Origin of the sequence: Mesorhizobium sp. M0408 (genome assembly GCF_040321495.1) — a bacterium.
Taxonomy (GTDB): domain Bacteria; phylum Pseudomonadota; class Alphaproteobacteria; order Rhizobiales; family Rhizobiaceae; genus Mesorhizobium.
On record NZ_JAMYRO010000019.1, the window covers coordinates 56,359 to 111,474 of the forward strand.

A 55,116-nucleotide genomic window follows, 5' to 3' on the forward strand; every position below is an offset into this window, starting at 1 on the left:
GACCACGATGCCAGCCAGGCCGAGCAAACGATTGTCGTTTGGACGACCCAGCGCCATCAGCCCGAAGACCGCGCCGGTAAGATGCGCCAATGGCCCGACCAGGAAAAATACCGCCATGAAGAAGCCTGTCACACTGTGCTGGATAAGCACGGACGCGTCGCTCGGCATTGCCATCAACGCGGTGATCGCCATCGCGCCTGCCACCAATGCAGCCAGCGCTAGAACAACGGACCATTCGCCGAACCTGCTTTTCGCAACGACGCCCAGCAAAGCGGCGTCGCTTCTTCCCCATTGTGCCATCGTACCCTCTGCCCCTCGTTCAGCGCGTGGCGGGTTTGAACCGATCCACGCGTGACGCTTAGTTACCCCCGTAGAGTTGCAAAACCGCTAAGAACCCCAGCTTCAGGCCCAATGGCCGCTTTTGGGGAGCCATCCGTCAAAACCGATGCTCGGCATAAAACTCCAGCACGCGCTGCTTGAAGGTCTTGTCGCCGACCGCCAGCATATGGTCGCGGCCTTCGATGTGAAAAGCCCTGGCGTTGGGCATCAAAGCGGCGAGTTCATCGGGCGAGCCGCCGATGTCGTCCTTGGTTCCCACCGCAATCAAGGTCGGCTGGGCAATGCGGGCAATGTCGGCCTCGCTCAGCAATTCGCGTGAGGTGGCGATGCAGGCGGCGAGCGCCCGGCGATCGCTGCGGGTCTGATCGGCGAAGGCGCGGAACGAGCGGCCGCGCGGATCGCTGGTGCCTGCCGGATCGTCGGCCAGAAGGGCGTCGGCTATCGGATCCCAGTCGCCGACGCCGTCGACCATGCCGACGCCGAGACCGCCGAAGACCAGCGTCGCCACCTTCTCCGGGTCGGAGAGCGCCAGGAAGGCCGATATGCGCGCGCCCATCGAATAACCCATGACATGAGCGCGTTCGATGCCGAGATGGTTCAAAAGCGCTGCCGCGTCCGACGCCATTTTTGCCGGCGTGTAGTCGGCTTCGTCATAGCTCTTCGACGACGACCCATGGCCGCGATTGTCAAAGGCGATGGCACGGTAGCCGGCGTCGTTCAGCGCCTTGAACCAGCCGGGCGACACCCAGTTGACGTAATGGCTCGAGGCAAAGCCGTGGATCATCAGCACCGGATCGCCCTGCCCCGATGCCGGCTGGCGGTCAAGGAAAGCAAGGTCGAAACCGTCATGGGAGAAGAACTGCATCGGCCGAAGATCCTGCCCGCTCAGTCGGAATCGACACTCGGCGCATCGCCCTTGTCGGGCGGCGGCATGGCCGGCCCCGGCGCCGTGCCGATGGCCGGATGGCGCAGCAGGTCGCCGTCCTCAATGCCCTTTTTGGCGGCGGTGCCTGCCTTGAGCTCGAGTACGAAGCGCACCGGCTCGTCCGGCGAGATGATCGCCTCCGACTGCGGCTCGCCTTGCCTGATCGCCCGGATCCGGCCGTCCTGGCCGACGAAGACCAAGTCGAGCGGCATCGGCGTATTCTTCATCCAGAAGCTCACATCCTGCGGCGCACCGAACACGAACAGCATGCCGTGATTGTCGGCCATGTGGTGGCGGAACATCAGGCCGGCCTCGCGCTCGGCGGGCGTGTCGGCGATTTCGACCGAAAAAGAACGCTCGCCGGCCTTCGTCACCGCGACCAGCGGCGCCGGGTCGACGGGAAGGATCATCGCCTTGCCGTCGGCGGAACTCGGTTGCTGAAAATAGAAGAACGCACTTGCGGCGACGATGAGGAAAATCCCGGCGCAGAGCGCGCCCGCCGTCAGCCGGTTCCTGTGAGCCATATGAAATCCTCGGCCGGAACTAATGCGAGACCGGCAAGGTACCCATATCGGGGTGAATTTCGGCAGCCATAAGGCCTTTGTCGCCGCGTCCGAAGCGGACCAGCACCACCTGGCCCGGCCGGAGTTCGGTGATGCCGTAGCGGCGCAGCGTCTCCATGTGGACGAAAATGTCCTCGGTGCCCTCGCCCCGGGTCAGAAAGCCGAACCCCTTGGTACGGTTGAACCATTTGACCAGCGCCCGTTCGAGGCCGCTTTCCGGCGTCACCGCGACATGGGTGCGCTGCTCCTGTAGCTCCGCCGGATGCACCGCCGTGGTGACATCCATCGAGAGCACGCGGAAGGCCTGCAGCCCGCGCTCGCCCTGCTTGACCAGGCAGACGACACGGGCGCCTTCCAGGGCGGTCTGAAAACCATCCTTTCGAAGGCATGTCACATGGAGGAGGATGTCGCCCGAAGTACCATCATCGGGAAGGATGAAACCGTAGCCCTTGGCCACGTCGAACCATTTGATGGCGCCGGCGATTTCGACGAGATCGGCCGTATCGGCGCTCTCATCCCGCTTCAACGTATCGTTACCGGCCCCGTCCCGCCCCATGAAAGAGGCCTTTTCCCCCATAAGAACGCCCCCTTTTTTCAAGAAACACTGCAACTGATTCTTGGTATCAGATTAACACCGCGGCTTCCGGTGTGTGCAAGACCTGACGTGCCTTTTTTCACGGTTCCATACAGGAATAGCGGATTTGCCGTTTGCCGGCGCCGGCAAACGTGGCCAATTGCCCTTTGGCCGGGCCGCCCCTATGTTGCGCCGCAACGCAACATAAGGAGGAAATCATGCGCTATCTGCACACCATGGTCCGCGTCGCCGACATCGATGCTTCGCTCGATTTCTACTGCAACAAGCTTGGCCTCAAGGAAGTGCGCCGCCATGAAAACGAGCAGGGCCGCTACACGCTGATCTTCCTCGCCGCCCCCGAAGACGAGCAAAGCGGCATCAGCGAGAAAGCGCCGCTGGTCGAGCTGACCTACAATTGGGACCCGGAAGACTACAAGGGCGGCCGCAATTTCGGCCATCTCGCCTATGAGGTCGACGACATCTACGCCACCTGTCAGCGGCTGATGGACAATGGCGTTACCATCAACCGGCCGCCGCGCGACGGCAACATGGCGTTCGTCAAATCGCCGGACGGCATCTCGATCGAGCTGTTGCAGAAAGGTCCGGCCAAGCCGAAGGCCGAGCCGTGGGCGTCGATGCCGAACACCGGCAGCTGGTAACCGATCACGCCATCTTGAGCCGGCATTGCTGGGCGGGTTGTGTCTAATGGGGAGGATCGCTCGGCAAGCCTTTGGCTGGTGAGCCGTGGTCCTTCGGTGAGCTTGCTACTCAGGCAGCAGCGGTACAATCCTGACGGTGGCGGACCGAGCGCGCGCACCGATCATCGGGCTAAGGTACGGGTTTCCGCGATGCTTCGCCCGATAGGCGTCATCGATACGGTCGTTGATCGGCCCGTCGACCGGCTCGAAGGCGACGTCCTTCGTCATGCGAGCGGCGATGATCCGTCCGCCCTTCTGCCGGATGGCGGCTTGGTACCATCGTGAGTCCTGTCCATTGTAGCCGCGCGCATAGAGGACGCCGTCGACTGCCACGGACCAGATCCAGGTTGGGGTGCCATATGTCACGCCATCTTCCCTGAACGGCGCAATGTGCAAGTTGTCGGCTTCGGCGATCTCGCGCAATTCGTCTTCAGACCATCTCGTCATGTCTGGGCCTCCCCTCTTCGACGAGTCCGCAATATTCATGTCCCATCGGTGTCGGCCCGGAGGACGCTTGCAGGCCGCGGTAGGGCCAGAGGTCCGACCCGCATACGCAGGTCGCCGCGATCCGGATGATGGCATCGGTCGAGGCCAGGATTTTCGGCTCGGCACGGTCCTCGAAACGCACGTCTCCCGGGCCGTATAGAACTGCTCCTTGCATGGTTTTCCTCGTGCTCTTCAGCGCATGACAAAACCGCCGTCCACCGAGATGGACTGGCCGGTCACATAGCTCGCAGCGTCGCTGCAGAGCCACAGGACTGCATTCGCAATTTCCTCGGGGCGGCCAACCCGTCCCATCGGAATGCTCTTTTCCATCGCCCTGAGCGCATCGCCCTGACCGCCGGCCACCATCTGGTCGGCCATCGGCGTCCAAATGAGCCCTGGGCATATGGCGTTGATACGGATGCCGCGTGCTGCATATTCGAGAGCCGCGCTCTTGGTGAACCCAAGCACTCCGTGCTTGGCGGCATGGTAGATCCCGCGCTCGGCACCTCCCACAAGTCCCCCGAGTGAAGAGCAATTGACGATCGCGCCGCTACCCTGGTTGCGCATCTGCTGCAGTTCGAATTTCATGCAGCTCCATTCGCCGCGGAGATTGATCCCCATGACTCGGTCGTAATCTTCCCGGGTGGCGTCGGCCGTTTCCGCGAGGACATTCTGCACGCCCGCATTGTTGTAGGCGGCATCGAGCCGGCCGAAGGCCGCGACCGTATGCGCGACCATGGCTTCGACCTGTGCGTCATCGGCGACATCGCAACGAATGGCGAGGACCTTATGGCCTTGAGCGGTCAGTTCATCGACCGCAGCACGCACCGCGTCTTCGTTCCAGTCGGCGAGCGCGACGGACGCCCCCGATTCCGCGAAGGCTTTCGCTGTGGCGAGGCCCAGTCCGGACGCCGCGCCTGTCACCAGCGCGACCCTCCCCTCGAATGCAATGTTCATGGAAATATCTCCTGTAAATGTGTCGGTTCGGCGTGTGCGCCGCTAACGCCGCGTGAGCTCCGCCTCCGCCTGAGGGTAACGGTCGCCTTGCACGGTGATTTGCGCGGCAGCGTCCTCGATGTGCCGTAGATCGTCGGGCGAGAGCTCGATCCCTGCCGCGGCGATGTTCTCCTCGAGCCGGTTGAGCTTGGTGGTGCCTGGGATTGGGACGATCCAGGGCTTTTGCGCCAGCAGCCAGGCGAGCGCGATCTGTGCGGGCGTCGCGCGTTTCTGCGCGCCGATTCTTTCCAGCAGGTCGACCACGGGGCGGTTCGCCTTGCGGGCCTCGGGCGTAAAGCGCGGCAAGCTGGCGCGGTTGTCGTTACCGCCGAAGCTGGTGGTTTCGTCGATCTTGCCGGTGAGGAAGCCCCTGCCCAGCGGGCTGTAAGGGACGAAGCCGATCCCCAGTTCCTCGCAAGCGGGCAACACCTCCGCCTCGGGCTCACGCCACCACAGGGAATATTCGCTCTGGATCGCCGCGACCGGCTGAACCGCATGGGCGCGGCGGATGGTCGAGGCGCCTGCCTCGCTGAGACCGAACTGCTTGACCTTGCCTTGCGCGATCAGGTCCTTCATCGCGCCGGCGACGTCCTCGATCGGGACGTCGGGATCGACCCGGTGCTGATAGAACAGGTCGATCGCATCGACCCGCAGCCGCTTCAGCGACCCTTCGGCCGCTTGCCGGATGCGTTCGGGGCGGCTATCGAGCCCGCTGGATCTGCAGCGACTGAAGTCGTGGCCGAACTTGGTGGCGATGACGACGTCCTTGCGGAACGGCTCCAGCGCCTCCCCCACGAGTTCCTCATTGGTGAACGGACCATATACCTCGGCGGTGTCGAAGAAGGTGACACCGCGCTCGACCGCCGCCCGGACGAGCGCGATCGTCTCCTGACGGTCTGGAGCCGGGCCACGGTGATAATTCAGGCCCATGCAGCCCAGCCCGATGGCCGAGACCACAAGGCCGCTGTCACCGAGCGTGCGGTTCAGCATTCTCATTCTCCCGCGTCGGTTTCTTCGAAGACCTTGCGCGCGATTCCGACCGCCGTGCTGGCGGTGGGCCAGCCGGCGTAGAAGGCGAGATGGGTGATCGTCTCGACCAGTTCGTCGCGCGTGACGCCGTTCTGGAACGCAAATTTCAGGTGGAACGGCAGCTCGTTTGTCCGGTAGAGGGCGATCAGCGTCGCCACTGAGATCAGGCTGCGGTCGCGCGGCGACAGGCCGGGCCGCTTCCAGACATCGCCGAACAGAACGTCATCGGTGTAGCCCGCGAGCGCGGAAGCGATGTCCCCAAACGGACTGCAGAAGGCTTTGGGCTTTTCGCTCATCGGAGACTCTCCTTGGTGGGCCGGCGAGATATTCCTCATCCGTCACTTTCTCCGTCCACTCGACCGCCTTGCCGTCGAGGGCTTCGGTGACGGGAAGATGGGTCATCGCCGTCGTGGGCGTCGCGCCGTGCCAGTTGTGTGGCAGGCTGTTCTGCTCGCAAGCAATATAAGGGTCGCCCAATCATGCGATTAGGTGCTAGTTTGTGCATGTACTTGTGAGTGAGATTCAGCAATGGCTCGAGCGAACCTCAACGATCTTGCCGCCTTCGTCATGGTCGCGAGCGAGCGAAGTTTCACTCGGGCCGCCGCCAAGCTCGCCATCTCTCCATCCGCCCTGAGCCACGGGATGCGTACGCTCGAAGAGCGGCTGGGAGTTCGGCTGCTCACGCGGACGACCCGCAGCGTGACGACGACAGAGGCGGGTGAACGCCTCCTTCGGACCTTGGCTCCGCGGTTCGCGGAGATCGACTTCGAACTCGCGGCGCTCAGCGAATTGCGGGAGAAGCCGGCCGGCAACATCCGTATTACGACGGATGAATATGCCGTTGGGGCCGTGCTCTGGCCCGCGCTTCACAAGCTGCTTCCGCGCTATCCCGACATAAAATTGGAGATCGTCATCGACTACGGCCTGACCGATATCGTCGCGGAGCAATACGACGCCGGCGTGCGGCTCGGCGGGATGGTGGCCAAGGACATGATCGCCGTACCCATCGGGCCGATTTTGCGCATGGCAGCGGTCGCGGCGCCGTCCTACTTCGCCGAACGCCCAATGCCGCGAACGCCTCAGGATCTGACGAGCCACGACTGCATCAATCTTCGCCTGCCGACCTATGGCGGACTTTATGCCTGGGAATTTGAGAAGAACGGCCGGGAGCTGCGGGTGCGCGTCGACGGACAACTGACGTTCAACAGCGGGAATCCGATGTTGCAAGCCGCTCTGGATGGTTTCGGCGTGACTTACTTGCCGCAGGGCCAGGTTCAGCCCTACCTCGACAGCGGCCAACTCGTCCAAATGCTCTCGGACTGGACCCCGCCCTATTCGGGATATCACCTCTATTACCCGAGCCGACGCCAGCCGACGCCTGCGTTCAGCATCGTTGTGGAGACCCTGCGATACCGGGGCTGACGCGGGAGAAGATCGGCGGTCAATCGACCCGAGTTAATGATCGCGAGCACGTTCGTTCGCGCGGTCCGCGTCTGGCGCCGATGTGTCGCGAGTTTTGGCCCCGCCTGGGGACGGATGCGTCCGGCAGCCTTTGCCGATCCGCGAGGCGGCACCTATCTATCCGATTGTCGCGCCCGCCTCCCAGGCTGGCGCCCAATCACGCCAACAGGGGCGTGCCCCAGGAGAATTCATTTATGCCGACCAGCCATGTCGACGTCGCCACCGAACACGCCAGCCGCTATCTGCAGCAGCTGTGCAAACATTGGGCGCACAAGTTTCCCGTCGAATTCGACCCGAACCACGGCACCATCGATCTGACGCTCGGCCGCACGGTTCTCGATGCCGACCCGGCTGCGCTGCACATTGCGGTGACGACCGATGAAGCCGGCTCGCTCGAGCGCCTGGAAACGGTCGTCGCCGAGCACATCAAGCGCTTCGCCTTCCGTGAAGCGCTGGCATTCGACTGGAAACGCGCTCCGGCCGCGTAGACGACCTGTCAACCGCCGGCCTTGGCCATGTCCAGCAGCATCAGCACGGTGCGCCAATTACGCGCCGTGCCCGGCACCTTCAGAACGCGCGGAATGAGATTGGCAAACACCGATTTGCCGAGCCCGTCAGGCGCATGCAGGTAGAGCACGTCGCCCTTGATCTCGAAGCGTTCTGGCCCGGTGCATTTTTCCGCCAGCCGGGCGACCTCCTCGGCGGTCGGCCGGCGCTCCAGCGCATAGGCATGCAGCTTCGTCGGCTCGCCGGCCACTTCCGGATAGGGATTGTCCGCCGCCAGCCGCTCGAGCCAGCCGAGATCGCGCACCATGATGCGTGAATGGAACCCCCATTTCTTCTCGAATTCCGCTTCCAACCGCTTGGTCAGCGTCGCCGCATCGCCATCTGGCGACCGGAACACGGCGTTGCCGCTCTGCACATAGGTGGCGACATCGGAGAAGCCGAGCTGCTCAAAAAATGACCTGAGTTCCGCCATCTTGACGATGCGGTTGCCGCCGACATTGATGCCGGAAAACAGCGCGATAAAAACGTTCGCCGGAGCGTTCGGAAGATCGTTGCTGCTCATATGATGAACCCGGCGAGCGTCTCGTTGTCGGTGATGTCCTGGTAATGGACGCTCTCGGCGTCGAAATTCGCCTTGAGCAGGTCGAAATTGCGGCGGTCCTTGGTTTCGATGCCGATCAGCACCGAACCGAAATTGCGCGCTGATTTCTTCAGATATTCGAAGCGGGCGATGTCGTCGTCGGGACCCAGCAATTCGAGGAAATCGCGCAGCGCGCCGGGCCGTTGCGGAAAGCGGATGATGAAGTATTTCTTCAAGCCCTCGAAGCGCAGCGCCCGTTCCTTCACATCCGGCAGCCGCTCGAAATCGAAATTGCCGCCCGACACCACGGCAACGATGGTCTTGCCCCTGATTTCCTTCCTGGAAAAATCTTTGAGCGCATCGATCGCCAGCGCGCCGGCCGGCTCGAGCACGACGCCTTCGACATTGAGCATTTCGATCATGGTCGCGCAGAGCCGGTTTTCCGGGATCAGCCGCACGGTGTCGGCGGCAAACTCCCTGAGGTGGCGCAGCGGCTCGCGGCCGATCTCGGCCACTGCTGCGCCGTCGACGAAATTGTCGACCTTGGCGAGCTTGACCCGCTTTCCGGTGGCGAGGCTCTCGCTCAGGCTCGGCGCGCCGAGCGGCTCGCAAAAGACGAAGCGTGTTTCACGCTGCTGGTCGGCGAAATAATGGGTGACGCCGGCGGCCAGGCCGCCGCCGCCGACCGGCAGCATGACAATGTCGGGCATGCGCGCGCCGGGCATCTGGCCTGATATCTCGTAGGCGACGGTCGCCTGCCCTTCGATAATGTCCTTGTGGTCGAAAGGCGGCACCATGTGGGCGCCGGCAGTTTCGGTGAATTCGAGTGCGGCGCGATAGCAGTCGTCGAAGAAATCGCCGACCAGCCTGATCTCGACGAACGCGCCGCCGAACAGCCGCGTCTTGTCGATCTTCTGCTGCGGCGTGGTCACCGGCATGAAGACGACGCCCTTCTTGCCGAAATGGCGGCAGACGAAGGCAAAGCCCTGCGCATGATTGCCGGCCGAAGCGCAGACGAACAGCTCGGCATTGTTACCGGCAGCGAGCGCCTTGCGGAAGAAGTTAAAGGCGCCGCGGATCTTGTAGGAGCGCACCGGCGTCAGGTCCTCGCGCTTCAGCAGCACCCGCGCGCCGGTCTTCTTCGACAGATAGTCGTTTTCCTGCAGCGGCGTCTCCGGAAAAATCTCGCGGATCGCCGCAGCGGCGGCAGCGACGCGAGAGGAGAAACTGGTCATGGCAAGAGCACCCCACAGGCTACGCGAGTTCGGTCCCGCTATTGCATATCTGGCCTCGTGAAGCCATTGTCCGGCCGCCCCGAAGGGGCATTTCCGGAATCAACGTAAGCATTTGGGGGCGTTTGCTCATGCCTGTCGCATCGGTAGCCCGGAAAACCGTGTCGCTGCCGGAGTTCGGCGAGCCGACGGTGATGCCGCTAGTGCCCCGCGCCACCTATGAGGCCCGTATCGCGGCGCTGGTCGCACTTGGCGGGTTCGATGCCTTCGTCGTCTATGGCGACCGCGAACATGCGGCCAATGTCGCCTACCTCTGCGGCTACGATCCGCGCTTCGAGGAGACGCTGCTCATCATCGTTCCCGGCAAGCCGCCGAAACTGCTGGTCGGCAACGAGGGCTGGGGCTATGCCGAGATCTGCGACGGGCCTTACGAGCGCGTGCTCTACCAGACGTTCTCGCTGCCGGCGCAGCCGCGCGACCGCTCGCAGTCGCTTTCCGACATCCTTGCCGATTGCGGCCTGAAGGCCGGCCAGCGCATCGGCGCCATCGGCTGGAAACCGCTCGGCCCCGGCGATTCCGGCTTTGGCGAAACGACGCTCGACCTGCCGTCCTTCATCGCCGACACGCTGCGTACCATTGCCGGCGATAGGGGCACGGTCGTCAACGCGGCGAACCTTTTGATGAACCCCGCCGACGGCCTGCGCGCCATCAATGAGGCCGACCAACTGGCCGCGTTCGAATTCGCCGCGACCTATTCCTCGCAAGGCCTGCGCAATGTCCTGCAAGGCATCGAACCCGGCATGACCGAATTGCAGGCGGCGCAGCTGATGGGCATCAACGGCCTGCCGCAATGCTGTCACCCGATGCTGTCGGCCGGCAAGCGTGCGGCCTATGGCCTGCCGAGCCCGCGCCTCGACATCATCAAGCGCGGCGACCCGATCACCATGGCCTATGGCATCCAGGGCTCGCTCAATGCCCGCGCCGGTTTTCTGGTCGAGGACGCGGCCGAGCTTCCGAGGGGCATCCAGGACTATGTCGAGAAGCTGGTCGCGCCCTATTTCTGCGCCGTCGTCGACTGGTACGAGACGGTCGGCATCGGCGTTCCCGGCGGCGCGTTGTGGCAAGCGGTGCACGACCGCATCGGCGATCGGTTCTTCGGCGTAGCGCTCAACCCCGGCCATCTCATCCATATCGACGAATGGATGCATTCGCCGGTATTTTCCGGCTCCGACATCAGATTGAAGTCGGGCATGGCCTTGCAGGTCGACATCATCCCGGCGACCGGCACCGATTATTTCACCACAAACATCGAGGACGGCATCGCGCTGGCCGACGAGGCGCTGCGCGAAGAGATCGCCGCGCGCTATCCCGAAGCCTGGCGCCGCATCGAGGCGCGCCGCGCCTTCATGACCGACGTGCTCGGCATAAGGCTGAAGCCGGAAGTGCTGCCGTTTTCCAACATTCCGGCGTTCCTGCCGCCGTTCTGGCTTTCGCGCAACAGTGCGATGGCAGTCGCGAGGCGCTGAGCGCATTTCGGCGCCTGCGACTTACTTCCGCCGCACTTGGCCTGTCCGGGAGGTGCGGCGGAGGTGGATGGGCCTTTGGTCAGGCCGGAGTGGAATTGCTTAAGTGCCCTTGAAGACGATTTGTATCATTCTCATTGCCGCGCTGCTCGCCGGCTGCGGCGGGCGCCAAACCGAGGAACTGCTCGGCAGCGCCATGATGGCGGTGCCGGTGACGGAAATCGCCGGCAACCACTCGATCTTCATCGCAACCACGCGCAAGCGCTCCGACGATCCCGATAAGGTCTTCGACGGCGAGCGCTCGGCGACGCTGAACTATGCCCGCGTCAACGTCACCGTCCCCGGTATCCACAAGACAGGCCAGATCGAGCGGCGCTCGCGCGGCAAGTCGGACGATCCGGCCAAATACTTCATGGCTTCCGAGGTCGTCGGATACGACACCCAGCCGAAATTCTCCAGCGCGCTCAGTGCCGACATCGCGGCGCGCGGCGGCCGTGTCATGGTCTTCGTCCACGGCTACAACACCGGCTTCGACGACGCCGTCTACCGCGTCACCCAGATCACCCATGATTCCGGCTATCCGGGCACGCCGGTGCTGTTTTCCTGGGCGTCGGGCGCCAAGACCACCGATTATGTCTACGACAAGGAAAGCGCCAGCGTTGCCCGCGACCAGCTGGAAGTGACGCTGAGAATGCTGGCGCAGACCGGCGCGCGGCGCATCGACATCGTTGCCCATTCGCTGGGAACCTGGGTCACCATGGAGGCGCTGCGCCAGCTCGCCATCACCGGCGACCGCGATCTCGGCGGCAAGCTCGGCGACGTCGTGCTGGCCTCGCCCGACATCGACGTCGACGTGTTCAAGAGCCAGATGCGCCGCTACGGCAAGCCGGACAAGCCGTTCATCCTGCTGCTCTCCGACGACGACCGGGCGCTGCGGCTCTCCGGCCTGATAGCCGGCGCGCGGCCGCGCGTTGGCGACTACAAGGACGCCGCCGACCTCGCCAGCTATGGCGTGTCGGTCGTCGATCTCTCCAGCGTCAAGGGAGCCGACCGCTTCAACCACACCAAATTCGCCGACAATCCGGAATTGGTGCAGTTGATCGGCCAGAAGCTGCGCGAGGATGACGGGTTTGCCAGCGACCGCGAGGTGACCGACCGCATCGCCTCGGTCGGACAATAGCTGCATTGCGCGGCAGTGATTGTTGACCATTGCCGCACCATCGGAACAGTTTGAACTGGACCGTGCCGGGCTCTGCCTCTATCGAATAGGCCAAGACGTCTCCGGCTCGACGTCGCCTTTGCGGGAGCCCGCGTGACCGTGCCTTCGAAGATCTTTCTCGTCGTTGCGTTCGCGCTCGCGCTGGCAAGCTGCGCCGGCCAGAACACGCACGATCTGCTCAACAAGACGACGATCACGGTGCCTGCTTCGGACATTGCGGCGACGCACAAGATCTTCGTCGCCACAACCCGGCAAAAGGCAACGAAAGCGCCCCGGCAGGTGTTCGACGGCGACCGTTCGCCGACCACCAGCTTTGCCAGCGTCGAGGTGACGGTGCCGAAGATCCACCAGCTCGGCGCCATCGAGCGGGTCAAGGGCTCGGCCAACAGCAATCCGGCGAAGGATTTCACGGCGACCGGCGTCACCTTCTACGAAGGCGCGCCGCAATTCGCCAAGGCGGTCGGCGCCGATATCGCGATGCGCGGCGACCGCGCGCTGGTTTTCGTGCACGGCTTCAACAACGGCTTCGACGACGGCATCTACCGGCTGACGCAGATCGCGCACGACACGAAATATCCGGGCACGCCGGTGCTGTTTTCGTGGGCGTCGAGCGGCAAGACGACCGGCTACATCTACGACAAGGAAAGCGCCAATGCGGCGCGCGACGATCTCGAAGCGACGCTGCGCATGCTCGCCAAGAGCCGCGCCAAGAGCATCGACATCATTGCCCATTCGATGGGGACCTGGGTGACCATGGAAGCGTTGCGCCAGCTTGCCATCACCGGCGACCGCGATCTCGGCGGCAAGCTCGGCTACGTCATCCTGGCCTCACCCGACATCGACGTCGACGTGTTCAAGAAGCAGATGATCCGCTACGGCAAGCCCGACAAGCCGTTCGCCGTGCTGCTTTCGGGCGACGACCGGGCGCTCAGGCTGTCGACCTTGATCTCTGGCGACAAGCCGCGCGTCGGCGATTATGGCGACGCGGCCGACCTCGCCAGCTATGGCGTCTCGGTGGTCGACCTGACCAAGACCAAGGGCGGCGACCGGCTGAACCACGCCAAATTCGCCGACAACCCGTTCCTGGTGCAGCTGCTCGGCGACCGCCTGCGCGCCCCGGCGGGCCTCGCCTCCGAAGAGACCGCGCCGGCCCAGCTCGACAATCTCGGCCAGGGCCTCGGCAAGGCCGTCGGTTCGGTCGCCGAAATCGTCATCACCACGCCGTTCAAAGTGCTGACCATCGCCACCGGCGGGTGAGCCGACCTCTGCTGCCAAACGCGCCGGTGATTGGCAGCTGTCAACAAAAACGCTCTGCAGCGATCCTTCGCGCCCCCCTCTGTCCTGCCGGACATCTCCCCCTCTAGTGGGGAGATTGGCCGCCACTTTCGGCTTTCGCCAATCTCCATCTTTGACGAACAAGGCGCTGTCAACGAAACTGCCAATCTCCCCCCTTGAGGGGGAGATGTCCGGCAGGACAGAGGGGGGCGCTGTCCAGGGCGCTGTCCCTCCAGGGTTCAGTGATTCTTCAAACGAACAGATCAACCTTCTGGAACGTCGTCACGTCGATAAGGCCGACGTCGGAAATTCTGAGCTCGGGGATGACGACCAGCGCCAGCAGCGAGTGCTGCATGTAGGCGTTGTTGAGCGAGCAGCCCATCTGGCGCATGGCGTCGCTGAGTTGGTCCGCCTTTGCGGCGACGATTTCCGCCCGCTCGTCCGACATCAGCCCGGCGATCGGCATTTCGACCAGCGCCAGTTCCTTGCCCCTGGAGAACAGCACGACGCCGCCGCCGACCTCGCCCAGCCGGTTCACGGCCAGGGCCATATCCTGCTTGTTGGTGCCGACGACGATGATGTGGTGGGCATCGTGGGCCACGCTGGAGGCCATGGCGCAGTCGCCGATATAGCCGAAGCCGGAGACGAAGGCGTTGGTGACGCCGCCGGTGCCCTTGTGGCGCTCGACCAGCGCGATCTGGCAGACATCGTTGCGGCGATCCATGGCGACCAGCCCGTCCTCGACGGCAAGATCGGCCTCCAGCGCCCGCGTCGGCGCCTGGTTTTCGATGACGCCGATGACGCGCACCCGCACCTCGTTGGCGCCCATGGGTGCCGCGATGTCGAAATCGCCTGCCTTGAGCTTCCTGCCGAGCTTGACGGTGTTCTTCGCCGTCCGCGGATAATTGTAGGCCGGAATGTCAATTTCGAGCTTGCCGCCCTTGGCCAGCCTGACGCCGCGGCCATAGACCTCGTCGATGGTCATTTCGGCCAGGTCGGAGATGATCAGCAGGTCGGCGAGCCGACCCGGCGCGATCGAGCCGATCTCGCGCTCCAGCCGGAAATGCTGGGCGGTGTTGAGCGTCGCCATCTGGATCGCCGTCACCGGCTTCAAGCCCTGGCTGACGGCGTGGCGGACGACCCGGTCCATATGGCCTTCGTGCACCAGCGTACCGGAATGGCTGTCGTCGGTGCACAGGATGAAGTTGCGCGGGTCGAGCCCGCTCTCCGTCACCGCCTTGATCTGCGAGGCGACGTCATACCAGGCCGAGCCCAGCCGCAGCATCGCCTTCATGCCCTGGCGGACGCGGGCGATGGCGTCCTCGGCGCGCGTGCCTTCGTGGTCATCCTCCGGGCCGCCGGCAACGTAGCCGTGAAACGGCAGGCCGAGATCGCGCGAGGCATAATGCCCGCCGACGGTCTTGCCGGCCCTCACCGTCGCCGCGATCTCGCCCGACATCACCGGATCGTTGGCGGCGACGCCCGGAAAATTCATCACCTCGCCGAGCCCGATGATGTTTTCCCAGGTCATCGCTTCGGCAACGTCGGCGACGGTCAGCTCGGCGCCGGCATGCTCCAGCCCCGGTGCGGAGGGCACGCAGGACGGCATCTGCACAAGCACGTTGACCGGCATGGCGACGGCCTCGTCATGCAGCAGCCGCACGCCCGGCAGGCCGAGCACGTTGGCGATCTCATGCGGATCGATGAACATCGAAGTTGTGCCATGCGGGATCACCGCGCGGCAGAATTCCGTCACCGTCACCATGCCGCTCTCGACATGCATATGCGCGTCGCAAAGCCCCGGCACCAGATAGCGGCCGCCGGCATCGACCACCTTGGTGCCCTGGCCGATGGCATGGCCGGCGTTCGGCCCGCAATAGGCAAAGCGGCCGCCGGCAATGGCGATGTCGGTGCCGGCGATGATCTCACCCGAATGGACGTTGACCCAGCGCCCGTTGCGGATGACGAGATCGGCGGGTTTGCGGCCCATGGCGACATCGACCAGATGCGTCGCCATCTCGGCCCAGGGTTTTGGTTTCGTCGCATTGGCGGTCTTCGGCATCAACAGGCTCCTCTTTGCCCGACTGTGCCAAGCCGCGAGGATTTTGACCAGCGAGGAAGTAAAACGCGGACGGCGAAGTTGCAGATCTCCCCCCTCGAGGGGGAGATGTCGCCGAAGGCGACAGAGGGGGTCGGGACGTCCTGACGCGAACCTTTACCGCGAACAAAACAGGCTGGCCTTTACCGCGAACAAACAGGCTGGCGCTCGACGCGCGACGACCCCCTCTGGCCTGCCGGCCATCTCCCCCTCAAGGAGGGAGATTGATGCCACCACGGCTTTCGCCAATCGCCAAGCGCATTTTGTGCCGGCGCAGCAACTTTTGTTCTTGCTTTGTGCCGGCAGCTATGCTACTAATTTGGGTAAGGTGCCAATTGGCTCCAACAACCCGCCTCTCGAGGCGGGTTTTTCTGTTATGGCGCCATTCACGGCAAAATGGCCCAAGCGGAATACGATTCCGTTGCGGCCAATCAGCTTTCGTCTCGTTAGAGGATCCTTCTGAATCGACGGTCGCGGAGTTCGACGCACTCCATCGTTCGAGCCTTCGGCCGGTTCAATCAATTCGATCCCGAACTGTCACTTCTTGCTCGGATCGTCTGCCGGGTTGACGTAGATGATCTTGAATGGCCCCTCGCCATGAACCTGGATAATCGTATCGCTTGTCGTCCAGGCGAAGTGATTCATTCCGGCCGGCGCGACGCCGAAGCCGCCAGCAGTCAGTTCGACACCTTTCGCCTCGTCGAGCTTATCGCCCATTCCAATATGGAAGTTGCCGGAAAGCACCGTTACGTATTCCGTGGTGGGATGATTATGTGCGGCAATTTTGTAGCCGGCGGGTGTCTTCAACCGCAGCACATAGGCGCCGTCCTTTGAGGGATCTCCAGCGACAACAGCCATTTCCGCGCCAGCGGGAATGACAGCAGGAGCAGGACCCCATTTGATGTCTTTGGCGTTCATCGGCATCTCATCGGCAAACAGAGGCGCCGTCCCAACAAGCAGCAGTGCCAGGGCAGAGGCAAGCTTGAGCATGACAATCTCCCAGTGTCTGTAGAGGACGGCGTCGAGTATCGGCGCGCCGATCCACTTGCCAATTGGAGTCTATCAGGGCAGAGCGCCCGAACGCATCCTGCGAACGGGGGACGCGCATTCGCGGTAGCCGCGGAAGCTGCCGCTAAAAACATTTCCAGGTGAAACGATTTTGTTTGTATCACTGTAGGTGATCGGCCTCGCTAGCTTCCAGTGCCAGATTTGTCGACGGCAGAAGACGGCTTGACGGCCTTTGGCTGGCGGCTGAAAAGGGCTGGCCTGCGGACGTGGCGGAATTGGTAGACGCAAGGGACTTAAAATCCCTCGATCTCTGATCGTACGGGTTCGATTCCCGTCGTCCGCACCAGCAACATCGGCGCCGCCATTGCGGCCTAAGCAAGAGCATGAACTCGCCGAATACAGGCTGCCACATGCCATTTCTCGACCAGGAGCCGGCGAGCCGATGCGGGATCTGCGATATGCGTATCCGGTGTCCGCATGTTCGTTTGCCAGCTTCCAAAGCGCACTCAGGCAAGGGTGGCGGTATCGGTCACACGCATCATCGCCAGCAATTTCGATATGATTTTGTCACATCGGCTGCTATATGGTGGAAAAGGAGCCCGCCCATGCGGACCACCCAGCCGATAAGTATCACCCTCCCGCGCGACATGGCCGAGGCCGTCGCGCGCAAGGTCGAATCCGGCGCGTACGCCTCCGTCAGCGAAGTGCTGCGCGAGGGCGTGCGCGCGCTGCTCGACCGCGACGCCGCCGTTGAACGCTGGCTGCGCGAGGAAGTCGCCCAGAGCTACGACGAGTACAAGGCGAATCCGTCCAGCGCCATCCCTGCCGAGCAGGTCATGCTGCGTATCCGCGACCGCGCCGCCGCGCGGCGCGACGATGCCACTAAGGAATGACGCGCAGGGTTGTATTTTCCGCGCAAGCGGAGCACCAGTTGGATGCGCTGTATCGCTACATAGAGGAATATTCCTCCACAGCCCGTGCGGAATCGTTCGTTGGCGGCATCGTGGCCTATTGCCACGCGTTCGAGCCGTTTCCCGAGCGCGGAACGCGCCGCGACGATATTCGTCCCGGCCTCCGCGTTCTAGGCTACCGCCGCCGCGTCAGCATTGCCTTCACGGCCGAAGCCGACACCATCGCCGTCCTCGGCGTCTATTACGGCGGGCAGGACTATGAAGCGGACCTCAAGGACAAAGGCTAACGGGCGTAACGATCGGGCGATAAGACCTCTGCCCCAGTGGAGCCTCGCCGATCGCGCCGGCGAAAGAAGTCTGTTCAGCCCCAGGCCTCCAGCCGCAACCAGCGTCGCCTTGTCCCAGCCCCGCAAGGCGGCCTGGTGGAAGGGGTTCCGGCCGGGCGCTTCCTCGCAGGGTCCAGCTTCCGGCATGGCTCACCTCCCGATCGGGTTCAGCTTCAGGTGCTGGATGAGGATGATGGTCTTGGCGTCGATGATCCGACCGTCGTGGATGCCGGCCAGTGCCTCGTCGAGCGGCATCTCCAAAACTTCGATGTCCTCGCCTTCGTCGTGGGCGCCGCCGCCGTCGGAAATGCGGTCGGCGGGCGAGTAGCGGGCGACGAAAAACCAGAGCCGCTCAGTGACGCTGCCGGGGCTCATATAGGGCGAAAACAGCCGCTGCACGTCCTTCAGCCGATAGCCGAGTTCCTCCTCGGCCTCCTTGCGGATGCAGGTTTCGGGATCGTCTTGGTCTAGCAGGCCGGCGCAGGCCTCGATCAGCGGCTCCTTGTGGCCGGTGACGTAGGCGGGGTAGCGGAACTGCCGCACCAGAAGCACCGTCGAACGCTCCGGATCGAAAGGCAGGATCACCGCGCCGTCACCGCGATCGTAGGTCTGGCGGGTGTGCGTTTCCCATTTGCCGTCGCGCCGGCGATAGTCGAAGACGGTCTTTTTCAAAACCGCCCACTCGTCGGAAAGGACTTCCTCAGAGCGGATGCGAATGCGATCTTCCATGGTGGACTCCCTGCTGCCGCGGCAAGGCGTAGCCGCGAACGGCGGTTCGTGCAATCGGGCCACCAATTGGTCCAGAGCGCCGGTTCACCGTCTCGTGTCTGGCGCTGGCACAATCGGCTGCATAAATAGCGGCAACCCTTTCCGGAGTTTTTTATGACCTCATCGCTTTTCCAGCCGATCACCCTCGACGGCCTGACCTTCCCCAACCGCATCGCGGTCGCGCCGATGTGCCAGTATTCGGCCGAGGACGGCTCGGCCAGCGATTGGCACCTCTATCACTGGATGAACCTGGCGATGTCGGGCGCCGGCATGGTCACGGTCGAGATGACCGATGTCGAACGGCGCGGCCGCATCTCGCATGGCTGTCTCGGCCTCTATTCCGAGGACAACGAGGCGGCCGCGCGACGCACGCTGGATGCAGCCAAGCGGGTCGCCGCGCCGGGCACGAAATTCGGCACGCAGCTTGCCCATGCCGGCCGCAAGGCCTCGAACCGCAAACCCTGGGAGGGCGGCGGCCCGCTGTATGCCGATCAAGATCCGTGGCCGATCGTGTCGGCCTCGGCCATCGCCTACGACACCGGCTGGCAGGTGCCGCGGGCGCTGGAGGACGACGAGATCCTGCAAATCATCGAACGCTTCGCAGAAGCGGCACGGCGGGCCGAGCGCGCCGGCTTCGACTTCATCGAGCTGCATGCCGCGCATGGCTATCTGATCTTCCAGTTCCTGTCGCCGCTCTCCAACCGGCGCACCGACCGCTGGGGCGGCTCGCTGGAAAACCGCATGCGTTTCGCCGTCGAGATCGCCAAGGCGGTGAAGAAGGCGGTGCCCAGGCTGATGCTGGGCGCGCGGCTGTCGATTAAGGAATGGGTCGATGGCGGCTTCGAGGTCGAGGATGCGATCGAAGTGGCAAAAGCGCTGAAGGAAGCCGGCGTCGCCTATCTCTGCTGCTCGAGCGGCGGCAATTCACCGTTGCAGAAGCTGCCCTCCGGGCCCGGCTACCAGGTTCATCTGGCCGAAGCGGTGCGCAAGGCCGTCGGCATCCCGACGCGGGCCGTCGGCCTGATCGACGATCCGAAACAGGCCGAGGCGATCGTCGCCGACGGGCGCGCCGACATGGTGGCGCTGGCGCGCGCCTTCCTCGCCGATCCGCGCTGGGGCTGGCGCGCCGCGGCCACCTTTGGCGAAGAAATCCACCCGGCGCCGCAGCTTGCCCGCTCGGTGACAACGATGCAGCATTGGATGAAGGCGGCGAACTGAAGGGGCCGGTTCTCACCTCGCTGGGCGGGGCATCACTGCTTCGCTTTGATCCTCTGCCGGTGTAGGGTGGCCGGGACCGCGGCTGGGCGCGGCGGGTTGGGGGAGCAGAGACATGTCGTTCAGGGGGAATTCCATTGCGCTGCTGCCGCGGTGTTGGCCGGGCTGTCGTTCGCCGCATCGACGCCGGCTGGGGCGCAATATTGCGAAGGCACGGTGCACGGCCTTTCCAGGCACTACAATCTGGCGACGGGAAGCGGCTTTCTCGCCGTTCGAGCCCGACCGAACTCGTCGTCGCGCATGATCGGGCAATTATTCAACGGCGACCAAACCGAGATCTTCGACCGCCGCGGAAGCTGGTACAAGGTCGATTTCGGCGGCCGCACCGGCTGGGCGAATGCACGCTGGCTGCGCAACGACTGCGGCTATTGAGCTATTTTCGCCTGAGCTAAAATAGCAGTTGCAACCAAATCGGCCGCTCCGCGTTGGCGGCGATGATGGACAGCAAGCCATTTGAAAAGCCGGTCGTGGTCGAACTCGGCCATGTCGGCAAATATCGGCAGATCCGCAGCGCCCAGGAGGCGGCGGAGTGCCTGATGACGGTCTGGCCACTCAATCGCGGGCCGCGTCATCGTGATGCCCTCGACACTTGCCTAAAAGTGCTGGAAGGTTATCGTTCGACGGCGGATGCGCGCCGCGCACTGATCGAAGCCGCCAGGGAATCGGACGTGCTGGTCGCAGACGACAGGCTGCCAGACGACAGACTGGCCGACGACAGGCTGCATTGAGGCAACGGGCTTTCAACCGGAGGGTTTCATGGCGAAACTGACCTATAAGATCGTCGAGCATGACGGAGGCTGGGCCTACAAGGTCGGCTCGACATTCTCCGAAACGTTCCCCACTCATCAGGACGCGTTGCGCGCCGCCGAGATCGCTTCCGCCGAACAGCAGGTCGCCGGCAACACCGACGGCATCCAGTACGAGGACGCCGACGGCAAATGGCACGACGAGCTCGCAGACGGCCGCGACCGGCCGCAGACCGAGGTTTCGGATTAGAGTGCGCCGATATCCAGGGTGATGCCGGCGTGCTTTACAGGTCGGTTTGGTAGCGCTACCGTCTCACATCGCGCGTGACCGGGGAGGAGCCTGGGCGCTGTCGCGGGCCAGGCAGGAAAGCGGTTTCCTTCGAAGTCGTTGCAGGAATCAATCGGGAGGAGATCGATGGCGTCTGTCGCAATCGGCGATGTCTACAAATCATTTGGGACCGTCGAGGTCCTGCACGGGGTCAGCGTCGATATAAACGACGGCGAGTTCGTCACGCTGGTCGGTCCTTCGGGTTGCGGAAAGTCGACCCTTCTCAGGATGATCGCCGGCCTGGAAAAGATCTCGCGCGGCCAGATCGCGATCGGCAAACGTGTCGTCAATAACGTTGCGCCAAAGGAGCGCGACGTCGCCATGGTCTTCCAGAACTATGCGCTCTACCCGCATATGACGGTTGCCGAGAACATGGCGTTCTCGCTGATGCTCAAGGGCGTTCCCAAGACGGAGAGCGATGCCGGCGTGCGGCGCGCGGCCGAAATCCTGGGACTGGTGCCGCTGCTCGACCGCTATCCGCGCCAGCTTTCCGGCGGCCAGCGCCAGCGCGTTGCCATGGGCCGGGCGATCGTGCGCGATCCGCAGGTTTTCCTGTTCGACGAGCCGCTATCCAATCTCGATGCCAAGCTCCGGGTGCAGATGCGCGCCGAGATCAAGGAACTGCACCAGCGCCTGAAGACGACGACGGTCTACGTCACCCACGACCAGATCGAGGCGATGACCATGGCCGACAAGATCGTCGTCATGCATGACGGCATCGTCGAGCAGATCGGGCCGCCGCTCGAACTCTACGACCGGCCGAACAATCTTTTTGTCGCCAGCTTCATCGGCTCGCCCGCCATGAACATGCTCAGGGGCGAGATCGTAAGCGACGGCTCGCCGTCATTTCGCGGCGCCGGAGGGATTTCGGTCCCGTTGGCCTCGGCACTTTCCATCGGCAATGGTGAGCCGGTCGTGCTGGGGATACGGCCCGAGCATTTACGGCTGTCCGACCATCAGGGCATCCCGGTCACCGTCGTGGTGGTCGAGCCGACAGGGTCCGAAGTGCAGCTCATCGGCCGCACCGCCGGCGGCGAGGAGATCGTCGCAAACTTCCGGGAACGCCATTCCTTTACGCCGGGCGAAACCATCCGGCTTACGGCCGAGCCTGGCCTCATCCATCTCTTTCACGGCAAAACCGGACAGCGGTTCGAAACACCCATCGGGCAGTAGGACGGCAAGGACAATAAGCAGGAGGAAGCGAGCATGAAATTCACCAGACGCGACGTTATCCGCACCACCGCCGGTGCGGCGGCGGGAGCCTTGGGAAGCCGGTTCATCGGCTCTCCCGCCTTTGCCCAGGAGGGGTTGAAATACAAGCCCGAGGACGGCGCCAAGCTCAGGCTGCTGCGCTGGTCGCCCTTCGTGCAGGGCGACGAGGATCAATGGCTGGCCAACACCAAGCGCTTTACCGAAGCGACCGGTGTCGAGGTCCGCGTCGACAAGGAAAGCTGGGAGGACATCCGCCCCAAGGCGGCGGTCGCCGCCAATGTCGGCTCCGGTCCGGACCTGATGTTCGTCTGGTTCGACGACCCGCACCAATATCCCGACAAGCTGCACGACGTGACGGAACTGGGCGAACATCTCGGCTCGAAATATGGCGGCTGGCACGACGGACCGCACCAATATGCGACACGGCAAGGCAAATTCCTCGGCCTGCCGCTGGCGACCATCGGCAATGCCATCGTCTATCGCGAAAGCTGGGTGAAGGAGGCCGGCTTCTCCGAATTTCCGAAGGACACGGCGGGCCTGCTCGAGCTTTGCAAGGCATTGCAGGCAAAGGGGCACCCTGCCGGCTTCACGCATGGCCACGGCGTCGGCGACGGCAACAACTACGCCCACTGGCTGCTGTGGAGCCATGGCGGTCAGATGGTCGACGAGAGCGGCAAGGTGACGATCAACAGCCCCGAGACGCTGAAGGCAGTCGAATACGCGCAGGAGCTCTATAAGACCTTCATTCCCGGTACCGAAAGCTGGCTCGACGTCAACAACAACCGCGCCTTCCTGGCCGGGCAATTGAGCGTCATCGCCAACGGCATTTCGGCCTACAACACCGCCAAGATCAACAAGGACAAGGATCCGAAGCTCACTGAGATAGCCAAGGACATCCGCACCACCAACCTGCCGATTGGACCGGTCGGAAAATCCGTCGAGCTGTTCCAGGTGACCACGGCCGTGATCTTCGACTACACGCCCTACCCCAACGCCGCCAAGGCCTACCTGCAGTTCATGTTCGATGATCCGCAAATGTCGCAGTGGATCACGTCGTCGGCGGGTTATTGCTGCCAGACGCTCAAAGCCTTCGACAACAACCCGGTGTGGACGGCCGATCCGAACAATGCCGCCTACGCCAAGGCCTCGGCGACGCTGCGGCCCAACGGCTACGCCGGCCCGCTTGGCTATGCCTCGGCAGCGACCATGGCCGACTATGTGCTGGTCGACATGTTCGCCAAGGCGGTGACAGGCCAGGCGACGCCGCAAGAAGCGATGGAAGAAGCCGAGAAGCGCGCAAACCGCTACTATCGCGTTTGAGCCGGATTCAGCCGGGCAGCCATGCTGCCCGGCTGGCTTTGGACTGCGTCGCGGCCGCCCGCCGATCAATGAGACCTTAGAGGAGCCGACCCATGGCCGTGACCTCCGCTGCCGTTCAGCCACGCCGGTCGACGCTGTCGCGCATTCTGACGTTCGTGTCCGAAAGTCATAACGCGCTTGGCTTCGGCTTCATGCTGCCGGCAGCGGCGCTGCTACTGGTCTTCCTGACCTATCCGCTCGGGCTCGGCGTCTGGCTCGGCTTCACCGATGCCCGCATCGGCCGCCCCGGCATCTTCATCGGTATCGAGAACTACGAATATCTGTGGGATGACGCCGTCTTCTGGCTCTCCGTCTTCAACACCTTGCTCTACACGATCAGCGCCTCGGTCCTGAAGTTTGCGCTCGGCCTGTGGCTGGCGCTTATCCTCAACCAGAACCTGCCGTTCAAGTCGTTCTTCCGCGCGATCGTCCTGCTGCCCTGGGTGGTGCCGACGGTGCTGTCGGCGATCGCCTTCTGGTGGATCTACGATTCGCAATTCTCGATCCTGTCCTGGGCGCTTATGGAAATGGGCCTGATCGACCATCGCATCAACTTCCTCGGCGATCCCGAGAATGCGCGGGCTTCGGTCATCGCCGCCAATGTCTGGCGCGGCATTCCTTTCGTGGCGATCACGCTGCTTGCCGGCCTGCAGACGATTCCGCAGTCGCTCTACGAGGCCGCCACGCTCGACGGCGCCAGCCGCTGGCAATTGTTCCGCTATGTGACGCTGCCGCTGCTGACGCCGATCATCGCCATCACCATGACGTTTTCGGTGCTGTTCACCTTCACCGACTTCCAGCTGATCTATGTGCTGACGCGCGGCGGGCCGGTGAACGCCACGCATTTGATGGCGACGCTGTCGTTCCAGCGCGGCATTTCCGGAGGCCAGCTTGGCGAAGGCGCCGCGATCGCAGTTGCCATGATCCCGTTCCTGCTGGCGGCGATCCTGTTCAGCTATTTTGGCCTGCAGCGTCGCAAATGGCAGCAGGGCGGCGGAGATTGACATGACCGCGATCGAAACGAGCAAACGCCCGGAACTCGACGAAGGCGGCATGGGCTACCTGCAGAGTTTGCCGCGCCGCGTGGTGACGGTCTACCTGCCGTTGCTGATCTTCGTCATCGTGCTGTTGTTTCCGTTCTACTGGATGACGATCACGGCGGTTAAGCCCAACCTCGAGATGACCGACTACGCCAATTTCAATCCGTTCTGGGTGGTGCATCCGACGCTCGAGCATATCCGCTATCTGCTCTTCGAGACGTCTTATCCGGGCTGGCTGCTCAACACGATCATCATCTCGACCGCCGCCACGTTCCTGTCGCTGCTGGCTGCGGTGTTCGCTGCCTATGCGATCGAACGCTTGAGGTTCTCCGGGGCGCGGCAGGTCGGCCTCGCGGTGTTCCTCGCCTATCTCGTGCCGCCCTCGATCCTGTTCATTCCGCTGTCTGTGATGGTGTTCAACCTTGGACTTTACGACACGCCGTTCGCGCTCATCCTCACCTATCCGACCTTCCTGATCCCGTTCTGCACATGGCTGCTGATGGGTTATTTCCGCTCGATCCCGTTCGAGCTGGAAGAATGCGCGCTGATCGACGGGGCGAGCCGTTGGCAGATCCTCACCAAGATCGTGCTGCCGCTATCGGTGCCGGGCCTGATTTCCGCCGGCATCTTCGCATTCACGCTGTCATGGAACGAGTTCATCTACGCCTTGACCTTCATCCAGTCGTCCGAAAACAAGACTGTGCCGGTCGGCGTGCTCACCGAGCTGGTGCGCTCGGACGTCTATGAATGGGGGGCGCTGATGGCGGGAGCGCTGATCGGCTCGCTGCCGGTCGTGGTGCTCTATTCGTTCTTTGTCGAGCACTATGTTTCCTCGATGACCGGAGCCGTGAAGGAATAGCCAGCATCGTGATTGCGTTCGGAGGTATTCCCGGCGGCCGGGAATGCCTGGGGTAGGCACCCTGCCGGCCGAGGCTACGGCCGGTTACTTGCCGCAGTATTGATCGTTGACATTCGTGTTGGCGTTGGCGTCGGAGACAGGCTTGCACACCTTTGCGTGAGGAACGCGTGAGGTTCCGGGAGGGTGTCAGCTGCCGGTGTCGGACTTCGGCGAAAATGCGCGCTCGGCAATGCGTTCGATGAAAGCGACGACCCGTTCCGGCTCGACGAATTGCGGCATATGGCCGAGCCCCTCGACCGGCTCGAAATGCAGCCCCCTGATCTTTTCCATCACCGGCCAGCCTTGAATATCGATGCCCAGCACGAGATCGGAAGCACCAAACAGAATGCCGGCCGGCATGGTGATCTCGCGATAACGTTGCTCGATGCGGCCAAGGTCGTGCTCGATGGCCACGACATCGGTCGACGTTGCATAGAAATGGCTTGGCCTCAGCCCGCACCAGCCGCCGCCCTCGACCATATAGTCGGCCGGCGCCGTCTGCGGCGAGAAAATGAAGGCAAGCGTCGCTTCGGCATATTTGAGAGCCGCCGGGATCGCCACCGTATGAGCCATGATCCGGCGCCGCAGCGGCGACTTGATGTACAGCGGGCCGAACTTCTCGCGCGCGTCCGGCTCCAGATGGGTCAGCGGTGCCAGCAAGGCGATGCCGGAAATCGCCTCTGGATGCTCGATAGCCAGCGTCAGCGCGATGGCGCCACCCAGCGAATGACCGACGACCAGAGGCTTTTCCAGCCCAAGCGCGTCGATAAAATGCCGCACGATCTCGGCCTGCTCGGGCAGCCGTCCGCTGGCGCCCCTGGCCCGCACCGAATAGCCGGAGCCCGGACGGTCGAGCGCGATCAGCCGATAGTTCGGGCCGAACCGTCCGAACAGCGTGTGGCCGAATTGATGAAGCTGCGCGCCGAGGCCGTGCAGGAAGACGATCGGCCGCCCCTCGCCCGTCTCGACATAATGGATGCGGTTGCCGTCGATCTCGATGAATTTGCCACTGGCCGGCACCAGCCTTTCGGCCTTCGCCGCGATCCGCAGCGTCGCCAGCATCGGATAGGCTGCTACGACGAGCGCCAGCAGAAACAGCGCGCCGGGTAGCCATAGCAGAATCGATGCCGGCATGTCTTGCTCAGGGCTCCAAACCGGCACGCAGCATCACCCGCCGACGGGTGCACTGCAAGGGAGGTGGCACAGGTAGATCCGTCGTTTGGCGGCATTGCCGCCGGCCGTTTGCCGCGCTATCTCAGGCGACCCGTTTGCCGGAGCCAGTCATGACCGAAATCGTCACCGCCGCCATGCTCGTCATCGGCGACGAGATTCTGTCCGGCCGCACCAAGGACAAGAACATCGGCCACCTCGCCGACATCATGACGGCGATCGGCATCGACCTGAAGGAAGTGCGCATCGTTGCGGACGAGGAAGACGAGATCGTCGCTGCGGTGAATGCGCTGCGCACCCGCTATACTTATGTCTTCACCACCGGCGGCATCGGCCCGACGCATGACGACATCACCGCCGATTCCGTTGCCAAGGCCTTTGGCGTGCCATGCGAATACGACGCCAAGGCCTACGCCCTGCTGGAGGCAAGCTACGCCGCCCGCGGCATCGAATACACCGAAGCGCGCAAGCGCATGGCGCGGATGCCGCGCGGGGCACACCACATCGATAATCCAGTGTCGGTTGCGCCGGGCTTTCGCATTGGCAACGTCCATGTCATGGCCGGCGTGCCGGCGATTTTCCAGGCGATGCTCGACAATGTCGTGCCGACATTGCGGGCCGGCACCAAAATGCTGTCGGCAACCGTGGAATGCCCGTTCGGCGAAGGCCTGATCGGCGGGCCGCTGGGCGACATCCAGAAGGCGCATCCGGACACGATCATCGGCTCCTACCCGAAATATGGCGACGGCAAGTTCTGGACGGAACTGGTGGTGCGCGCCCGCAGCCAGCAGGCACTGGACTCCGCACGCGCCGACGTAGAGGCTATGGTGGCGGGCTTGATCAAGGCAAGCCGAGTGGGCTGATCGGCCGGCCTGACGGAACCAGCATCGCGCAGTGACGTTTGTCACCGATGGGATCGCCGTAAGAAATGAGGGACTGCCATGCGCTTCAAGACCATCGTCGCCATATTGCAGAACGAACAGGACGCCGAGCGCGTCCTCGACTGCGCGATCCCGCTGGCCGGCCGATTCCAGAGCCATCTGATCGGCATCCATGCCGAGGCGCTGCCCGTGCCCTACACCTCGGCTACCGGCTTTCCGGACACCGAGTTCCTGCAGGTTTCCGCCGATATGAACCGGGAGCGCGCCGAGAAGTTGCAGGCCGCCTTTCACAGGCGCATCGAGGATTCCGGCCTGTCGTTCGAGTGGCGCAGTCTCGAGAGTTTTTCCGGCGACAGTGCGCTGACCGGCATCTCGACCGTTCGCACCGCGGACCTGATCATCGCCGCCCAGCGCGAATCGGGCAGCGACCCGAGCGCCGACGTCGACACGCTGGTCTACGACGCCGGCCGGCCGGTGCTGGTGGTGCCGCATTCGGGTCCGCTGGTGACCAGCTTCAAGCACGTGCTGCTCGCCTGGAACGGCAGCAAGGAAGCCGCGCGCGCGGCCTTCGATGCCCTGCCCTTCATCATCGAGGCCGAGAAGACGGACATCGTCGTCATCGACCCGCCGGATACGCTCGACGAGGCGCCGGAAACAGCCGGCGCGGAGATCGCCGCCTCGCTGTCCAGGCATGGCGCGACCGTCAGCGTCTCGGTGCTGAGGTCCGGCGGCGCTTCCGTTGACGACATCATCCAGACCAGGGTCGCCGAGTCGGGTGCGGACCTGCTCGTGCTCGGCGCCTACAGCCATTCCTGGCTGCGCCAGCTGCTGTTCGGCGGGGTGACGCGAACGGTGCTGCGCACCGCACCGGTGGCGGCTTTCCTGTCGCGCTAGGTCTGCAGGGATCGCTGACAGGACAATCGCCTTGCCGCGCCCTTGCCAAGAGCAAGCCTTTCCAGTTAATTCCGCGCGCATTCCATCATGTTCTAGCGCGCAATGCGCGCTTGCGGAGTGCGCGAGAGATGTCCCTGCCCGAAAAAGCCTTCCCGGTCTCCTGGGACCAGTTCCACCGCGACGCGCGCGCGCTCGCCTGGCGGCTTGCCGGCGCCAACAAGGGGCAATGGAAGGCGATCGTCTGCATCACGCGCGGCGGCCTGGTTCCGGCGGCTATCATTTCGCGCGAACTTGGCATCCGCATCATCGAGACGGTCTGCGTCGCCTCCTACCACGATTATACCAGCCAGGGGCAATTGCAGGTGCTGAAGGAGGTCACGCCGGCGCTGCTCGCCGATGACGGGGCCGGCGTGCTGATCATCGACGACCTGACCGACACCGGCAAGACGGCAGGCATCGTGCGCGCGATGATGCCCAGGGCGCATTTCGCCACCGTCTATGCCAAGCCGAAAGGCAGGCCGATGGTCGACACTTTCGTCACCGAGGTCAGCCAGGACACCTGGATCTATTTTCCCTGGGACATGGGCTTCACCTACCAGAAGCCGATCGCCGATGACCACGCCGGCTGATTCGCGGCAACGCCGCTTGATGCACCGAGTCCGCCCAGGGGACCTCCGCACACCGATAAAGGCGTGGCGCGACGCTGCTGCAGTCGCGCCATTAGGCTGAGATCGGCGCAGATTGACGGAATCTGGCCGATCCGTGAAACATTTTTTACTTTCATTGCTTATAATTAGCCGTAAGATTCGTGAGACGGCAAATGATTCTGGAAGCTGGGGCAAGCTTCTCCGATGTTGACGAGGCCAACGACGCACGACCATAAGGCCGAAAGGGTCCGGCGACTCTTCGGCGCGGTGCCCTCCCGCCTGCAGGTTGCAGCCCTGCCTTGGCGCGATAGCGGGGACGGCGTGGAAATCATGCTGATCACCAGCCGCGATACCGGCCGCTGGGTGCTTCCCAAGGGCTGGCCGGAAGCGAAGGAGCCGCTTTGCGAAGCGGCGGCACGCGAAGCCGGCGAGGAGGCCGGCCTGAGCGGCACAATCTCGCATCACGAGGCCGGCCGCTATTTCTATGCCAAGCTGCTGGATTCCGGCGAGGAAGTGCCGTGCGAGGTGCTGGTCTTCCCGCTGCAGGTCGACAAGGTCGCCGACCGGTGGAAGGAAAAGCGGGCACGCACCCGCAAGTGGGTCAGCGCCGCCGAGGCTGTGCGCATGGTCAACGAACCCGACCTCAGCCAGATCATCGCCCATTTCTGCGCGGATCCGCATCGGTTCTCCTGAGTCTCAGTCGCGCATAGCCTATCGCTCAGGTGCTGTGGAACGTCGTTGCCGAAGCGCCTCCACCCAGAGCCGACCCTTCCTTGCGCTCCGCTTCTATCCCCGTTATCCACATGTGTGACACACAAGATGTGGGGGTCATAAAAGCTACGCAAACGAATCCTTGACGCCGCAAAACGAGTCGCCTTTTATAGGCCATGCGCTCCTGTTGAGAGTGTGACCGGAAAAGTTTCGAGGCCGGTCTTTTTCCCGGAATATGTGCGTTTTGAGCCGCATTCCCGCCTGTTTACGAGGCCGGCGAAGGCGTGGGATTTTGAAGCCTTGGGTGGCGAAAGGGGAGGATTGTCGGACTTGAATAAATTGTCTGTTAATACTATATTTAGTGTTTGCAGGTAGGTTCGACGCTAGATAATGTAAATTTCCCTCGATCGAGGGCGTTACAAAAAGTTTTCAGTTTTGAGGGACCCACAGGGTCCGTGAGCGCGTTGGACAGCGGCCTCGCGAGAGGTTTGACCGGCAGGGCGGCGGAGACTGTGAAGATGAGAGCCGGCGGTTTTCGAACGCCGGCAGGCGGCGGACATGCGCGTTTCGTCAAGAGGGCAGAAATCCTCTGGGAAAAGCGCTATATGTAGACAAAAGGGACCGGACCAATGCGCATCGAGCGTCGTTTCACCAAGCCAGGGCAATCAGCTTACGCGGAGATCGAATTCCGCAAGGCGCTTTCCGAGATCAAGAATCCGGATGGCTCGGTGGTGTTCCGCTTGGACAACATCGACGTGCCGGCGCAGTTCTCCCAGGTTGCCGCCGATATCCTGGCGCAGAAATATTTCCGCAAGGCTGGCGTCCCGGCACGGCTGAAGAAGGTCGAAGAGACGCAAGTCCCCTCCTTCCTGTGGCGCTCGGTCGCCGACGAGGCTGAATTGGCCAAGCTGCCGGAAGCCGAGCGCTACGGTTCCGAGACCGACGCCCGCCAGGTCTTCGACCGGCTTGCCGGTACCTGGACCTATTGGGGCTGGAAGGGCGGCTACTTCAAGTCGGAGGAAGACGCGCGCGCCTTCCGCGACGAGCTCGCCTATATGCTGGCCACCCAGCGCGTCGCGCCGAATTCGCCGCAATGGTTCAACACCGGCCTGCACTGGGCCTATGGCATCGACGGTCCGAGCCAGGGCCACTTCTATGTCGACCCGTTCACCGGCAAGCTGACCAAGTCGAAGTCTTCCTACGAGCACCCGCAGCCGCATGCCTGTTTTATCCAGGGCGTGCAGGACGACCTCGTCAACGAGGGCGGCATCATGGACCTGTGGGTGCGTGAGGCGCGCCTGTTCAAATACGGCTCCGGCACCGGCTCCAACTTCTCGTTCCTGCGCGGCGAAGGCGAAAAGCTGTCGGGCGGCGGTCGTTCGTCGGGGCTGATGAGCTTCCTCAAGATCGGCGACCGCGCGGCGGGCGCCATCAAGTCGGGCGGCACGACGCGTCGCGCCGCGAAAATGGTCATCGTCGACGCCGATCATCCCGATATCGAGGAATTCATCGACTGGAAGGTCAATGAGGAGCAGAAGGTCGCCTCGCTGGTCACCGGCTCGAAGATCGTCAAGAAGCATCTCGAAGCGATCATGAAGGCCTGCATCAACTGCGAAGGCAATGGCGACGACTGCTTCGACCCGGCGGTCAACACCGCGCTGAAGCGCGAGATCAAGGCGGCCAAGAAGGACGCGGTGCCGGAGAACTACATCTACCGCGTCATCCAGTTTGCAAAGCAGGGCTACACCTCGATGTCGTTCAAGACCTACGACACCGACTGGGATTCGGACGCCTATCTCACGGTTTCCGGCCAGAATTCCAACAATTCGGTGTCGCTGAAGGACGATTTCCTGCGCGCCGTCGAGCAGGACGGCGACTGGCATCTCACCGCCCGCAAGGACGGCAAGGTACTGAAGACGCTGAAGGCGCGCGATCTCTGGGAAAAGATCGGCTATGCCGCCTGGGCATCGGCCGATCCGGGCCTGCATTTCAACACGACGATGAACGACTGGCACACCTGCGCCTCGGCCGGTGCGATCCGGGCGTCCAACCCGTGCTCGGAATACATGTTCCTCGACGACACCGCCTGCAATCTGGCCTCTATCAACCTTCTGCCCTACCGCAATGCCGACGGCACGATCGACATATCAGCCTACGAGCACACGGTGCGGCTGTGGACCATGGTGCTGGAAATCTCCGTCATGATGGCGCAGTTCCCGTCGAAGGAGATCGCCAAGCTTTCCTACGAGTACCGCACGCTCGGCCTCGGCTATGCCAATATCGGCGGCCTGCTGATGACCTCGGGCATTCCCTATGATTCCGACGAGGGCCGCGCCATCTGCGCCGCCCTCACCGCGATCATGACCGGCACGGCCTATGCCACTTCGGCCGAAATGGCCGCCGAGCTCGGCGCCTTCCCCGACTACGACCGCAACGCGCAGAACATGCTGCGCGTCATGCGCAACCACCGCCGCGCGGCCTATGGCGAAAGGGACGGCTACGAGAAGCTAGCCGTCAACCCGGTGCCGCTGGTCGCCTCCGATCTCAGGCAGCAGGAGCTTGCCGACCATGCCAAGGCCGCCTGGGACCGCGCCATCGAGCTCGGCGAGGAGCATGGCTACCGCAACGCGCAGGCAACGGTGATCGCGCCGACCGGCACGATCGGCCTGGTGATGGATTGCGACACCACCGGCATCGAGCCCGACTTCGCGCTGGTAAAATTCAAGAAGCTGGCCGGCGGCGGCTATTTCAAGATCATCAACCGCGCCGTTCCGGAAGCGCTGCGCACGCTCGGCTATTCCGAGAGCCAGATCGCCGAGATCGAGGCCTATGCCGTCGGCCACGGCAATCTCAACCAGGCGCCGGGCATCAATCCCGGCTCGCTCAAGGCAAAAGGCTTTACCGACGAAAAGATCGCAGCGCTCAATGCGGCGCTGAAGTCGGCCTTCGACATCAAGTTCGTCTTCAACCAGTGGACGCTGGGCGCCGACTGGGTGAAGGAGACGTTCGGCTTCACCGACGAGCAGCTCAATGATTTCTCGTTCGAGATGCTGCCGGCGCTGGGCTTTTCGAAGAAGGACATCGAGGCCGCCAACATCCATGTCTGCGGGGCGATGACGCTGGAAGGCGCGCCGTTCCTGAAGGCCGAACACCTGCCGGTGTTCGACTGCGCCAGCCCGTGCGGCAAGATCGGCAAGCGTTCGCTGTCGATCAACAGCCACATCATGATGATGGCGGCGGCGCAGCCCTTCATCTCCGGCGCCATCTCCAAGACCATCAACATGCCGAACGACGCGACGGTGGAAGACGCCAAGGGCGCCTACATGCTGTCGTGGAAGCTGGCGCTGAAGGCCAACGCGCTCTATCGCGACGGCTCGAAGCTGTCGCAGCCGCTCAACGCCTCGTTGCTTGCCGACGTCGAAGACGACGAGGACGAAGCCATCGAGCAGCTGATCGCGGCGCCGGCCGCACAGCGCGCCGTGCAGGTGACCGAGAAGATCGTCGAGCGCGTCGTCGAGCGTCTCTACCGCGACCGCGAGAAACTGCCGAACCGCCGCAAGGGCTATACCCAGAAGGCGGTCGTCGGCGGCCACAAGGTCTATCTGCGCACTGGCGAGTTTGATGACGGCCGTATCGGCGAGATCTTCATCGACATGCACAAGGAAGGTGCGGCCTTCCGGGCGATGATGAACAACTTCGCTATCGCCATCTCGCTCGGCCTGCAATATGGCGTGCCGCTCGACGAATATGTCGAGGCCTTCACCTTCACCAAGTTCGAGCCGGCCGGCATGGTGCAGGGCAACGACGCCATCAAGAACGCCACGTCGATCCTCGACTACGTGTTCCGCGAACTGGCTGTCTCCTATCTCGGCCGCCACGATCTCGCCCATGTCGACCAGTCGGATTTCGACAAGACGGCACTCGGACGCGGCATCAATGAAGGCAAGGCGACGCCCTTCTCCAAGGGCCTGACCCGCGGCGCCTCGCCGGTCAAGCTGGTGTCGGGCATGGGCGCCGAGCCGAAAGGCTTTGCGGGTTCCGGTTCCGGAACTCCAGCCCGTACCGCCCCGACCGCTTTCTCCGGCTCCAACGTGCTGACGCTAAAACCGGCAAGCGACGAAGCCGTCGCCTACAAGCGCGACTACGAGGAGCGCGCCAGGGAACTGGTCGAGGACATCGTCTACGCGGAAGCGTCCGACCCGACGGAGCTGTTCACCGACGAGGCGGCGAAGGAAGCAGCCGAAGCAAAAGCGCTTGCCGCCAACCGGCGCCAGCAGTCGCTGATGCAAGGCTACACCGGCAACGAATGCTCGGAATGCCACAACTTCACGATGGTGCGGAACGGGACTTGCGAGAAGTGCGATACTTGCGGGGCCACGAGCGGGTGTAGCTGAGGAGCTGAGGTCGCGCCCTCCCTTCTCCCCTTGTGGGAGAAGGTGGCCGAGCGAAGCTCGGTCGGATGAGGGGTGCTCCAGCTTGGCACCGGCGGCGCTCCGTCCAACACCCCTCAACCGTCTCGGCGCTCCGCGCCGAGCCACCTTCTCCCACAGGGGGAGAAGGGAAGAGCGCGCGATTACCGCCAAGGCTGCAAACTGTCATCGCGGACGTAAGCGATGATGGTGTCGCAGACTGCGTTCAGATCCCGCAGCACGTCGTCATTCCAGAAACGCAGTACACGAAAGCCCCTCGCCTTAAGTTCGGCGTCCCGCTCCCGGTCATAGTTCGAATCCGCATGCTGGCTGCCGTCGATCTCGATGATCAGTCTGGCCTCGGCGCAAATGAAATCGGCGATGAACTTGCCGACCGGAACTTGGCGCCGAAATTTGATGCGATCGAGCCTACGTCCGCGCAGTTCGTGCCACAGGCGGTCTTCCGCTTCCGTCGGCTCGCGTCGCATTGAGCGGGCGAAGCGACGTTTGGTGGGCGCAACGGGCTGATGCGGCATGGGGCGACGTTATCCAATCCTGGGGACGACCTCCAAGGAATCCTCAGATAAGGGCCGACGTTCGAGACCAACCAAAGGGGATGGCGCGGCGCCTCCCCTTCTCCCCTTGTGGGAGAAGGTGGCCTCGCGAAGCGAGGTCGGATGAGGGGTGCTCCAGCTTGGCACCGACGCACTCCGTCCAACACCCCTCAACCGTCTCGGCGCGCCGCGCCGAGCCACCTTCTCCCACAGGGGGAGAAGGAAGAAGCTGCCGCGCTACTCCGCCTCGGCCACCATCTGCCGGCCGCCCACCCAGTCGCGCCAGGCCCTCTCATCGCCGTGGAAGACGTTGAGGTCTATGCGGCCTCTTACGCCGTGCGACAGGCCGGAGCCGGAATATTGCCAGAACAGCCATTTGCGGTCGGGATAGACCTTTGACGGGTGCGCCGCCACGGCGCGCAGCCAGAACGGATAATCGAGGAAGGCGCCCCTGAGATTGTCACGGTAGAAGTCGGGCGCGGTGTAGATGATCGGCCGCTGGCCGTAGTGGCGCTCGAGCTTGTCCATGAACACCTGCATCTTTTCCAGCACCTTTTGCCGCGATGGGCGGCGCTTGCAGCTGGAGTCGCCGTTCCACTCGACGTCGATCACCGGCGGCAGCGCACCCTCGACCCGCGGCACGTTGCGGATGAACCAATCGGCCTGCTCGCCGGCGGTGCGGCACCAATAGAAGAAGTGATAGGCGCCGCGCTTGAGGCCGGCGGCGTCGGCACTGCGCCAGTTTCTGGTGAACATCGGGTCGAGATGGTCGCCCCCGTCGGTGGCCTTGATATAGGCGAAGTTGGCGCCCTGGGCACGCAGCTTTCCCCAGTTCACATTGCCCTGCCAGCGCGAAACGTCGACGCCGTGGACGGCGAGACGCCTCGGCGAGGATGCCTTGCCGAAATTGATCGGCTTGGCATCGCGAAAACCATAGCGCGTGACCGGCTCGGCAAGCATTGCTGGCGCTGCGCGTGTCAGCCGCCTCGGCGGCGATACCAGCGCGATCACCTCGGCCGGCGGCTCGACGCTTTGGTCGGGCTCCGCCATGGCGACCGGCTGTTCGTCCTGCTCCTGTTCCGCGAAGGCGGGCGCAGCATCAGTTTTCGCAGCAGATGCCACCGGCGCGGGCGGCCGCACAACCGAGCTGGTCGTCTCGCTGGACGGCACTTGCAGCGCATCGACGCCGGATGTCGATGTGCAGCCGGCAAGGCACAGCGCTGCGATCGAAAAGATGACGACGCCTGATAACCGCATCTGGACCTGTACGCAAAACACAACAGACCGAAGGCAGGACAACGCCGCCGGACAAACCAAGCTGGATTCCTAACAAGAAACTACCAACAAAGTTTGAATCGAATTGTTAGGGCTTTGCAGCGAGACGTTGGCCGGGCGGAGGTGTGCTATCCCTCCAATGTTCGCCCACGTCGCTGCCTCGGCTTGACAACGCACGGCATGAGATTAGTCTCCACTAATCTTACAGTGTAAGTTCATACTTGGGAGGAAGTCATGCAGCCCGCCGCCCTGTCGGAATTGCAGCCCGCAATCCCGCCGGAGCCACGCTCGCCCGCCATCGGCGTCGACGAGATACCTCGCAACCTCAGTCGCGCCATCGAACGCGCCGAGGTCAATGCGTGGCTCGACCTCTATCGCGCCGCGCCGTCAGACTTTGCCGCAAGGCAAGGCCTTGCCATCGCCGAAGATGGCGATCTCGTCTGGACCACCTGCACGACGATCCCGTTCATCCATTTCAACTGTGTCAAAAATTTCGGCGTCGAGAGCGCGGCCACCGAGAGCCGGCTCGACGCGCTTCTGGCGCATTATCGCGACGCCGGCATTCTGCGGCCCTGGTTCTACACCAACCCACACACCGAGCCCGCGACGCTCAGCTGCTGGCTCGAGGCGCGCGGCCTGCAACGTCAGGGCGGCTGGGAACGCATCTTTCGCGACGCCACGCCATTGCCCGCTGAGCCGCTTTTCCCGACGGAGGATGTCTCGGTCGAGCGGGTGACGCCGGCAACGGCAAGGGAATGGGCTGGGTTCATCGACAGCCAATATCGGTTGCCGACCTCACCGTGGTTGCTGGCGCTGGCCAGCCGACGCGGCTGGCATCATTACATGCTGCGGCGGGAAGACGCGGTGGTGGCGGTGCGCTCGATGTTCATCGGCGCCGACGGCATGGCCTGGAGCGGCATCGACGCGCCGGTGCCCGGCATCATGGCGCCGAGCTTCGACCTCGATGCAATGCTCGGCGAAGCGATGGTGCGCGACGGACTTGCGGCCGGTGCAAAACTGTTCGTGGCCGATATCGAGGCGCCGCGAGCCGAACGTGACGGGCCAGCCTACCGCAACTATGCACGCCTCGGCTTCAAGCTTGCCTATTTCCGCAGCCATTACAGCTATTTGCCGGCAAATTCCGGCTGACCGCTTCAAGACCCTAGCTGCACAACCACAGCTTGTGACAGGTCGTGGCCATCAGGTGGGCCGGCGGTACAAAGCGATCGTTGACCGGCGCATCATCGTCTACCCGGCGGACCTTTTCTTCGAGCAACGTGCGAAGTTGTGCCGGTTGCACGCGGTCGCGCTCCATTACCAGCTTGATCATCGGATCGCTCAAGAGTTCATCCAGGGTGTTGATGCTGTCGTTCATCCGTCGCCTCCTCGACTGCCTGCCCGCACGCCGATAGATAGGCAGCAATGATGGCCCGCCAATGACGCTTTGCCGGCTATCTCGTGTCGCTTCGGATTAAATTTTGTCCAGATTCCACCTCAAGCCGGAGGTGGCGCGCCTTCAAACTGCGGCAGGCCGTCGTCGATCTGCACCCAGGGCTGCTTCGAGGCGGTCCAGATATGCATCTCAGGCCTGAACAACGAGGGATCATCGAGCGAGCCGGTGGTGATGCCGATAATGCCGGCGGAATCGCGCCGGGAAAACATCGTCGTGCCGCAGCGCGGGCAAAAGCCGCGCTTGAGATCGGGCGAGGAATTCACCGTCGCCAGCGGTCCGTCGACCGTCACATCATCGATGCGGAACAGCACGCGCGCGTTGAAGGCGGCACCCAACGCCTTCTGGCACAACCGGCAATGGCAGACGCGCTCATTGATCGGTGCCGCCTCGGCGCGGTAGCGCACCGCGCCGCACAAACACCCGCCCTGATATCTTGCCATCACCCGCGTCCCTGCCCTGTGAGGATAGGCGGCATACCTATCGATAGGCGTGGCAGCGTCAATTGAAAAGCTTTGATGGCGCCATCTATAGCTGTGATGCGGCCAATACACGATTGGCCGATGCGCCGGGCCAAGGCCCCATGGGCGAAATGCCGGCCATCTCGCGGAAGACGGCCGGCAGACAATTGACTGGGCGTCAGTTCGTTTCGTTGACGACCTCGTCCCAGGTCTTGACCTTGGTCTGGCCATTGAGGAACGGCAGCGCGGCAGCTGTCAGTTCCGGCGCGAAGAACACATCGTAGTGGGTGCGGTTCGGCACGATCGCCATGCGGTTCTGCGACAGGTTCTCGCGCATCCAGCCGGCGTCCTTCAATCCGCCGCCGAGCATCTGGTAGAATTTGATCTCGTGCTCAGGCCGGTACATATCGCTGTCGCCGAACACCAGCATCACCGGCATTTTCAGCTTCGGCACGTCGGCGGAATAATCGTAGTCCTTGCGCATATAGGCGCCAAGTTGATCGAGCAGTTTCGGAAAATCCTCCGGATGCGGCGCAACCGCGACGTAGGATTTGTACATCGGTGTGTCCTTCATCATGTCGGCCATCGCCGCGCCGACCTGTGCCTGCTGGCCATGCATCTCGGCATAGAAGCCGTCCGCGGCGTAGCCGGTCGAGACCAGCACCAGGCGGCGCACCGTTTGGGGATGCTGGACGGCCATGCGGAAGGCGACGCCGCCGCCCAGCGAATAGCCCATCACGTCGACCTTGTCGTAGCCGAGTGCCTTGACGATCGCCGCCATGTCGTCGCCCATCGCCTCCAGGCTGAGCGGCCGGTCGCCGAGTGCGGTGCGGCCATGGCCCTGCAGGTCAACGCCGATGACGGTGCGGTTTTCGGCAAGTTTTGGCAGGATCGGCGCGAACATGTCGGTCGTGCCGAGGCCGCCATGCAGCAGAAGCAGCGGCTCGCCCTTGCCATAGACGGCGTAATAATAGTTCAGGCCGTTAATCGGCAGCAGGCCGGATTTTTCCGGCGTCGGCAGTGTTGCGGTTGCGGTCGTCATGGCGGGCTTGGCCTCCTCTGCGTTGATGGTGCCCGGCGCGGCAAACAGCGCGGCGGCCGAGGCGAAAATGGCGAAAAATACCGATCTGGACATCAGTCTCCCTCTCCCGTTTGCATCAAAGTCGCTTGGCGACCTCCTCAAGCTGTTCGGCGCACTGGCCCCAGCCCTCGTGAAAACCCATTTTCTCGTGCTGTTCGCGGTCGGCGACCGACCAATGCGCGACGCGGGCAATGTAGCGGGTCTTGCCCTCGCCCTCGTCCTCGAAGGTCAGCACGACCGTCATGAACGGCTTTTCGGACGGCTCCCACGCCTTGGTATAGGCATCGGTGAAGACGAGCTTCCTGCCCGGCACGACTTCGAGGAAGACGCCGGGACTCGCAAACTCCTTGCCGTCGGGATCGGCCATGACGACAAGGGTGGAGCCACCGGTCCGCACATCCATTTCGGCGTGCGGCGTCGTCCACGGCTTCGGCGAGAACCATTGCGTCAACAGCTTTGGCTCGGTCCAGCAGCGATAGACGTTCTCGTGCGGCGCATCGATGATGCGGGCGAGAACCAGCTCGCGATCGGAGTTGGGGGCGATGTCGAGCTTGGTGGTCATGATGTTTCCTCACACGTCGGTTTTGGCTTCCGTGTCTAGGACGAACCGACAAGACGCAAGCCGACACGGTCCGCGAAAAAATCCGCGGGACAGGAGATTCGAACGACGGAAATAAGTGGCTTCAGTGGCGCTTGGCTTGGACGAGGTAGGCGTCGATCTCGGTCTCGCCGAGCCACTTGGCCGCTTCCAGCCGATGCAACCCTTCGACCAGGATATGGCGCTTGCCGTCATGGCGCACCTGGATCGGCATCTTCATGCCGTTTTCCAGAATGTCCTCGGCCAGATGGCGGACGGTTTCGGGATGCAGCGTCTTCTTGCGCGCCGTCGGCACGTAGATATCGTTGACCCTGACCTTTTGCACTCTCAGCATATCGGCTCCCGTGGCGGACAACGCCGCCCTTTGTGAGATAGTCTGTTTGTCAGGCAAGGCCAAGTGAGCAACCCGGCAATGGCTGGCCCGATCGTTTCCAATTGACGCTTGGCCGGCGGATGGCCGAAATGGCGGCCTTCGACCTTAGCGGTGTCCATGAACCATCCGCCGACCGAGTTTCCCGATTTCGGACTGACGCCGGAGCAGCGACGCCAGGCGGTGCGCAGCCATTACTGGGAATGGCCCGGTATGGATGGCAGGCGCGGCGAAATCTGGTGCTACAGCGACCGTTTTTCCTATCGCCCCGGCGAGATGGTGGCGCTGCATGTCAGTTCGACGGCCGCCGGTTTCGGCATCGCAATCATCCGCGACGGCGGCGCGGAAACGACAATGTTCGAAAGGACCGGGATTGCGGCGCGCTGGCAAGATACGCCGGATCAATGTTCGGTCGAAGGCTGCGGCTGGCAAGCGTCGTTCGAGTTTCGCATCGGCGACGACTGGCCATCCGGCGCCTATCGCGTCACGCTTGAAGCGGACGGTCGCGACGGCAAGCCGATCCGCTGTCATCACCTTTTCATCGTCTCGCCGCAGCCCGGCAAGAAACCCGGCCGCGTGCTGCAGGTGGCTGCCACCGGCACCTGGCTCGCCTACAATACATGGGGCGGTTCCAACCATTACGAAGGCATCACCGGGCCAGGCCGGGACCAATATGCACGAATGGTGTCGACCCAACGGCCGTGGTGCCGCGGCTTCGTCGTGCTGCCCAGGGACGCGCCGCGCGTGCCGCTCGAAGTCGCCGTGCCGCCGAAAACCGTGCCGCGCTATCCGCATATGGAATGGGCCTTTGCCACCGGCCATTCGAAGAAATACGCCTCGTCCGGCTGGGCAAGCTACGACAGCCATTTCTTCCGCTTCGCCGAGCGTGCCGGCTACGCCGTCGATCTCGCCAGCCAGCACGATCTGCATTTTTCGCCCGACATTCTCGACGGCTATGACTGCGTCGTCTTGGTCGGCCACGACGAATATTGGACCTGGGAAATGCGCGATGCGGTCGACACCTATGTCGAGCGCGGCGGTCATGCGGCGCGCTTTGCCGGCAATTTCATGTGGCAGACCAGGCTGGAGGACGAAGGCCGCCGGCAAGTCTGCTACAAATACCGCGCCCGCGCCGAAGACCCGGCCTATCGCGGCGGCGATGTGAGGCGCGCCACCAATTCCTGGGAAGCGCCGGAAATCGGCCGGCCGGGTGCGGCGACCTTCGGGCTTAACGCGACAAGAGGCGTCTATGCCGGCTGGGGCGGCTGCGCGCCGCGCGGCGTGCGCGGCTTTCCGGTCTACCGGCCGGAGCATTGGGCGTTTGCCGGCACCGGCATCTACTATGGCGATCTGCTCGGCGCCGACAGCCATGTCTATGGCTACGAGGTCGACGGGCTCGATTTCGAGATCCGCGGCGGCCTGCCCTACCCCAAGCCCGACAGCGGTGCACCGGACGGGCTGCAAGTGCTGGCCGTCGGCATGGCGAGCCAGGTCGAGGAAAGCGCCGACATTGCGTTCGAGGACCAGTTTCTCGGCGACGAGGACGGACGCTTCACCGCCGAGACGCTGTTCGGCGAGGCAAGCGATGCCAACCTCGACAAGGTCAAACGCGGCAACGGCATGATCGTCAATTTCCCGCGCGGCAAAGGCGAGGTGTTTCACGCCGGAAGCTGCGAATGGATTGCCGGCCTGCTAAGGCAGGATGCGATGGTCGAGCGCGTCACCAGAAATGTGCTCGACCGCTATCTTGGAAAGCCATGACATGTTGAAGTCTCCTGCCCCGGAAACTCGCGAAGCCTCGCATCTGTTTTATCTATCCAGCGTGCGCCGGCCGCTGATCGACCGCGCCGAAGGCATCTACATGTGGACGCAGGATGGCCGCCGCTTCATCGACGGATCGAGCGGCCCGATGGTCGCCAATATCGGCCACTCCAATCGCAACGTGCTCGACGCGATGAAACGGCAGATGGACCGCGCCACCTTCGCCTACCGCCTGCATTTCGAGAACGAACCGGCAGAGGAGCTCGCGCGGCAGCTGGCGGCCAAACTCCCCGAAGGCCTGGACCGCATCTTTTTCGTCTCCGGCGGCTCGGAAGCAACGGAATCCTGCGTCAAGCTGGCGCGGCAGTGGGCGGTCGCCACCGGTCAGCCCAGCCGCTGGAAGGTGATCACGCGCTTTCCGTCCTATCATGGCGGCACGCTCGGCGCGCTCGCCGTCACCGGCGACGATGCGCTGTCCGAAACATTTGTGCCGATGATGCAGATGATGCCGACCGTGCCGGCGCCCATCGCCTGGCGCGACCGCGACAATCTTTCGATGGAACAGCGCGGCATCCGCTACGCCGACATGCTGGAGGAAAAGATCCTCGCCGAGGGACCGCAGAGCGTGCTCGCCTTCATCATGGAGCCAGTCGGCGGCGCTGCCACGGCAGCACTGGTGGCGCCGGACAGCTACTATCCGCGCATCCGCGAGATCTGCGATCGCTACGGCATCCTGCTCATCCATGACGAAGTGATGAGCGGTGCCGGCCGCACCGGAAAATTCCTCGGCGGCGACCACTGGAACTGCAAGCCCGACATCGTCGCGCTGTCGAAGGGGCTGGGCTCTGGCTACGCGCCGCTCGGCGCGCTGGCGGCACCGATGCGGCTGGTGCAGCCATTGCTCGCGTCGGGCGGCTTCCAGCACGGCCATACCTATGCCGGCAATCCGCTCGCCTGCGCCGCCGGGCTCGCCGTGCTCGGCGAGATGGACCGTCTCGGCCTGATCGCCAACGCGGCTGTCATGGGCGAGCTATTGATGGACGAGCTGAAGGGATTGGCGAAGCGGTTTCCGTTCATCGCCGACGTCCGCGGCAAGGGCCTGCTCACCGGTGCCGAAATGGTCGCCGACCCAGAAACGCTGAGGCCGATCGAGCCGGCAAAGAAGGCCACCCAGCATCTGCTCGACCTCGCCTACGAGCGCGGCCTGATCATCTACGGACGCAAGGTCAAGGGCGGTGTCGACGGCGACAATTTCATGGTCGCGCCGCCGATGATCGTCACCGCCGCGCAGATCGGCGAGATCGTATCCATCATCGGCGACTCGCTCGAGGTGCTGGCCGGCGAGCTCGACCTGCCGGTCGAAGGTTGAGGCGACCATGGCACCGCGCAAAGTCATTATCACCTGTGCCGTCACCGGGTCGGTGCACACGCCATCGATGTCGCCGCATCTGCCCGTGACGCCGGACCAGATCGCCGCAGACGCGATCGCCGCCGCCGAGACCGGCGCTTCGATCCTGCATCTTCATGCCCGCGACCCCAAGGATGGGCGGCCGACCGCCGACCCCGAGGTGTTCATGCAGTTCCTGCCGCGCATCAAGCAGGCGACCGATGCGGTGATCAACATCACCACCGGCGGATCGTCGCTGATGACGCTCGACCAGCGGCTGGCCGCGCCGCTCAGGGCCGAGCCGGAAATGTGTTCGCTCAATATGGGTTCGATGAATTTTGCGCTGTTCCCGATGCTCGAGCGGCCGCGAGAATGGCAGCACGAATGGGAGCCGAAGCTGCTCGAGGCTACCCGTGACACGATCTTCAAGAACACCTTTGCCGATATGGAGACGGTGCTGGAAAAGCTTGGGCGCGGCTGTGGCACGCGTTTCGAATTCGAGTGCTACGATGTCGGCCATCTCTATTCGCTTGCGCATTTCCGCGACCGCGGGCTGGTGTCGGGACCATTGTTCATCCAATTCGTGTTCGGCATATTGGGTGGTATCGGCGCCGATCCAGAAAACCTGGTCCACATGAAGCGCATCGCCGACAAACTGTTCGGCGAGAGCTACCGGTTTTCGGTGCTGGCCGCCGGACGCCACCAGATGCCGATGATCTCGATTGCGGCGGCAATGGGCGGCAACGTCCGCGTCGGGCTGGAGGACAGCCTCTACGACGGGCGCCAGCTCGCCAAGTCCAATGCCGACCACGTCCGCCGTATCCGCAGCGTGCTGGAAGGGCTGTCGCTGGACGTCGCGACGCCGGCCGAGGCACGCGCCATGCTGGCGCTCAAGGGCGGCGACCGGGTGGCGTTCTGAGAGGAAGGCAATCTGAAATGTTTGGCTCCCGGCCCACCCCCCTCTGTCCTGCCCTCTTTACCACTACTTGGCATCTCCCCCTCAAGGGGGGAGATTGGCAGCTTCGCCGTCCTGCCCCTTTTTCAGCGTTGGAGATTGGCGAACGCGGAGGTGATCCGATCTCCCCACTTGAGGGGGAGATGCCAAGTAGTCGTAAAGAGGGCAGGCCAGAGGGGGGTGCCTTGGCATCGTACCTCCAGTGACTGTCGCTTTGCCCGAGATCAACATCCGGCCCGGGACCGTCGAGGACGTCGAAACCATCCACGCCGCACTCCTACGGCTCGGCGCGCATGTCGGCGCACATCAGGAGATCACCTCGACAGCTCAGGATCTCCGCACCTATGGCTTTGGCGAAAAGCCTGCCTTCTTGACCTTGATCGCCGAAGTCGGTGGCGAATTTGCCGGGCTTTGCCTGTATTTTCCGATCTTCTCGACATGGATGGGACGGCCCGGCGTCTATGTGCAGGACCTCTATGTCGAGGACCGTTTTCGTGGCCGCAGGATCGGCGAGCGCCTGCTGCGCCGGGTGGCGGCGCAGTGCCGGAAGGCAGGCGGCGTCTATCTCAGGCTGTCCGTCGACACCGACAACAAGACCGCCAAGGCTTTTTACGAACGGTTAGGCATTGGCTGGTCGAGCTACGAGCAGGTGCAGAAGATCGTCGGCGACGCCTTTTTCGCCTTTGCCGATGCACCGGAGGAGCCAACATGAAAGCCTTCTATGCCGAAGAACAGAAGCGCCACGACCCGAAGGCGTTCCTCTCAAGCGGCGCGCCGCAGCCCAATCCGGAAAAGCCGGAACGGGTCGAGCGATTGTTAGCCGGCACCAAGGCTGCCGGCTGCACGATCGAACGGCCGCGGGATCACGGGCTCGGCCCGATTGCGGCGGTGCATACGCCGGAATATCTCGATTTTCTCCAGCATATCTTCGCGCGCTGGCAGCGCATCGAGGGCGCCTCGGCCGAGGTCATCCCCAATATCCATCCGATCGCGCGGAACGGCTCCTATCCGGCCTCGGCGGTCGGCCAGGCCGGCTACCACATGGCCGACACCGCCTGCCCGATCTCCAGCGAGACGTGGCAGAGCGCGCTTTGGAGCGCCTGGAGCGCGGTTGAAACCGCCGAGGCGGTGATGTCGGGAGCGCCGGCCGCCTATGCGCTGTGCCGGCCGCCCGGCCATCACGCCTTTGCCGATGTCGCCGGCGGCTTCTGCTTCATCAACAATTCGGCGGTCGCTGCACAGGTTCTGCGCAAGCAGGCGGCGCGGGTGGCGATCCTCGATGTCGACCTGCACCACGGCAACGGCACGCAAGGCATCTTCTATGCCCGGCCGGACGTGCTCACCGTGTCGCTGCATGCCGACCCGGTGCGCTTCTACCCGTTTTTCTGGGGCTATGGCGACGAGCGCGGCGAAGGCGCCGGCCTCGGCTACAATCTCAACCTGCCGCTGCCGCGCAAATCCGGCGATGCAGCGTTCCTCGAAGCGCTGGAGGCATCGTTCCAGCGCATCAACGCCTTCTCGCCCGATGCGCTTGTGGTGGCGCTGGGGCTAGATGCCTTCGAAGGCGATCCGTTCGGCGGACTGTCGGTGAGCACGCCTGGTTTTTCGCGCATTGGCGAGGTGATCGCCGGGCTCGGCCTGCCAACGGTCATCGTCCAGGAAGGCGGCTATCTCTGCGACGAGCTCGGCGACAATCTCACCGCCTTCCTCACCGGTTTTGGCGGCGCCCACAAGCGATGATCCGCCCGCGAGGGCCGCTCAGGATCGTTCCTGCCTCAGCATGGCGACAACGCGGTGCACGCTCTCCAGCGTCTCGTCGATTTCGGCTGAAGTGTTGTAATGAGCGATGCCGATGCGCACCACCCCCTGCTCGGCCGGAATGCCGAGCTGGTGGACGATCTCCCAGGCGTAGTTGTGGCCGGACCACAGGAAGATGTTTTCGGCATTCATCTGCCGCACGATCGTCTCCGGCACGATGCCTTCGACAGTGAACGACACCGTCGGCACACGCTCATTGATCCGCTTCGGATCGGTGATGCCGTGGATGGTCAGGCCGGCAATATCCGACAGACCGTCGATCAGCTGTTGCGCCAGCGGGTTCTCGTAAGCGATTGAAACTTCGAAGGCCTTGGCGATTTTCAGCCGACGCGATCCTTGCGCGCCGGCTGCCGCGCCCAACTCGGCAAAATAATCGACAGCCGCCGACAGGCCGGCCATCAGTTCGATTTGCGGCGTGCCGAGCTCGAAGCGCTCCGGCAGGGCATTGGACGAGCAGCGGCATTTATACGGCTTAAGCGCATCGATAACGTCCAGCCTGCCCCACAAAATTCCCATATGCGGGCCGAAGAACTTGTAAGCCGAGCAGATCAGGAAATCGCAGCCGAGGTTTTGGACGTCGATCAGGCCATGCGGCGCGAACTGGACGGCATCGACGTAGACCAACGCACCAGCCCGCCTGGCGATGCCGGTCAACGCCTTCACCCGGTTGATCGACCCGGTGAGATTGCTGGCGTAGTTGAGCGCGACGAGCCGCGTCCTCTCGGAAAGCAGCGCGGCGAGCGCCGCCTCCTCGATCTGCCAGCTCTGCTGGTCGAAAGGCAGCCAGCGCACGACAAGGCCAAGGTCTTCAGCCAGTTGCAGCCAGGGTGATACGTTGCCCTCATGGTCCATGCGGGTGAGGATGATCTCGTCCCCGGGCTTCATCGTGCGGCCGAGCGTTCGCGACATGTGGTAGGTCAATGTCGTCATGTTGGCACCCATGATGATTTCCTGCGGGCTCGCAGCGCCGAGAAAATCCGCCATCGCCAGATGGGCCTCGTCCACGATGTCTTGTGCGGCAACGGTGGTCTCGAAGAAGCCGCCGAGGTTGGCATTGGTGGTCAGCAAGCAACGCGATACTGCGTCCGCCACCGCCTGCGGGACCTGCGAGCCGGCAGGATTGTCGAGATAGATGCGCCGGCGGCTCTTGTCGGTCAGCGACAAAGCCGGAAATTTCGCGCGCACCGCGTCGATCCGGAAGTCCACGGCTGTTCCCCTCTCCTTATGACGATCGGACAACCACGTCCCGACGCATCAAGGGCACGGATTGCCGACGCGCTGGTGGATCGCATCAACGGCTTTCTGCATGTCCTCGGTCCAGACCACGTCGGCGGAAGAGAGCGCCATTTCGAGTTGCGAAATGGTGGTGGCGCCGATGATGTTCGAGGTGACCAAGGGCCGGTTCGAGATATAGGCATTGGCAAACAGCGCCGGCTCCATGCCGAAGGTGCGCGCCAACCGGTTGTATTCGAGCTGTACCTCGGCAGCATTCGGAGTCTCGTAGCGCTGGCCGCGGTTGAACAACTGCGAGCGCGAGCCCTGCGGCCGCGCGCCATGATCGTATTTGCCGGTCAAATAGCCTTGCGCCAGCGGCGAATAGGCAAGCAGCGACACCTGCTCGCGCTCGCAGACTTCGGCAAGGTTCACCTCGAAGGTGCGATTGACGAAATTGTAGGCGTTCTGCAGCGAGGCGACGCGCGGGCCGAGGCCCTTGTCGGCTTCGGCGATGAAACGCATGACTCCCCAGGAATTCTCGTTCGACAGGCCGAAATGGCGGATCTTGCCGGCCTTCACCAGTTCATCGAATACGGCAAGCGTCTCGGCGATCGGCGTCTCGCCTTCCGGCACGCCGGCGGCATCGGAGCGTCGCGGTACGGCGCCGATGCGGTTCGGATTGGCGCCCCACGGCACGTCGCGTTCCGGCCAATGGATCTGATAGAGGTCGATGTAATCGGTGTTGAGCCTGGCGAGTGACTTATCGATAGCGTCGAAGATATCGGCGCGCACCAGCTTAGACGGGCGGTCGCCGCGAAACCAACTGTTGGCGGTGCGACCAACTACCTTCGAGGCGATGATCACCTGGTCGCGATTGCGCTTCTCCTTCATCCAATTGCCGATGATTGTCTCGGTACGGCCTTGTGTCTCCGCCTTGGGCGGGATCGGATAGAGTTCGGCGGTGTCGATGAAATTGACGCCGCGAGCAAACGCCAGATCCATCTGGGCGTGACCGTCCGCCTCGGTGTTCTGCTGGCCCCAGGTCATCGATCCGAGGCAGATTTGCGACACGAAAAGATCGGTCTGGCCGAGACGGCGTTTGTGCATGGAGTTTCTCCGGTGGGAATTTTTGCGCGGCTGCGCGAGGAGGAAACAACAGCATACAGGAAAGCGCCGCCCGCTTCCAAGCCCACCGCCGGCAGGCCAGGCGACTTTCCCAGGACGCCGGCGAACGGGGTTTATCCCCGCGGCCAATAAAAAGCCGGACCGCATTTTCATGCAGTCCGGAATTTCGCCAGGAATGGCGAGGAAAAACCGGCCAAGTGCCGGCACTGACTCCTACGGTCGAAGCGCCACAGAAGTTTCGCCGGAACAGCCGAATTATGTCAAAAAAGATCGGGGCAGCATGGCTGCCATGCGGATGCTGCACTGCACAATTGTCATGATCTGCCTATATTGGAGGCCGTGGAGGTTCAATAAAGGGGCTTGAATCATGGGATTCTTAACTGAAATGTTCGCCCGTCCGCGTCCGCGGGAACAGCTGCGTTATCGCGCGGCACTGGCGCTACTCCATTCGATGAGCAATGCCGATCGCACCGATATCGGCGTCAAGCCGGCCGATTTCCCGCGCATCGCCCGGGAAATGTCCCTACGCTAAACAGCGCGCCGTGAGATATCCCGCCGCAGCGGGATATCTCGCGAGCGGATCTCAACGCAATCCGAGGAAGATCGACTTGCCCAATGGCACGCCGTTGTGGCGCAGGATGTCGTAGGCGGTGGTCAGGTGGAAATAGAAATTGGGCATGGCGGCGTGCAACAGATACTGCATCCCCGGCATCGAAACCTCTCGTCCCGCAAGCCTCAGTTCGACCACCCTGTAATCTGAACCGTCGAATTCGGCCGCCGAAAATGTCGCGAGATAGTCGAGCGTCTTGGTGAGGCGTGCCTGCAGATCGGCGAAGCTCGCCTCATTGTCCTCGTATTTTGGCACCTCGCGGCCGGCAAGCCGTGACGGCGCGCCCTTGGCGTGATCGGTGGCGATCTGCACCTGCCTGGTCAGCGCAAACATATCCGGCGCCAGCCTCGCCGTCAGATACACCTGCGGATCGATCTTGCGATCAGCCGCATTTTGCTCGGCAATGTTCAGCACATTGGCTAGTGCCTTCAGCCTCGCCGAAAATACCGGCACGGATGCTTCATACATTGATATGGTCACAAGAAATCTCCACGCGGCCCGACTGCCCACGGCGAGAGGTAGCGCTTTCGCAGGCGATTGTTCAAGCGTCACCACGCCGCCGCAATCGATATGATAGGATTTTTCATCGAGTGGAGGTTCCCGATGAGACGCGCACTTTTTGCAGCGACCGCTTTTTTCTCCCTTGCCGCTACCAGCCAACCGGTGCTCGCCGCCGACGCGCCTTACATAGACGACAGGTCGAATGCCGAAGCGGTCATCCGGTCGCTTTATAGTGCCATCAGCCGGCACGAATTCGCGCGCGCCTGGGACTATTTCGGCGACACCAAGCCGGCCAAGGATTTCGATGCTTTCGTCAAAGGCTATGACGGCACCGACACGGTCGAAGTCAAAATCGGTGGTGTGTCCGAAGACGGTGCTGCCGGCAGCATCTATTACAGCGTCCCCGTCGCCATCCGGGCGACGGCCAACGACGGCAGCGAGAATGTCTTTGCCGGTTGCTACACGCTGCGCCAGATCAACGCTTCGATCCAGGAACCGCCATTTCGCGCGATCTTCATCGACAAGGGTGCGCTGAAACCCTCGAAGGCCGATTTCGAGGATGCCGTGCCGGCAAGCTGCGGCGAAGGACCGACGCCGAAGAGGGACGCAGCGCTTGAGCAGGCCAACAAGGCGTTTGCCGCGACTTATGGCGACCAGTGCGACAAGGACATGCCCGGCGGCGATCCGCGAGGAGAGCCGGACGCCTACTCGCTCCGCTACAAGGATGCGGGGGCGGCCGAAAACGAGCCCGAACGCGAGACACGGCTGTTTCGCTTTTTCTGCTCGATGGCCGCCTACAATGAGAGCGCAGTCTATTACATCTACGACGACGTATCGGGCGTCCGGCAATTACAATTCGCGTCACCGGAACTCGATATTCGCTATGAGAACAACAATAGCGAAGGCAAGGTCGAGGGCATCAACATCATCGGCTTCCAGACTGACGACCAGTTGGTCAACTCCGAATATGACGAGGCCACCAAAACGATTTCATCCTTGAACAAGTGGCGCGGCGTCGGCGACGCCTCGTCGGCCGGCACCTACCTGTTTCGCCACGGCAATTTCTCGCTGGTGCAGTATGAGGTCGATGCCTCTTATGACGGCGAGATCAACCCGCAGACCGTGCTCGACTACAACACCGCGCCCTAAGGGACCTTCGATAACATCCAGTTGAGTGTGCCCCGCCAGTCGGTCATGCGGATCGGCGTGCCATGTGTGCCGGTCTCGAAGCGGACAAAGCGGGTCGGGTAGGCTTTCGATTTGCCCAGAATCGATCGGAAGAAGGCTTCCTGTTTCTCGATTGGAAACACCGGGTCCTTGCTGCCCTGGCCGAAGAAGACCGGCACACGGCGCTTGAATGCGGAGCTTGAGAAGAAACTCTCGTCCCACAGCGAGCCGAGCAGCAGCAGCCCGTCGATGCGCCCGCCGGAGTCCTTGCGGCCTGCCAGCTTCCAGCACAACGCGCCGCCCATAGAGCCGCAGGCGACGAAGATTTTTGCGCGCGGCGACTGTTCGGCATAGTGGCCGATCAATGCGGCGATCTGGGCGGCACCGGTGTCGCCGAAATCGGAAAAATCCGGCGACAGATAGAGGCCGCCATTACCGGCCATCAGGTTCTTGATACGGTTGAAATTGCCGCCGAAAGTGAAATCGTCAGCACCCTGCTTACGGCTGCCGCCCTGCCCGTGCAGATAAAGCACGATGATGCTGGCGCCCCCGGTCTTGCCGACGGCAATGTGGCGGACGTCGCCTGCATCGGTCGGCAGCAATAGATCCTGCTGCACCTTACGCACGCCGGTGTCGGTGTATTGCGCGTGCACACGACGCTCAGGCACTTCGTCACGAGCGTTGATGTCGCGCAGCTCACGATAATCGACGACCGTATAGGCGCCGTTGCTCTCGGACGAGAGTGTGACCGGATAGGCGAACAGATCGTCCTTGAAGGGTTTGAGTTCGAGAGCGTTGGCGTAGGCGACACAAAAGAGCTGCAAAAGAATCGCCATCAGCAGGGCCGGGAGGCCAGAGGGGGGCAAGCGGAACCGGAAGCAGGAACGAAAGGCCATCCCTCAGCCATGCGTTTTTCGGCTTCGGTTTGTCAATCCTGCAGCACGCCGCCGGCGCCTTCCAGCGCCTCGCGCGTGTCGACGTCGACGGCTGCCCCTTCGCCGATCTCGACATCGATGACGTCGAGCCCTTCGGCCTCGACCAGATGGCGGGCGCCGGTATCGCCTTCGAGGTGAGCGATCGCGGCAAACAGCGAACGCGGCAGCAGCACCGGATTGCCGCGCCGGCCATCATGAGCGGCGCGCACCACCGATCGGCCTTCGGACTTGCGGAACGCCTCGATCAGCCTGTCGAGGTCGGCCGAGGCGACGCCGGGCATATCGCCGAGGACAATCATGGCGCCGGCGGCGTCGCCGGAAATCTTGGCGATGCCGGCCTTCAGCGACGAAGACAGACCCTTGGCGAAATCCGGATTGTCGGCGAAGGTCATATCGAGGCCAGACAGTGCACTGCGCACGCGCTCGCTCTGGTGGCCGATGACGACGATGGTGGCCGCGGCTTTCGAACCGACCGCGCGTTCGGCGGTGCGGCGGACCAGCGGCTTGCCATCGAACAGTGCCAAGAGCTTGTTCGGCCCGCCCATGCGGCTGGAGCGGCCGGCGGCCAGAAGCACGATCTCGACCTTTGGTTCGGCTTTGGCCGGCAATGGCTCGCGCGGCTGCGGCCGCGTCGGAATTTCCATCAACAGCCCGCCGACGCCCATGCCGGCAATATCCCTGGCGGTCACGTCGAGACCGGCGATCAGCCGGTCAAGCACCCAGTCGAAGCCGTTCTCCTTGGGACTGCGGGCGCAGCCCGGCGCACCGATGATGCGCTTGCCGCCTAGAGTGCCTAGCACCAGCAGATTGCCGGGATCGACCGGCATGCCGGCGCGGATGACAGTGCCGCCTGCCTTTTCGATGGCAGCGGGAACGACGTCGCCGAAATCGGCCATCGCCGAGGCGCCGAAGATAACCACCATATCGTTGTCGCGGATCAGCGAGGCCGCAGCCTCGGCGACGGGGATAATTTCATGCGGGGTTCGACGCTCCGCCGTCAGCCTGCCGCCCGAACGCGCCAGGCGCGCTTCGGTGACGCGCAGCGTCTTGTCGAGCACGCTGGGTTTGATGCCGGGTAGCACCGTCTGGATGACGCCGACGCGCACCGGCTGATAGGCGTTGACCGCAAATATCTCGCCGCCGGCGCAGATCCTTGCCACGGCATCGACCAAAGCGAAGGCGACCGCAAACGGAATGATCTTCACCGTCGCAACCATCTGACCTTTTTCGACCGGCGCATGCTGCGCCAGCGTGGCGATGGTGATCGTCGGATCGACGGCATTGATGGCGTCGATTATCGCCGCGTCGACGGTGAATATGCCGGCAGCCTGCGCGTGGAGGTTGACCCTGCCGGTCGCGGCGGGCTTCGCCTCCATATTGCGATGGATCATGGATGCGGCGATCTTTTCGGCAGCGACGTCCTCGCTGAGATCATCGGGCGCCAACACTGCCGCTACGACCTCGGAAATGCCAGCGGCCTTCAACAGGGACACATCCCCGGCGCTTAGCCTGTGCGCCTTGCGGAAGCGGCGCTCTCCGACCTTGGTGGCATGCGCAAGCACTGCCCCTTCGGCCGTATCGATCGCAACGGGACCAAATTTCACGCGACCGCGCCTTTGGATTCGAGGCCGCGGGAGCGAAAGGCGTGGATCGCTTGCGCCAACACCGCGACGGCGATCTCGGCCGGGCTGGCAGCCCCAATGTCGAGGCCGATCGGGGCATGAATGCGGGCGATCTGGTCGGCGGTCGCTCCCGAAGCCAGCAGGCGTTCCACACGTTTGGTGTGGGTCTTGCGGCTGCCGAGCGCGCCGACATAAAAGCAGCCGGCGTCGAGCGCCGCCTTCAGGGCGAAATCGTCGATCTTCGGATCGTGGGTGAGAGCAGCCAGCGCCGTATAGCTATCGAGCGGCTGACGCGTCAGCACATCCTCTGGCCATTCGGCATGCAGCGCGATATCGGGAAAACGATCGGGCGTGGCAAAGGCCGTGCGCGGATCGATGATCTCGACAGGATAGCCGGCGATCCTGGCCATCGGTGCCAGCGCCTGGCTGATGTGGACGGCGCCGATCACCACCAAGCGCGGCTGCGGCAGATGTGCGTTGAGGAAGAAGGTCCGTCCCTCAGCTTCGACCGAACCGGAATTGCCCGTGCGAAATGCCTTGGCGATGGCCGCCCCGAGTTCGCCGGCTACCCGGTCGCCCTCGCGCACGACACGGTCGCGGCCGTCGCCGAGATCGGTGACCAGGATTGCCGCGCGGCGGGCGCGGCGTTCGGCGTTGAGTGTCTTCAGCGCATAGGGATCCATTCGAGATCAACCCAATCTTTCTACATAGACCTTGATGCGGCCGCCGCATGACAGGCCGACTTGCCAGGCGGTCTCGTCTGCGACGCCGAATTCGAGCATTTTGGCCGTGCCGCTATCGATAACATCGACCGCCTCGGTCACCACCGCGCCTTCGACGCAGCCGCCCGAGACGGAGCCGTGGAAATTGCCTTCCGCGTCGATCACTAGGTGGCTGCCGACCGGGCGCGGCGCCGAGCCCCAGGTCTCGACCACGGTGGCAATGGCGACATCCTTGCCGTCCTTCATCCAGCCCTCCGCGATGATCAGCGGATCGCGGGCCTCATCGAGATAGATACTGTGTTCCATGATTTTCTCCCTGGCAGACATGTGGTTATGCGACGCGCTTCGCGCCAGCCTGGATCCACCGCCGCGGGTCGACCGAACGCATAAAAACAGCACGGTCGCCAGCGACCGGTCCGCCACATAATCCGCACGGGTCAACAGATCGAGCGTCTCGTCGATCATCCGCGGCGCCGGACGCGGTTTTCAACTCGGTCATTCTGTCTTCGCGGGCGCGGCCATCTGAAAGCCTCTACAAAGCGTGGTAGCCGCGGTTGTGATAGATCAGCGGCCGCAAATTATCGCCGATGCGCAAACCTGTAACCTTGCCAAAAAGCACACGGTGGGTGGCCAGATCCTTGGAGTCGATCAGTTCGCAGTCGAAGACGGCGAGCGCGCCCTTCAGCGTCGGCGCACCGGTCGAGATCACATCCCATTCGGCCAACGCGAAACGCTCCTCGACCGGCAGGCCGGTAATGCCGGAAAAGGCGATCGACAGCGGCTCCTGATCCGAAGCCAGCGTGTTCAGGGCAAATTTGCCGTTTTCCACGAACGGCTCGTTCTTGGGATTTTCACGATTGAGGCAAACCAGGATGGTTGGCGGCGTGTCCGACACCGAGCAGGCCGCGATCACCGTCGCGCCGCGCCTGCCGGCAGGGCCATCGGTGGTGACTACATGCACATGGCCAGCAAAATGGGCCATCGCGTCGCGGTAGGCCTGCGGCCCGATGTCATTCTTCTTCAGCACCGATGATTTTCCACTAGTCAGAACCAACCGTTATATATGGGGGGATATTGCAGGCCACAAGCGAAGTGCTTGACCTATATCCCGAATTCGCGTGTTGCGCCAAAGCTGGCCAGCCTTTAGGTCTTGACGGCATTGGCGCCGGCAACCACGCGACCGGCGTGGAGGAATTCTTCGCTCGCATGCGACCTTGGACAACCACGATAGCGGTGCTGGCCTGGCTCTCGGTCGCCTGCAGTGCAAATGCCGAGACGCTGCTGGTCGGCGTCGCGGCACCTTTGTCGGGGCCGTCGGCGATCCTCGGCAAACAGATCGAGGCCGGCGCGACAATGGCGGCTGAAGCGAACGATGCCGAAATCAAGTCGATCGATGACGCCTGCACGGCCGACGGTGGCGC

Annotated in this window: 59 protein-coding genes, 1 tRNA gene and 2 pseudogenes (2 of these 62 cut by a window edge); 31 read left to right on the top strand and 31 right to left on the bottom strand. The window is 63.2% G+C overall.

From position 1 onward, the window contains the following. The 4 genes from NKI67_RS22105 to NKI67_RS22120 all read right to left on the bottom strand — a co-directional run. A protein-coding gene (locus tag NKI67_RS22105) for a hypothetical protein (RefSeq protein WP_352472741.1) crosses the window boundary here: on the bottom strand, positions 1–300 show its 5' portion. Its footprint begins 72 nt before the window's first position; only the first 300 of its 372 coding nucleotides appear in the window; the start codon lies at positions 298–300; the stop codon falls past the left edge of the window. Positions 301–436: 136 nt separating this feature from the next. Then, a complete protein-coding gene (locus NKI67_RS22110; protein WP_352570892.1) occupies positions 437–1,204 on the bottom strand; it encodes an alpha/beta fold hydrolase in 768 nt (255 codons plus the stop codon). Positions 1,205–1,224: 20 nt separating this feature from the next. Further along, positions 1,225–1,788: a DUF192 domain-containing protein gene (locus NKI67_RS22115; protein ID WP_352570891.1), complete on the bottom strand. Its 564-nt coding sequence runs from the start codon at positions 1,786–1,788 to the stop codon at positions 1,225–1,227. 19 nt (positions 1,789–1,807) lie between these two features. Beyond that, positions 1,808–2,404 (bottom strand): cold-shock protein, encoded by a 597-nt coding sequence (locus NKI67_RS22120; protein ID WP_036238076.1) that lies wholly within the window; start codon positions 2,402–2,404, stop codon positions 1,808–1,810. Between the two features lie 215 nt (positions 2,405–2,619). On the opposite strand from NKI67_RS22120, the gene gloA reads away from it, so the two are divergent. After that, the gene (gene gloA / locus NKI67_RS22125) at positions 2,620–3,060 is read left to right on the top strand and encodes a lactoylglutathione lyase (protein ID WP_023674793.1); all 441 of its coding nucleotides are present in this window, start codon (positions 2,620–2,622) and stop codon (positions 3,058–3,060) included. A 105-nt stretch (positions 3,061–3,165) separates the two neighbouring features. Here gloA and NKI67_RS22130 read toward each other — a convergent pair whose 3' ends face one another. The 6 genes and pseudogenes from NKI67_RS22130 to NKI67_RS22155 form a co-directional block, all read right to left on the bottom strand. Further along, positions 3,166–3,546 carry a DUF2255 family protein gene (locus tag NKI67_RS22130; protein ID WP_023674792.1) on the bottom strand — a complete coding sequence of 127 codons (381 nt, stop codon included), beginning with the start codon at positions 3,544–3,546 and terminating at the stop codon, positions 3,166–3,168. A 13-nt stretch (positions 3,547–3,559) separates the two neighbouring features. Next, positions 3,560–3,760, bottom strand: a pseudogene (locus NKI67_RS22135) (alcohol dehydrogenase catalytic domain-containing protein); the annotation flags it as partial. A 17-nt stretch (positions 3,761–3,777) separates the two neighbouring features. Further along, the gene (locus NKI67_RS22140; protein WP_352570890.1) at positions 3,778–4,542 is read right to left on the bottom strand and encodes an SDR family NAD(P)-dependent oxidoreductase; all 765 of its coding nucleotides are present in this window, start codon (positions 4,540–4,542) and stop codon (positions 3,778–3,780) included. A 42-nt stretch (positions 4,543–4,584) separates the two neighbouring features. Beyond that, on the bottom strand, positions 4,585–5,571 hold the full coding sequence (locus tag NKI67_RS22145; protein ID WP_352570889.1) for an aldo/keto reductase: 987 nt from the start codon (positions 5,569–5,571) through the stop codon (positions 4,585–4,587). Positions 5,572–5,573: 2 nt separating this feature from the next. Further along, positions 5,574–5,906 (bottom strand): carboxymuconolactone decarboxylase family protein, encoded by a 333-nt coding sequence (locus tag NKI67_RS22150; protein WP_023674789.1) that lies wholly within the window; start codon positions 5,904–5,906, stop codon positions 5,574–5,576. Positions 5,907–5,934: 28 nt separating this feature from the next. Beyond that, a pseudogene (locus NKI67_RS22155) lies at positions 5,935–6,042 on the bottom strand ((R)-mandelonitrile lyase); the annotation flags it as partial. A 96-nt stretch (positions 6,043–6,138) separates the two neighbouring features. On the opposite strand from NKI67_RS22155, the gene NKI67_RS22160 reads away from it, so the two are divergent. Then, positions 6,139–7,032 (top strand): LysR family transcriptional regulator, encoded by an 894-nt coding sequence (locus tag NKI67_RS22160; RefSeq protein ID WP_352570888.1) that lies wholly within the window; start codon positions 6,139–6,141, stop codon positions 7,030–7,032. Between the two features lie 233 nt (positions 7,033–7,265). After that, complete coding sequence (locus tag NKI67_RS22165; RefSeq protein ID WP_023674787.1) at positions 7,266–7,559, top strand: DUF2218 domain-containing protein; 294 nt, start codon at positions 7,266–7,268, stop codon at positions 7,557–7,559. 8 nt (positions 7,560–7,567) lie between these two features. Here NKI67_RS22165 and NKI67_RS22170 read toward each other — a convergent pair whose 3' ends face one another. Both NKI67_RS22170 and ilvA read right to left on the bottom strand, forming a co-directional pair. Then, positions 7,568–8,140 carry a DUF1697 domain-containing protein gene (locus NKI67_RS22170; protein ID WP_031211246.1) on the bottom strand — a complete coding sequence of 191 codons (573 nt, stop codon included), beginning with the start codon at positions 8,138–8,140 and terminating at the stop codon, positions 7,568–7,570. Beyond that, positions 8,137–9,393, bottom strand: a complete 1,257-nt coding sequence (ilvA, locus tag NKI67_RS22175; protein WP_023674785.1) for a threonine ammonia-lyase IlvA — start codon at positions 9,391–9,393, stop codon at positions 8,137–8,139. Before ilvA ends, NKI67_RS22170 begins: the two co-directional genes overlap by 4 nt. A gap of 128 nt (positions 9,394–9,521) precedes the next feature. Between ilvA and NKI67_RS22180 the strand changes: the two genes are divergently transcribed. The 3 genes from NKI67_RS22180 (at position 9,522) to NKI67_RS22190 (ending at position 13,389) form a co-directional block, all read left to right on the top strand. Then, positions 9,522–10,916, top strand: coding sequence for a hypothetical protein (locus tag NKI67_RS22180; protein WP_352570886.1), 1,395 nt, complete (start codon positions 9,522–9,524; stop codon positions 10,914–10,916). A 103-nt stretch (positions 10,917–11,019) separates the two neighbouring features. After that, entirely contained in the window at positions 11,020–12,093 is a 1,074-nt protein-coding gene (locus NKI67_RS22185; protein WP_352458455.1) for an alpha/beta hydrolase, read from the top strand. A 132-nt stretch (positions 12,094–12,225) separates the two neighbouring features. Next, entirely contained in the window at positions 12,226–13,389 is a 1,164-nt protein-coding gene (locus NKI67_RS22190) for an alpha/beta hydrolase (RefSeq protein WP_352458454.1), read from the top strand. Between the two features lie 268 nt (positions 13,390–13,657). Here NKI67_RS22190 and ade read toward each other — a convergent pair whose 3' ends face one another. Both ade and NKI67_RS22200 read right to left on the bottom strand, forming a co-directional pair. Then, complete coding sequence (ade, locus tag NKI67_RS22195) at positions 13,658–15,469, bottom strand: adenine deaminase (RefSeq protein WP_352646771.1); 1,812 nt, start codon at positions 15,467–15,469, stop codon at positions 13,658–13,660. A 573-nt stretch (positions 15,470–16,042) separates the two neighbouring features. Then, complete coding sequence (locus tag NKI67_RS22200; protein ID WP_023674779.1) at positions 16,043–16,495, bottom strand: cupin domain-containing protein; 453 nt, start codon at positions 16,493–16,495, stop codon at positions 16,043–16,045. 278 nt (positions 16,496–16,773) lie between these two features. On the opposite strand from NKI67_RS22200, the gene NKI67_RS22205 reads away from it, so the two are divergent. The 3 genes from NKI67_RS22205 to NKI67_RS22215 all read left to right on the top strand — a co-directional run bounded on the left by NKI67_RS22205 (position 16,774) and on the right by NKI67_RS22215 (position 17,711). Beyond that, positions 16,774–16,859: transfer RNA gene (locus NKI67_RS22205), tRNA-Leu, on the top strand. Between the two features lie 259 nt (positions 16,860–17,118). Beyond that, positions 17,119–17,406 (top strand): ribbon-helix-helix domain-containing protein, encoded by a 288-nt coding sequence (locus NKI67_RS22210; RefSeq protein ID WP_023674775.1) that lies wholly within the window; start codon positions 17,119–17,121, stop codon positions 17,404–17,406. Beyond that, positions 17,403–17,711: a type II toxin-antitoxin system RelE/ParE family toxin gene (locus NKI67_RS22215; protein WP_352458602.1), complete on the top strand. Its 309-nt coding sequence runs from the start codon at positions 17,403–17,405 to the stop codon at positions 17,709–17,711. Before NKI67_RS22210 ends, NKI67_RS22215 begins: the two co-directional genes overlap by 4 nt. 189 nt (positions 17,712–17,900) lie before the next feature. Here the strand turns inward: NKI67_RS22215 and NKI67_RS22220 are convergent, their stop codons facing one another. Beyond that, positions 17,901–18,479: an NUDIX domain-containing protein gene (locus NKI67_RS22220; RefSeq protein WP_352646774.1), complete on the bottom strand. Its 579-nt coding sequence runs from the start codon at positions 18,477–18,479 to the stop codon at positions 17,901–17,903. A gap of 153 nt (positions 18,480–18,632) precedes the next feature. Between NKI67_RS22220 and NKI67_RS22225 the strand changes: the two genes are divergently transcribed. From NKI67_RS22225 to NKI67_RS22260, 8 genes are all read left to right on the top strand, one after another. Beyond that, positions 18,633–19,736 carry an NADH:flavin oxidoreductase/NADH oxidase gene (locus tag NKI67_RS22225; RefSeq protein WP_352646777.1) on the top strand — a complete coding sequence of 368 codons (1,104 nt, stop codon included), beginning with the start codon at positions 18,633–18,635 and terminating at the stop codon, positions 19,734–19,736. A gap of 96 nt (positions 19,737–19,832) precedes the next feature. Then, positions 19,833–20,165, top strand: coding sequence for an SH3 domain-containing protein (locus NKI67_RS22230; RefSeq protein ID WP_352646779.1), 333 nt, complete (start codon positions 19,833–19,835; stop codon positions 20,163–20,165). A 62-nt stretch (positions 20,166–20,227) separates the two neighbouring features. After that, positions 20,228–20,521 carry a DUF982 domain-containing protein gene (locus NKI67_RS22235; RefSeq protein ID WP_352453484.1) on the top strand — a complete coding sequence of 98 codons (294 nt, stop codon included), beginning with the start codon at positions 20,228–20,230 and terminating at the stop codon, positions 20,519–20,521. Positions 20,522–20,549: 28 nt separating this feature from the next. Next, entirely contained in the window at positions 20,550–20,789 is a 240-nt protein-coding gene (locus tag NKI67_RS22240) for a DUF2188 domain-containing protein (RefSeq protein ID WP_023674770.1), read from the top strand. Positions 20,790–20,954: 165 nt separating this feature from the next. Further along, positions 20,955–22,040 carry an ABC transporter ATP-binding protein gene (locus NKI67_RS22245; RefSeq protein ID WP_352646781.1) on the top strand — a complete coding sequence of 362 codons (1,086 nt, stop codon included), beginning with the start codon at positions 20,955–20,957 and terminating at the stop codon, positions 22,038–22,040. A 33-nt stretch (positions 22,041–22,073) separates the two neighbouring features. Next, entirely contained in the window at positions 22,074–23,399 is a 1,326-nt protein-coding gene (locus tag NKI67_RS22250; RefSeq protein WP_352646783.1) for an ABC transporter substrate-binding protein, read from the top strand. Between the two features lie 191 nt (positions 23,400–23,590). Beyond that, complete coding sequence (locus NKI67_RS22255; RefSeq protein ID WP_502894452.1) at positions 23,591–24,442, top strand: carbohydrate ABC transporter permease; 852 nt, start codon at positions 23,591–23,593, stop codon at positions 24,440–24,442. Between the two features lies 1 nt (position 24,443). Beyond that, positions 24,444–25,337, top strand: coding sequence for a carbohydrate ABC transporter permease (locus NKI67_RS22260; RefSeq protein ID WP_023674766.1), 894 nt, complete (start codon positions 24,444–24,446; stop codon positions 25,335–25,337). 186 nt (positions 25,338–25,523) lie between these two features. Here NKI67_RS22260 and NKI67_RS22265 read toward each other — a convergent pair whose 3' ends face one another. Next, on the bottom strand, positions 25,524–26,510 hold the full coding sequence (locus NKI67_RS22265; RefSeq protein WP_352646787.1) for an alpha/beta fold hydrolase: 987 nt from the start codon (positions 26,508–26,510) through the stop codon (positions 25,524–25,526). Between the two features lie 149 nt (positions 26,511–26,659). Here NKI67_RS22265 and NKI67_RS22270 point away from each other — a divergent pair, with 149 nt between their 5' ends. The 5 genes from NKI67_RS22270 to NKI67_RS22290 all read left to right on the top strand — a co-directional run bounded on the left by NKI67_RS22270 (position 26,660) and on the right by NKI67_RS22290 (position 34,073). Beyond that, a complete protein-coding gene (locus NKI67_RS22270; protein WP_352646789.1) occupies positions 26,660–27,409 on the top strand; it encodes a competence/damage-inducible protein A in 750 nt (249 codons plus the stop codon). Between the two features lie 78 nt (positions 27,410–27,487). Continuing rightward, positions 27,488–28,321, top strand: coding sequence for a universal stress protein (locus NKI67_RS22275; protein ID WP_023674763.1), 834 nt, complete (start codon positions 27,488–27,490; stop codon positions 28,319–28,321). A 128-nt stretch (positions 28,322–28,449) separates the two neighbouring features. Continuing rightward, positions 28,450–28,950 carry a xanthine phosphoribosyltransferase gene (gene gpt, locus NKI67_RS22280; RefSeq protein WP_352481145.1) on the top strand — a complete coding sequence of 167 codons (501 nt, stop codon included), beginning with the start codon at positions 28,450–28,452 and terminating at the stop codon, positions 28,948–28,950. 222 nt (positions 28,951–29,172) lie between these two features. After that, positions 29,173–29,661, top strand: coding sequence for an NUDIX hydrolase (locus NKI67_RS22285; RefSeq protein ID WP_352593801.1), 489 nt, complete (start codon positions 29,173–29,175; stop codon positions 29,659–29,661). Between the two features lie 647 nt (positions 29,662–30,308). After that, complete coding sequence (locus tag NKI67_RS22290; RefSeq protein ID WP_352646791.1) at positions 30,309–34,073, top strand: vitamin B12-dependent ribonucleotide reductase; 3,765 nt, start codon at positions 30,309–30,311, stop codon at positions 34,071–34,073. Positions 34,074–34,252: 179 nt separating this feature from the next. On the opposite strand, the gene NKI67_RS22295 is transcribed toward NKI67_RS22290, so the two are convergent. After that, positions 34,253–34,624, bottom strand: a complete 372-nt coding sequence (locus NKI67_RS22295) for an endonuclease domain-containing protein (protein ID WP_023674758.1) — start codon at positions 34,622–34,624, stop codon at positions 34,253–34,255. A gap of 255 nt (positions 34,625–34,879) precedes the next feature. Further along, a complete protein-coding gene (locus tag NKI67_RS22300; RefSeq protein ID WP_352646793.1) occupies positions 34,880–35,899 on the bottom strand; it encodes a GH25 family lysozyme in 1,020 nt (339 codons plus the stop codon). A 252-nt stretch (positions 35,900–36,151) separates the two neighbouring features. Between NKI67_RS22300 and NKI67_RS22305 the strand changes: the two genes are divergently transcribed. Then, on the top strand, positions 36,152–37,066 hold the full coding sequence (locus NKI67_RS22305) for a hypothetical protein (RefSeq protein ID WP_352646796.1): 915 nt from the start codon (positions 36,152–36,154) through the stop codon (positions 37,064–37,066). Between the two features lie 13 nt (positions 37,067–37,079). Here NKI67_RS22305 and NKI67_RS22310 read toward each other — a convergent pair whose 3' ends face one another. From NKI67_RS22310 to NKI67_RS22330, 5 genes are all read right to left on the bottom strand, one after another. Beyond that, complete coding sequence (locus NKI67_RS22310; protein ID WP_023674755.1) at positions 37,080–37,292, bottom strand: hypothetical protein; 213 nt, start codon at positions 37,290–37,292, stop codon at positions 37,080–37,082. A 119-nt stretch (positions 37,293–37,411) separates the two neighbouring features. Further along, positions 37,412–37,810, bottom strand: coding sequence for a GFA family protein (locus NKI67_RS22315; protein WP_352457758.1), 399 nt, complete (start codon positions 37,808–37,810; stop codon positions 37,412–37,414). A gap of 196 nt (positions 37,811–38,006) precedes the next feature. Continuing rightward, positions 38,007–38,963, bottom strand: coding sequence for an alpha/beta fold hydrolase (locus NKI67_RS22320; RefSeq protein WP_352646798.1), 957 nt, complete (start codon positions 38,961–38,963; stop codon positions 38,007–38,009). Between the two features lie 22 nt (positions 38,964–38,985). Continuing rightward, positions 38,986–39,471 carry an SRPBCC family protein gene (locus NKI67_RS22325; protein WP_352646800.1) on the bottom strand — a complete coding sequence of 162 codons (486 nt, stop codon included), beginning with the start codon at positions 39,469–39,471 and terminating at the stop codon, positions 38,986–38,988. 121 nt (positions 39,472–39,592) lie between these two features. After that, a complete protein-coding gene (locus tag NKI67_RS22330; protein ID WP_023674751.1) occupies positions 39,593–39,841 on the bottom strand; it encodes a ParB N-terminal domain-containing protein in 249 nt (82 codons plus the stop codon). A 156-nt stretch (positions 39,842–39,997) separates the two neighbouring features. Between NKI67_RS22330 and NKI67_RS22335 the strand changes: the two genes are divergently transcribed. The 5 genes from NKI67_RS22335 to NKI67_RS22355 all read left to right on the top strand — a co-directional run bounded on the left by NKI67_RS22335 (position 39,998) and on the right by NKI67_RS22355 (position 45,720). Beyond that, positions 39,998–41,638, top strand: coding sequence for a N,N-dimethylformamidase beta subunit family domain-containing protein (locus NKI67_RS22335; RefSeq protein ID WP_352467287.1), 1,641 nt, complete (start codon positions 39,998–40,000; stop codon positions 41,636–41,638). A 1-nt stretch (position 41,639) separates the two neighbouring features. Further along, positions 41,640–43,007 carry an aminotransferase family protein gene (locus NKI67_RS22340; RefSeq protein WP_352457762.1) on the top strand — a complete coding sequence of 456 codons (1,368 nt, stop codon included), beginning with the start codon at positions 41,640–41,642 and terminating at the stop codon, positions 43,005–43,007. 7 nt (positions 43,008–43,014) lie between these two features. After that, complete coding sequence (kce, locus tag NKI67_RS22345) at positions 43,015–43,944, top strand: 3,5-dioxohexanoate:acetyl-CoA acetone transferase (protein WP_352646803.1); 930 nt, start codon at positions 43,015–43,017, stop codon at positions 43,942–43,944. 238 nt (positions 43,945–44,182) lie between these two features. Further along, a complete protein-coding gene (locus NKI67_RS22350) occupies positions 44,183–44,692 on the top strand; it encodes a GNAT family N-acetyltransferase (protein ID WP_352646805.1) in 510 nt (169 codons plus the stop codon). After that, the gene (locus NKI67_RS22355; protein WP_352646807.1) at positions 44,689–45,720 is read left to right on the top strand and encodes a histone deacetylase family protein; all 1,032 of its coding nucleotides are present in this window, start codon (positions 44,689–44,691) and stop codon (positions 45,718–45,720) included. Before NKI67_RS22350 ends, NKI67_RS22355 begins: the two co-directional genes overlap by 4 nt. Before the next feature lie 18 nt (positions 45,721–45,738). Here the strand turns inward: NKI67_RS22355 and NKI67_RS22360 are convergent, their stop codons facing one another. Together NKI67_RS22360 and NKI67_RS22365 are read right to left on the bottom strand one after the other, a co-directional pair. Continuing rightward, positions 45,739–47,004 (bottom strand): cysteine desulfurase-like protein, encoded by a 1,266-nt coding sequence (locus tag NKI67_RS22360; protein ID WP_352646810.1) that lies wholly within the window; start codon positions 47,002–47,004, stop codon positions 45,739–45,741. 48 nt (positions 47,005–47,052) lie between these two features. Next, entirely contained in the window at positions 47,053–48,120 is a 1,068-nt protein-coding gene (locus NKI67_RS22365) for an aldo/keto reductase (RefSeq protein WP_352646813.1), read from the bottom strand. Positions 48,121–48,505: 385 nt separating this feature from the next. Between NKI67_RS22365 and NKI67_RS22370 the strand changes: the two genes are divergently transcribed. After that, positions 48,506–48,670 carry a hypothetical protein gene (locus tag NKI67_RS22370; RefSeq protein ID WP_352623628.1) on the top strand — a complete coding sequence of 55 codons (165 nt, stop codon included), beginning with the start codon at positions 48,506–48,508 and terminating at the stop codon, positions 48,668–48,670. Positions 48,671–48,721: 51 nt separating this feature from the next. Here the strand turns inward: NKI67_RS22370 and NKI67_RS22375 are convergent, their stop codons facing one another. After that, a complete protein-coding gene (locus NKI67_RS22375) occupies positions 48,722–49,228 on the bottom strand; it encodes a DUF1993 domain-containing protein (protein ID WP_352623630.1) in 507 nt (168 codons plus the stop codon). 123 nt (positions 49,229–49,351) lie between these two features. On the opposite strand from NKI67_RS22375, the gene NKI67_RS22380 reads away from it, so the two are divergent. Beyond that, positions 49,352–50,398 (top strand): DUF1176 domain-containing protein, encoded by a 1,047-nt coding sequence (locus NKI67_RS22380; protein WP_352646815.1) that lies wholly within the window; start codon positions 49,352–49,354, stop codon positions 50,396–50,398. Here the strand turns inward: NKI67_RS22380 and NKI67_RS22385 are convergent. The 5 genes from NKI67_RS22385 to NKI67_RS22405 all read right to left on the bottom strand — a co-directional run bounded on the left by NKI67_RS22385 (position 50,395) and on the right by NKI67_RS22405 (position 54,722). Next, positions 50,395–51,252 (bottom strand): alpha/beta hydrolase, encoded by an 858-nt coding sequence (locus NKI67_RS22385; protein WP_023674741.1) that lies wholly within the window; start codon positions 51,250–51,252, stop codon positions 50,395–50,397. The genes NKI67_RS22380 and NKI67_RS22385 overlap by 4 nt on opposite strands. Before the next feature lie 92 nt (positions 51,253–51,344). Next, positions 51,345–52,955 (bottom strand): NTP transferase domain-containing protein, encoded by a 1,611-nt coding sequence (locus tag NKI67_RS22390; protein ID WP_023674740.1) that lies wholly within the window; start codon positions 52,953–52,955, stop codon positions 51,345–51,347. Beyond that, positions 52,952–53,656 (bottom strand): XdhC family protein, encoded by a 705-nt coding sequence (locus tag NKI67_RS22395; RefSeq protein ID WP_023674739.1) that lies wholly within the window; start codon positions 53,654–53,656, stop codon positions 52,952–52,954. The genes NKI67_RS22390 and NKI67_RS22395 overlap by 4 nt, the downstream gene beginning before the upstream one ends. Positions 53,657–53,662: 6 nt before the next feature. After that, positions 53,663–54,001 (bottom strand): XdhC family protein, encoded by a 339-nt coding sequence (locus tag NKI67_RS22400; protein ID WP_352570856.1) that lies wholly within the window; start codon positions 53,999–54,001, stop codon positions 53,663–53,665. 226 nt (positions 54,002–54,227) lie between these two features. Beyond that, positions 54,228–54,722, bottom strand: coding sequence for a flavin reductase (locus tag NKI67_RS22405; RefSeq protein ID WP_023674737.1), 495 nt, complete (start codon positions 54,720–54,722; stop codon positions 54,228–54,230). Between the two features lie 179 nt (positions 54,723–54,901). Here NKI67_RS22405 and NKI67_RS22410 point away from each other — a divergent pair, with 179 nt between their 5' ends. After that, positions 54,902–55,116 carry the beginning of a branched-chain amino acid ABC transporter substrate-binding protein gene (locus tag NKI67_RS22410; protein ID WP_352590714.1) on the top strand. 859 nt of this gene lie beyond the right edge of the window, so only the first 215 of its 1,074 coding nucleotides appear in the window; its start codon is at positions 54,902–54,904; its stop codon lies off the right edge, out of view.

Excerpts from the sequence above, each read along its gene's own strand:
- NKI67_RS22110 (WP_352570892.1), bottom strand. The coding sequence starts at position 1,204 with ATGCAGTTCTTCTCCCATGACGGTTTCGACCTTGCTTTCCTTGACCGC.
- NKI67_RS22115 (WP_352570891.1), bottom strand. The coding sequence starts at position 1,788 with ATGGCTCACAGGAACCGGCTGACGGCGGGCGCGCTCTGCGCCGGGATT.
- NKI67_RS22120 (WP_036238076.1), bottom strand. The coding sequence starts at position 2,404 with ATGGGGGAAAAGGCCTCTTTCATGGGGCGGGACGGGGCCGGTAACGAT.
- gloA (WP_023674793.1), top strand. The coding sequence starts at position 2,620 with ATGCGCTATCTGCACACCATGGTCCGCGTCGCCGACATCGATGCTTCG.
- NKI67_RS22130 (WP_023674792.1), bottom strand. The coding sequence starts at position 3,546 with ATGACGAGATGGTCTGAAGACGAATTGCGCGAGATCGCCGAAGCCGAC.
- NKI67_RS22140 (WP_352570890.1), bottom strand. The coding sequence starts at position 4,542 with ATGAACATTGCATTCGAGGGGAGGGTCGCGCTGGTGACAGGCGCGGCG.
- NKI67_RS22145 (WP_352570889.1), bottom strand. The coding sequence starts at position 5,571 with ATGCTGAACCGCACGCTCGGTGACAGCGGCCTTGTGGTCTCGGCCATC.
- NKI67_RS22150 (WP_023674789.1), bottom strand. The coding sequence starts at position 5,906 with ATGAGCGAAAAGCCCAAAGCCTTCTGCAGTCCGTTTGGGGACATCGCT.
- NKI67_RS22160 (WP_352570888.1), top strand. The coding sequence starts at position 6,139 with ATGGCTCGAGCGAACCTCAACGATCTTGCCGCCTTCGTCATGGTCGCG.
- NKI67_RS22165 (WP_023674787.1), top strand. The coding sequence starts at position 7,266 with ATGCCGACCAGCCATGTCGACGTCGCCACCGAACACGCCAGCCGCTAT.
- NKI67_RS22170 (WP_031211246.1), bottom strand. The coding sequence starts at position 8,140 with ATGAGCAGCAACGATCTTCCGAACGCTCCGGCGAACGTTTTTATCGCG.
- ilvA (WP_023674785.1), bottom strand. The coding sequence starts at position 9,393 with ATGACCAGTTTCTCCTCTCGCGTCGCTGCCGCCGCTGCGGCGATCCGC.
- NKI67_RS22180 (WP_352570886.1), top strand. The coding sequence starts at position 9,522 with ATGCCTGTCGCATCGGTAGCCCGGAAAACCGTGTCGCTGCCGGAGTTC.
- ade (WP_352646771.1), bottom strand. The coding sequence starts at position 15,469 with ATGCCGAAGACCGCCAATGCGACGAAACCAAAACCCTGGGCCGAGATG.
- NKI67_RS22200 (WP_023674779.1), bottom strand. The coding sequence starts at position 16,495 with ATGCTCAAGCTTGCCTCTGCCCTGGCACTGCTGCTTGTTGGGACGGCG.
- NKI67_RS22210 (WP_023674775.1), top strand. The coding sequence starts at position 17,119 with ATGCGGACCACCCAGCCGATAAGTATCACCCTCCCGCGCGACATGGCC.
- NKI67_RS22215 (WP_352458602.1), top strand. The coding sequence starts at position 17,403 with ATGACGCGCAGGGTTGTATTTTCCGCGCAAGCGGAGCACCAGTTGGAT.
- NKI67_RS22220 (WP_352646774.1), bottom strand. The coding sequence starts at position 18,479 with ATGGAAGATCGCATTCGCATCCGCTCTGAGGAAGTCCTTTCCGACGAG.
- NKI67_RS22225 (WP_352646777.1), top strand. The coding sequence starts at position 18,633 with ATGACCTCATCGCTTTTCCAGCCGATCACCCTCGACGGCCTGACCTTC.
- NKI67_RS22235 (WP_352453484.1), top strand. The coding sequence starts at position 20,228 with ATGATGGACAGCAAGCCATTTGAAAAGCCGGTCGTGGTCGAACTCGGC.
- NKI67_RS22240 (WP_023674770.1), top strand. The coding sequence starts at position 20,550 with ATGGCGAAACTGACCTATAAGATCGTCGAGCATGACGGAGGCTGGGCC.
- NKI67_RS22245 (WP_352646781.1), top strand. The coding sequence starts at position 20,955 with ATGGCGTCTGTCGCAATCGGCGATGTCTACAAATCATTTGGGACCGTC.
- NKI67_RS22250 (WP_352646783.1), top strand. The coding sequence starts at position 22,074 with ATGAAATTCACCAGACGCGACGTTATCCGCACCACCGCCGGTGCGGCG.
- NKI67_RS22255 (WP_502894452.1), top strand. The coding sequence starts at position 23,591 with ATGCTGCCGGCAGCGGCGCTGCTACTGGTCTTCCTGACCTATCCGCTC.
- NKI67_RS22260 (WP_023674766.1), top strand. The coding sequence starts at position 24,444 with ATGACCGCGATCGAAACGAGCAAACGCCCGGAACTCGACGAAGGCGGC.
- NKI67_RS22265 (WP_352646787.1), bottom strand. The coding sequence starts at position 26,510 with ATGCCGGCATCGATTCTGCTATGGCTACCCGGCGCGCTGTTTCTGCTG.
- NKI67_RS22270 (WP_352646789.1), top strand. The coding sequence starts at position 26,660 with ATGACCGAAATCGTCACCGCCGCCATGCTCGTCATCGGCGACGAGATT.
- NKI67_RS22275 (WP_023674763.1), top strand. The coding sequence starts at position 27,488 with ATGCGCTTCAAGACCATCGTCGCCATATTGCAGAACGAACAGGACGCC.
- gpt (WP_352481145.1), top strand. The coding sequence starts at position 28,450 with ATGTCCCTGCCCGAAAAAGCCTTCCCGGTCTCCTGGGACCAGTTCCAC.
- NKI67_RS22285 (WP_352593801.1), top strand. The coding sequence starts at position 29,173 with ATGTTGACGAGGCCAACGACGCACGACCATAAGGCCGAAAGGGTCCGG.
- NKI67_RS22290 (WP_352646791.1), top strand. The coding sequence starts at position 30,309 with ATGCGCATCGAGCGTCGTTTCACCAAGCCAGGGCAATCAGCTTACGCG.
- NKI67_RS22295 (WP_023674758.1), bottom strand. The coding sequence starts at position 34,624 with ATGCCGCATCAGCCCGTTGCGCCCACCAAACGTCGCTTCGCCCGCTCA.
- NKI67_RS22300 (WP_352646793.1), bottom strand. The coding sequence starts at position 35,899 with ATGCGGTTATCAGGCGTCGTCATCTTTTCGATCGCAGCGCTGTGCCTT.
- NKI67_RS22305 (WP_352646796.1), top strand. The coding sequence starts at position 36,152 with ATGCAGCCCGCCGCCCTGTCGGAATTGCAGCCCGCAATCCCGCCGGAG.
- NKI67_RS22310 (WP_023674755.1), bottom strand. The coding sequence starts at position 37,292 with ATGAACGACAGCATCAACACCCTGGATGAACTCTTGAGCGATCCGATG.
- NKI67_RS22315 (WP_352457758.1), bottom strand. The coding sequence starts at position 37,810 with ATGGCAAGATATCAGGGCGGGTGTTTGTGCGGCGCGGTGCGCTACCGC.
- NKI67_RS22320 (WP_352646798.1), bottom strand. The coding sequence starts at position 38,963 with ATGTCCAGATCGGTATTTTTCGCCATTTTCGCCTCGGCCGCCGCGCTG.
- NKI67_RS22325 (WP_352646800.1), bottom strand. The coding sequence starts at position 39,471 with ATGACCACCAAGCTCGACATCGCCCCCAACTCCGATCGCGAGCTGGTT.
- NKI67_RS22330 (WP_023674751.1), bottom strand. The coding sequence starts at position 39,841 with ATGCTGAGAGTGCAAAAGGTCAGGGTCAACGATATCTACGTGCCGACG.
- NKI67_RS22335 (WP_352467287.1), top strand. The coding sequence starts at position 39,998 with ATGAACCATCCGCCGACCGAGTTTCCCGATTTCGGACTGACGCCGGAG.
- NKI67_RS22340 (WP_352457762.1), top strand. The coding sequence starts at position 41,640 with ATGTTGAAGTCTCCTGCCCCGGAAACTCGCGAAGCCTCGCATCTGTTT.
- kce (WP_352646803.1), top strand. The coding sequence starts at position 43,015 with ATGGCACCGCGCAAAGTCATTATCACCTGTGCCGTCACCGGGTCGGTG.
- NKI67_RS22355 (WP_352646807.1), top strand. The coding sequence starts at position 44,689 with ATGAAAGCCTTCTATGCCGAAGAACAGAAGCGCCACGACCCGAAGGCG.
- NKI67_RS22365 (WP_352646813.1), bottom strand. The coding sequence starts at position 48,120 with ATGCACAAACGCCGTCTCGGCCAGACCGATCTTTTCGTGTCGCAAATC.
- NKI67_RS22370 (WP_352623628.1), top strand. The coding sequence starts at position 48,506 with ATGGGATTCTTAACTGAAATGTTCGCCCGTCCGCGTCCGCGGGAACAG.
- NKI67_RS22380 (WP_352646815.1), top strand. The coding sequence starts at position 49,352 with ATGAGACGCGCACTTTTTGCAGCGACCGCTTTTTTCTCCCTTGCCGCT.
- NKI67_RS22385 (WP_023674741.1), bottom strand. The coding sequence starts at position 51,252 with ATGGCGATTCTTTTGCAGCTCTTTTGTGTCGCCTACGCCAACGCTCTC.
- NKI67_RS22395 (WP_023674739.1), bottom strand. The coding sequence starts at position 53,656 with ATGGATCCCTATGCGCTGAAGACACTCAACGCCGAACGCCGCGCCCGC.
- NKI67_RS22400 (WP_352570856.1), bottom strand. The coding sequence starts at position 54,001 with ATGGAACACAGTATCTATCTCGATGAGGCCCGCGATCCGCTGATCATC.